We start from the raw sequence: 57671 nt of genomic DNA on the forward strand, positions 1-57671 counted from the left end.
GCGGTTAAGAAAATAGGGAATAAAATACACAACCAAACCGTTACTATTCTATTCCCCATTTTGCTATCCTCTATTTAACTGTATAGGCTTTGCGGCACCTTTGTGACATTTAAATGAACCGTAACCTCTTCACGGTCATGGTATAAATGTTTTGCCTGAAGCTCATAACTAACGCCGTATTTTTCAAGCTCTTCCTTAATCATCTTTAAACATTCATAAACACTGTCGAAGCGTTTTTTCATTGGCAGTTTAAGATTAAAAATAAGCTCTTTTGCGTATGCATTCACGGCCCAATCAATCATAAGATTAGTAACTTTTGCTGGCTTTTCCACCATATCACATACTAACCAATGAATATTTCGCTTTTCAGGACGGTATTTAAAGCCATCAACACGGAAATGTTTTACTTGTCCGGTTTCCATTAAATCATCGTTCATTGGGCCGTTATCTATGGCACTAACAAACATACCACGACGAACCAATTGGTATGTCCAACCACCCGGACACGCCCCTAAATCAACGCCTCGCATTCCTGGCTGCAAACGGTCTTCGGCTTCATGAGGCGGAATAAACACATTAAACGCTTCATCAAGTTTAAGAGTTGAACGGCTTGGTGCGTCATTTGGCATACGCAGGCGTGGGATACCCATAAAAAATGGCGAGTTATTAAAAGTATACGAATACCCTACATACGCAGTGTCATTACTTAAAAAGAGTACATGCAGCACAGGCTTTTTATCCGCAAGTTCACGCGTAACCGTCGCGCGTTTTTCGAGGGCTTTTTTTAGCGGTGTCGAAATCTTTTTACAAAATTTAGACAACTCTTTACCTTCATTGGTATCTGGGGTTTCAACTCGTAGGTCACCACAGGATGGAAAATCAACGGTTGCATTCACAATCGCACTGACCCTGTCTTCAAGCGGCATATTATCGACTAAAGTACCGGTAAACCATTGGCGGGCAAAGACCATGTTTTTGAAATCTATTTTTTTTATGATTTCATCGCCATGGCTCGGATCAAAACATTCATAGACGACAATTCCAGTGTTCGGCTTCGTTTTTACATAGCCCGCAAACCCTTGTTCCGCAGCCTGAAAAGTGATTTCAGCGGCAGCGTCGCTTTCAAACCCACTGCGACAATAAATAACAACACTCGACATAGATAACCCTTAAAATTTATACCGTGCGGCTTGAACTAATAAAATAGTCCAACCAATAATAAAGCACACACCGCCTAGGGGTGTGATTGGACCAAGCCATTTCGCACCTGTTAATGCGAGTAAATATAGGCTGCCACTAAATAACAAAATACCGGCGATAAAAAAGCCACCAGCCCAACTTAAGTTCATTCCCCACTTAATTAAAATCGCGATGGCGATTAAGCCCAAGCCGTGCACCATTTGATATTCTGCAGCTGTTTTAAAAATACCTAATGCATAGTCCGATACGCGGCTTTTTAAACCATGCGCAGCAAACGCGCCTAGCACAACCGACAGCATGCAAAACAGACTCCCCGCGATTAAATAAAGTTTGATCATTGTGAATCTCCATCAATCAACTTAAGTATAAATTGGGCCGCAAGGTTCGCAGCGTGTTGTAAGTTATCGTCTTCAGTTAAACCACTTTTCTTACGCGGTTTTAATGAATGATCACCGTCTTTTAGCCAGCTAATTTCTGGCGGATTATTCATTTCAAGCTCGGCTAATTCTTGCTGATTACCAAAAGTATCGCGTTCACCTTGAAGTACTAAAAAGGGGCATGGCATATCGATGAAGTGATCGATACGAAGCTTATCGGGTTTTCCGGGAGGGTGAAACGGGTAGCCAAACGCAACAACACCAGCAACCTCTACAGCGTCCTCTTGTGTGCAAAGCATAGAAGCCATTCTACCGCCCATCGACTTTCCGCCAATAAATACAGGTAAATCTGGCTGACGATGCGCTAACACTTCAGCAAAATAAGCCAGCAGTTTAGGGGCACGATCTGGGGGCCTGCGTTTATTGGTCTGTTTTGCGATTTGCATATACTGAAAGTCAAATAACGCCACATCAATCTGATGCTGGCTAATTAACGTTGCCATATTTTGCATGAACGCTGAGTCACTTCCCGCCCCTGCGCCATGAGCAAATATAAACTGTGCACGGGCATCACCCGTTGCACTTTTAAACCACTGTAACATGTTAATACTCTTGTTCTTGTTCAACTAAGCTCAGCATCCAGTCTTTGAAAGAAACTATTTTCCCCAGTTCTGTTTGCGATTCGCGTATCACTAAATAATAGGCATTTTTACTTTCTAATGAGTGATTAAACGGAATCACTAAACGCCCGGCATCAATATCGGGTTTTGCTAAGACACTATTCCCAATTGCCACGCCTTGACCATGCACTGCCGCTTGGAGCACCATTGATGAGTGACTAAAAATAGGACCTTGGTTTACTTGGACATTACGCACTCCGGCTGTTTTCATCCACGTTTTCCAATTTTTACGCGTTGTGTCATGCAACAGAGTATGGTTAGCCAAATCACTCGGCTGATTTAAAGGCTTAGGCCCTGTTAGCAGCATGGGACTGCATAACGGCACAAGGTATTCTGTGTGTAACTTGTAAGTTTGTACGCCACTCCAATGACCACGACCATAGTAAATGGCAATGTCTACATCATCAGACAATGAATTTTCGTCTTGGTCTTGTGCTTTTATTCGCACATCGATTTCAGGGTGTAACTCATTAAATAAACTAAGCCTTGGCACCAACCATTGAATAGCAAAACTGGGCGTTAAACTAACCGTTAAAGACCCTTTTGCCCCGCGTGCTAATAACTTTTCAGTGGCATCAATCAGCTGAGTAAATATCTCTTTAATATCGAGAAAGTACCCTTGCCCTTCTTCCGTTAATAATAGCGAACGATTTTTACGAAGAAATAATTTAAGGCCTAAATGCTCTTCCAGCGTTTTAATTTGGTGGCTGACCGCGGCTTGTGTCACATACAGCTCTTCAGCTGCTTTGGTAAAACTCAAGTGACGCGCTGCAGCTTCGAACGCTTTTAGTGCATTTAAGGGAGGGACACGACGAGACATAAACACCAAGCTTAGAATTAGTTTTTCTTATGCGTCGATTATAGCGATACAAATAAAAAAAGGCGACCTTGGTCGCCTTTTTCGTCATTAAATACTCATTAATACTGAGTATTCTATAAATCGCTTGCGCTGGTGTCTAACGGTGCAAAGCTTTTAATTAAATCATCAACCGCTTTCATTTGTGTTAAATAACCTTCAAGCTTACTTAGTGCAAGGGCGCAAGGGCCATCACATTTTGCTTCGTTAGGGTTAGGATGCGCCTCAATAAACAGACCCGCAATACCTAATGCCATACCACTGCGAGCAAGCTCTGCCGCTTGCGCACGACGACCATCAGCCGAATCAGCACGGCCACCCGGGCGTTGTAACGCATGCGTTGCATCAAAAATAACCGGAGCCATTGGCTTCATGTCATCCATACCGAGCATATCAACAACAAGGTTATTGTAACCAAAACTTGTACCACGCTCACACAGCGCCACATTATTGTTGCCTGCTTCATTAAATTTCTTAATGATATGACGCATTTCGTGCGGTGCTAAAAACTGTGGTTTTTTCACGTTAATAATTGCGCCTGTTTTCGCCATCGCGACAACTAAATCAGTTTGGCGTGCTAAGAAAGCAGGTAATTGAATAACATCAACTACCTCTGCCACTGGCGCAGCTTGGTGTGGCTCATGCACGTCGGTGATGAGTGGCACGTTAAACGTTGTTTTAATTTCTTCGAAGATTCTTAACCCTTCTTCCATCCCCGGGCCACGATAAGAGTTAATTGATGAGCGATTTGCTTTATCAAATGACGCTTTAAAAACATATGGGATATTTAGCTTCGAGGTTACTTCGACGTAGTGCTCAGCAATGCGCATTGCTAGGTCGCGAGACTCAAGCACGTTCATACCACCAAACAACACAAAGGGTTTGTCGTTCGCTAATTCAATCTCGTTGATTTTAATTAACTGGTTGTTCATTTTTTATTCCTTAAGGTGCAACAGCTTGCAGCATTAATCCACAAATATATGCCATATAGGTTCCGACACCATAGCCCAAAACTGCCAGTAAAACACCAACAGGGGCAAGTGATGGATGAAACGCTGAGGCAACTACGGGCGCTGATGCTGCCCCGCCTACATTCGCTTGAGACCCAACGGCCATATAAAATAAAGGCGCTTTAATTAATTTCGCTACAATCAGCATTAAGCTTGCGTGTGTTAACATCCAGATCACACCCAAAACAAAGTACATTGGCGAATCAAAAATAGCCGTAATATTCATGTGAAGACCAATTGATGCCACCAAAATATATAAGAAGCTTGAAGCCACTTTTGATGCACCAAATGCTTCGATATGACGTACTTTAGTAAACGATAAGCTAATCCCGATTGTCGTCGAAATTACAATTAGCCAAAAGAACTTACTGTTTAAACTATATTCTTGTGCCCATGGGAAGTTAGCGCCAAAATACGGCCCTAAAAAGTCCGCACAAAAATGCGCCAAGCCCGTTATACCAAAGGCAATCGCAATAATGGTCATGTAATCATTAAGTGTTGGCATACGTGCATGTTCAGCATGATAGGCTTCAACACGCTCTTTAAGCTCTTCAATTGCACGGGTGTCTGCCCCCGTTTTGGCATCAATGGCTTTGTGATTAGCAGCCATCAGTAACAGTACAGCCATCCATAAGTTAGCCACAATGACATCAACCGTTACCATTGCCGAGAAAATATCCCCACCAACTTCAAACATTTCTTTCATTGAGGCCTGATTAGCGCCCCCGCCTATCCAGCTACCTGCGATAGTTGTCATACCGCGCCAAACCGCATCGGGGCCATGACCACCAACGGCTTCAGGGTAGACCGCGCTCATCACTAAAATCGCTAACGGGCCCCCAATCACAATCCCCATGGTACCGGTTAAGAACATGATTAACGCTTTCGGACCAAGGTTTAAAATGGCTTTTAAATCAATGCTAATGGTTAACAGAATTAAACAAGCCGGTAATAAGTAGCGAGATGCTACAAAATAAACATTCGACGAGTGACCATCAACAATCCCAAAAGTATTTAATAACGAGGGTAAAAAGTAGCACAGCAGGAGTGCGGGTACATATTTATAAAATTTTCGGCATGCCGCATTATTACTGTGTGAGGTTTTAAAGATAAACCCCAAAATAACGGCAAGCAAACCAAGTACGACTGCGTCATTGGTAATAAGCGCACTGTGGGCGTCAGTCATAAATGTTCCTTTAATTTAGTGGTGTGTATTATTGTTATCTTCGATTTCAGCAATTTGATGCTGAATAATCTCTATGGCCGGATCATCTGGGCATTCATTAATAAAATACTGCAAATCGTCACGGGCCATTTTAGGGCAATCTAATTGATTAAGCAGGTACCCTCGGTCACGGCGTTCATAGGGGTCATCACCGAGTAGTTCCATTAACATGTCAACGCAATGAAGGGCATGACCAAACTTGCTCTCGCTGATAAACGACCACTTTTGCTGTGCTAAATACAGCTTATAAAGCTCTTCTTCAAAAATTAGCTCAAGTGGTTCTTGTTCATCACCATTCTCTTCACAGGCATTTTCGGGGGTAATATACCAACTTTGCTGGCCCGTACTTGGCTCAATTAAATAGCCCTCTTCTTCGCTTATTGCGACATGAATATGAACTTCACCTTGACTTAAAGTCACTGTGGCATCAAATTCAGCGTGCTGTAATAAGTGACAAAGTAATATCGCCAGTGTGGTTTGTGTACCACTACGCATCGTAATGGTGTAGCTAAAGCTGTTTAACGTGTACTCAGGCACTTTTAGGCTTGAGGCACTGAACAACCATTGCTGATAAAAGGTATCAAGAAGTTTATCTAGACGCTCGTGTGGCTCTTTAAATTCAGTACAAAGTGCTGATACGGTATCTTCAAACTCATTTAATGTGTCATAACAAGCAGTTAAATCTACCTGTGTGTCCCACGTTAATTCAGCATCGATACAACGATAAAGCACGTTTGAAGAAAATGCGTCAAAGGCCTCATCTTGATAGGATTCATTGTGATCTTCAAACCAAGGGGTGGTCATTTATACTGCAACATCTCTTTCGAAAACGAGATGCTAGTTTACCTACTTTTAGCGTCAGTTGCCAATCTTGAAAAGAGAAAGTGAGCAGCGGTATAACGGTTAACAGTCGATATACCGCGTTTCAATGTTTACAGGATAAAAGCGTTCTTTGCAGAGGCGAGATACCCAATCGCAAGTAAAATGAAGGTTGTCACAACAAGTAAAATGACACGTGCCGATTGTGAGCTTTGTCTGGCTGCAACAATTCCTAAAGCGATATAGGCAATCACTAAAATAATTTTTTCAAGCAACCACGACTGCTCTAGCGGGTTAAACCCAGCCATTACAATCAATGCAATAGCAGAAACCAACAACAACGTGTCGATACTATGACTGCCAATAAAAACGATTTTATTCTTTGCTAATGTGGCTGTTTTTAATCGCGAAAAAGAGCGAACGTAAAATAAAATGATACTCAACACAGCGAGTAACATGTGAGTGTGTTTAACTGCTAAATAATCCATATGCCTCAATTCTAATTGTCATTAATCTGGGTAACGTACAAGTACGTCTTCTATTTCTTTAATGCGTTGATTAAACACATCTATTAACTTTGGATCAAACTGTTTTCCTTGCTGAGCGTTTATCTCTTTTACAACATCTTCAAGAGACCAAGGCTCTTTGTAACAACGCTTGTGTCGTAGTGCATCAAACACGTCGGCCAGTGCAACAATGCGCCCAGCAATCGGGATATCGTCCCCTTTTAAGCCTGCAGGATAGCCTGTGCCATCCCAACGCTCATGGTGAGATAACGCAATAACAGCCCCTGTGTTAACAATATCACGTGACGAGTCTTTTAATATTCGGTGCCCCTTTTCTGCATGCTGTTTCATGATTGCCCACTCTTCATCGCTGAGTGGCCCTGGTTTATTGAGAATAGCGTCGGGTATCCCAACCTTTCCAACATCATGAAGAGGAGCTGCATGTCGAATTAATTCAGCTTCGCGCTTCGGTAATCCATAGCCCACAGCCAATTCGTAGCAAATGTGCGACACACGTTTTACATGGTTTCCTGTTTCGGTAGAGCGTTGTTCAAGCGCTTCACTTAATCTAAACACCAGTTCTTGTTGAGTTGCTTCTATTTCAGCCTGAAGCTGAACGTTTTCATAAGCAAGTTGCACGTTTTGTGAAAATATCTCGATGAGGTGGCGCTGTGTATCGGATAAGTGCTTTGGAATACCCGAAATAAACAGCATAGAATTATGATTGTATTCACTGCTGCAATACGCAAATAAGTAGTTTTCACGGTAAACGATGGTTTTTTCTCTTAGCGCTTGCTGACAAGCTTGTAGCTGCTCTTCATTGAGCACCTCTTCAATCGCTTTACCTTCGCTGCGTTCAAACTCACCTTTGCCTGAGAATACAACGAGTTTTTTCTGGTTATCGAGCGGGTTACTTGCCACCAGACTCGTAGCATACACGGCTTGCTCTACTGTTCCGAGCAATGAGGTGAGTTGTTGCATCACCCCTTCAATAAAGTGCTCTAATGAATGAGTAGAAAAAATATCACGCGATGCTTTTATAATTTTTTCAAGGCCTTGGCGTGATTGCTCTATAGATAAGATATCGCGATACGAACGCAAACTCGACATCACCACTGTAAAGAGCTTTTGTGCTGTCAGCTCTGTCTTAGATTTGTAATCGTTAATATCATAATTAACGATTACTTGTCTTTCCGGTGCCTGACCGGGTTGGCCCGTACGAAGAATAATACGAATATGATTGTTCTTTGCAGTTTCACGAATATATTTTGCAACCCGCAGGCCAGCATCATCGGTTTCCATGACTACATCGAGTAATACGATGGCTGCATCTGGGTGCTGCTCTATTAATTGCTTTGCCTCTTCACCTGAGTAAGCACTAATAAATTCAAGACGTTTGTCTTGGAATTCAAAGTCACTGAGCGCAAGCTTTGTTACGGCATGTACTTCTGGTTCGTCATCAACGACGATGACTTTCCAACTACCCTGAACCACTTCTGATACATCATCAAGTGCTTCATCCGAAAACAAAAAATCATCCATTGTTTGGGACCCTCAAAGGCTATATGCGCACAGTGTTCTGTTATTTTATTTAGGCCATTGTGCTAACGTTACACGGTCATTACCGCCAAGATCTTTAACTGTAAGTATATGGCTATACGACATTTGTGCAAAAAATTCTTGAACTTTAACACTTTGTTGGTAGCCATGTTCAATTAAAAGATAGCCATTTGTTGCTAAATAGTCACGTGCCATTGTAATTATTTGCTTAATATCAGCCATACCATCATCATCAGCCACCAAGGCTGACAAGGGCTCAAAACGCACGTCACCTTGGCTCAAATGTTCATCATCGTATTCAATGTACGGCGGGTTACTAACAATCAGATCAAACTTTTTATGGTTTACAGCGCTAAACCAATTACTTAAAGCAAAAGTGGCGTTGTTAATATTAAGTCGTTGTTGATTCTCGTTAGCAAGCGCAACGGCTTCGGGTACTCTATCAACCCCTAATACTTGCCAATTGGGCATTTCACTGGCCAGTGCAAGCGCAATTGCCCCCGTCCCTGTTCCTAAATCGAGCACATTTGAAGCATGGGGTAATTCAAGCCCCAGTGCATACTCAACCAGCGTTTCCGTATCAGGACGAGGTATCAAAGTGGTGGCATTCACCTTTAGTGGCAAACTCCAGAATTCTCTAATGCCGGTGATATGCGCGACAGGTTCACCTTGCAAGCGACGCTGGCATGCACGATTAAACTCAGCTTCTTGCTGTTCCGTTAGGTGTTTTTCAGGCCAACTAAATAAGTAACTACGGGGTTTATCGAGAATAGAAAGTAGCAGGACTTGCGCGTCTAGTTTCGCGCTGTCGCTGCTAGGCGTTAATAACGCCGTCGCAGCAATCAGTGCTTGTTCTATGCTTTGTGGCACGATTATTCATCGCCCATCGCAGCAAGTAAATCAGCTTGGTGTTCTTGCATTAGGGGCTCGATAACACAGCCTAAATCACCTGCAACAACTTCATTTAAACGATACAGTGTTAAATTAATACGGTGATCAGTAATACGACCTTGCGGGTAATTATAAGTACGAATACGCTCTGAACGGTCACCACTGCCCACTAGATTACGACGCTCTGATGCTTCAGCCGCTTGGCGTTTTTCATCTTCAGCTTGTTGTAAACGTGCACCAAGTACCGACATCGCTTTCGCACGGTTTTTATGTTGTGAACGCTCATCCTGACACTCAACGACCACACCCGTTGGAAGGTGGGTAATACGAATTGCTGAGTCAGTTTTATTTACGTGCTGACCACCGGCACCCGACGCACGGAATGTATCGACTTTAATATCTGCAGGGTTAATTTCGATAGCCTCTGCCTCAGGCACTTCTGCCATAACCGCAACGGTACACGCCGAGGTATGAACACGGCCTTGCGACTCAGTTTCTGGTACACGTTGAACACGGTGCGCCCCTGATTCAAACTTAAGCTGGCCGTACACGCCTTCACCCGAAATATGTGCGATGACTTCTTTATAGCCACCGTGCTCACCTTCGTTGGTGCTCACTATTTCGACTTTCCACTTTTTCGTTTCTGCGTAGCGGCTGTACATGCGGAATAAATCGCCCGCAAAAATAGCGGCTTCATCGCCCCCCGTGCCTGCGCGCACTTCTAAAAAGACGTTGTTATTGTCTTTCGGATCTTTTGGTAGCATTAAAATCTGAATTTCATCTTCTAATGCAATAATTTGTGCTTTTGCTTCTTTATATTCTTCTTGCGCCATTTCGCGCATCTCAGGATCAGAATCTTTTAGCATTTCTTCTGCTGCAGCGACATCATCTTGTGCTTGCTGGTACGCTAAAAACGCTTTAACAATTTCTTCTAATTCTGAATATTCTTTAGATAAGGCACGAAAGCGATTTTGATCGCTGATCACAGAGGGGTCGCTTAGCAGCGCTTGCACTTCCTCATAACGCTCGACTAAGGTTTCTAACTTTCTATAAACAGACTCTTTCATTTAACGGCTATTCCTGATCAATACCTAACATTTTCTTTAATTGACTTAACTCAGCGGCTTCACCATTTTTAGCCGCATCTTGAATAGCACGGGTAGGTGCGTGCATCAAGCGGTTGGTCAGTTTATTTGCCAACTCGAGTATCACTTTTTCTGCGTCTTTGCCTGCTTGCAGCTGGCCAAGTGCTTTTTCGACAAGTTCTGATTTAATATCTTGTACATCATTTCGATACAGACGAATAATATCGACCGAATCGAGAGAGCGCAGCCACATGACAAATTCATTGGTGCGCGCATCAATAATTATTTGCGCTTGCTGCGCCGCTTGTTCGCGCGCGGCGATATTCTCGCTCACTATCGCTTGTAAGTCATCTACTGAATACAAATAGGCCGCATCTAATTCGCCTACTTGGCTCTCAATATCCCGAGGGACAGCAATATCAATAAACAGCATGGGCTTGTGACGACGTTTTTTTAAAGCCTGCTCAACCACCCCTTTACCAATAATTGGCAAAGTACTCGCGGTAGAACTAATAACAATATCGGCATCGTGGAGACGCTCAGGTAGTTGCGCCAAAGCAATAACATCAGCGTCAACTTCGACAGCTAAACTTTTTGCACGCTCGATGGTGCGGTTTGCCACCGTGATTTTTTGCGGATCATTTTGGTATAAATGTTTAGCCACCAGTTCAATGGTCTCACCTGCCCCAATCAGCAATACGTTGGTTTTATCTAACTTACCATAAATATGCTTGGCTAAATTAACAGCAGCATAAGCCACGGATACCGCACTGGCACCAATGTCTGTCTCTGTGCGAACTTGTTTTGCTACCGAGAACGTTTTTTGAAACAAGCGGTCAAATGTCACACCAATGGCATCATGCGTTTTTGCATTATGGTAGGCTTGCTTTATTTGCCCCAAAATTTGTGGCTCACCCAATACCAAGGAATCAAGGCCGCACGACACACGCATTAAATGATTAATAGCCTGCTCGCCCTCATGATAATAGGTGTTACTGCTCAGTTCTTGTTCATCCAAACCATGGAAACTGGCTAACCAGTGCAACAGTGTTTGGGAATTACGCTCAGCAAGGCTACAATAGATTTCGGTTCGGTTGCAGGTCGAAACAATAACCGCTTCATTAAAATGCGCATGGCCACTTAATTGTTGTAACGCCTCAGACATTTGCTCAGGCGAAAACGCGACTTTTTCGCGTAATTCTACGGATGCGGTTTTGTGATTTATACCAAGTGCTACGATGGTCATATGTACCAAATATTGCTAAGCCCAGCTGTAAAGGCGTTAATTTTACCAAAAATCAGCGGAATATGGAAAGTAAGGAACGACATTTGATTAAACAATATTTGATTTTATTCATGTTTTTTTTATTTATCAGTGGTTGCGCCCAAAAAACATCAACGATTGACTACGTTTACCCTGATTGGAAAACCCGCCTTGATCACCATGCCAAGTGGCAAGTACAAGGAAAAATTGCCTTTATTAGTTCAGAGCAACGGCAATCAGCTAACGTCAATTGGCAACACGACGAGTTACACAGCGACATGATCTTAACCAGTTTTATCGGTACCCGTATTTTGTCGCTAAAGCAAAATGCATATGGCGCTGAAATTGAATACGACGGTGATGTTTACACAGACCGCGATGCCTCATTATTACTTTACCGGCTGACAGGTTTCACTATTCCGCTCGATAACGCAGCGACATGGCTCAAAGGGACCGCTGACAACGAACACACCCAATTTGACGAACTCAATCGCTTAACAAGTCTAATATGGCACGCTGAAAACGGCCAGCAATGGCAAATCACCTATTCTCATTATATAAAACAAGATGGCTATTGGCTTCCAACAAAGCTGAGCCTTAAAAACCCGCAAATTCGTATTAAAATTCAACTTAATGATTGGCAGTTTAATTAATCATGACAGAAACTTCGCACGCTCCACTCACCTTAATAGCACCCGCAAAACTAAATCTGTTTTTACATATTAATGGTCGTCGTGAGGATGGCTATCACGAACTCGAAACCCTGTTCACGTTTTTAAATTTTGGTGACGACTTAACGTTTTCACTCACCGATGACCGTAAAATTACCGTCACGGGTGACACACAAGGCATTCCTACTCACGACAACCTCATATATAAAGCCGCATTTTTATTGCAACAACATTGTCAGTGCCAGCAAGGTGTAAACATTCATTTAGTTAAACGCTTGCCTATGGGCGGCGGTGTTGGTGGTGGCTCATCAGATGCGGCAACCACCTTACTGGCACTCAATAGATTATGGAACTGTAATCTGTCATTGGCTGAATTAGCACAGCTAGGAGTCACGCTTGGCGCTGATGTGCCCGTATTTATTAATGGTCATACCGCAATTGCGCATGGCATTGGCGAGCAATTACATAATGTTGAATTAACCCCAGGTTGGTTCTGTGTTGTGCATCCTGGCGAGCATGTGAGTACGGCAGAAATCTTTACTCACCCTGATTTAAAACGCGACACAGCCAAGCTAAAAGCTGATTGGCAAACAGAAAATTTACGCAATGATTGCGAGCCTTTGGTCAAAAAGCTCTGCCCCGAGGTTGAAAAAGCCCTCCAGTGGTTGCTAAAATACGCTCCGTCAAAGATGACTGGCACGGGCGCTTGCTGCTTTGCTGAGTTTTCAACTCAGGCCGAGGCAGAACAAGTTTTAGCTCAGTTGCCAGAAAAGTGGACAGGTTTTGTAGCAACTAGTGCTACACTTTCTCCTGCTCATACAGCATTAAATGCTCACTTTGAAATGAAGTAACGTACAAGTAAATGTAAAAGTTAACCTGCTTTGGTGCCTACCAAAGCCTGTTAGTCCCAAAATTCAGTGCCTGAGGAACCCTACCGTGCCTGACATGAAGCTCTTCGCTGGTAACGCAACACCTGAGCTAGCTCAAAAAGTTGCAAAACGTTTGTATATTGAATTAGGCGATGCTGTTGTTGGCCGTTTTAGTGACGGTGAGATCAGTGTTCAAATTAATGAAAATGTTCGTGGCTCTGACGTTTTCATCGTTCAATCAACCTGTAACCCTACTAACGATAACCTAATGGAACTTATCGTTATGGTTGATGCCCTACGTCGTGCGTCTGCTGGACGTATTACTGCAGTAATCCCATACTTTGGTTACTCACGTCAAGATCGTCGCGTACGTTCTGCTCGTGTACCAATCACAGCTAAAGTCGTTGCAGATTTCCTATCAAGTGTAGGTGTTGACCGTGTTCTTACGGTTGATTTACACGCTGAACAAATTCAAGGTTTCTTCGATGTGCCGGTTGATAATGTATTCGGTAGCCCAGTGCTATTAGAAGACATGAAAGAACGCGACTTCGATGACGTTGTTGTTGTTTCACCCGATATCGGTGGTGTTGTTCGTGCTCGCGCAATCGCGAAGCTATTAAACGATACAGACCTTGCTATCATCGACAAGCGTCGTCCACAAGCTAACGTTTCACAAGTAATGCACATTATTGGTGACGTTGAAGGTCGCGACTGTATCATCGTAGATGACATGATCGACACAGGCGGGACACTGTGTAAAGCGGCAGCTGCACTTAAAGAACATGGTGCTAAGCGTGTATTTGCATACGCAACTCACCCTGTACTTTCTGGCAACGCAGCTGAAAACATCCGTGAATCGGTCATCGACGAAGTGATTGTTACTGACTCAATTCCACTGTCTGATGAGCTTAAAGCACTGGATAAAATCAAAGTGCTTACGCTTGCAGATATGCTTGCTGAAACAATTCGTCGTATCAGCAACGAAGAATCTATCTCAGCGATGTTTGAACACTAATAAACACGCAGTGATAGCCAAAAAGCACCGTCTAGGTGCTTTTTTTGTGGTCGTTATTTATTTTCCCTCAAAGTGGTGGTATGATAGCGCGCCTTTTGGCTGGGGACCTTGGTCGCAAAGGCCCTAAGACTTTTAATTTTTGGAGACATTATGTCAACTTATACATACAATGCAGAATTACGTACAGAAACAGGTACTGGTGCGAGCCGCCGCCTACGCCGTGAAGATAAAGTTCCTGCAATCCTTTACGGTGCTGACAAAGAAGCTGCATCAATCGTTCTTGCACACAAAGATATGATCAAAGCGCAAGAAGACGAAGGTTTCTACACGCACATCCTTACTTTAAACATTGGCGGTGAGTCAGTTGAAGCTATCCTTAAAGATATTCAACGTCACCCGTTCAAGCCTAAGATCACTCACTTAGACTTCCAACGTGTAGATGCTTCTCACAAACTTCACACTAAAGTGCCAGTACATTTCATCGGTGAAGAGAAAGTAACTAAAGCAGGTAACACTGTTGTTCACCAATTAACTGAAATCGAAATCACGTGTCTTCCTAAGTCACTTCCTGAGTTCGTTGAAGTTAACGTTGCTGATTTAGTTGCAGGTGATTCAATCCACCTTTCAGACCTTAAACTACCTGCAGGTGTTTCATCTGTTGAGCTAGCTAAAGGTGCAGACCACGATCAGTCAATTGTTACTGTAAAAGCTAACAAAGCTGCTCCTGCTGAAGAAGCTTCAGAAGACGCTGCAGAATAATTTTTAAGGTGTACACACCTTGAATTCTATTCAAATGCTTGTGGGCCTGGCTAATCCAGGCCCCGAATACGCAAATACACGCCATAATGCAGGTGCTTGGTTCATTGAAGAACTCGCAGCACGCTATAACTGCACACTCAAACACGATCCTAAATATCACGGCCTCACTGGCAAAGTGATCATTCAAGGCCAAGAATTTAAATTACTGATCCCAACTACTTACATGAATTTAAGTGGTAAGGCGGTGAGTAGTCTCGCTAATTTCTTTAAAATCCCTGTTGAGAACATTCTCGTAGCGCACGACGAAATGGATCTTGATCCCGGCATTGCTAAACTAAAAAAAGGTGGCGGCCACGGTGGTCACAATGGTTTAAAAGATATTATTGCGAAAATGGCAAACCAAAAAGATTTCATGCGCCTTCGTATCGGTATTGGTCATCCGGGTCACCGAGAAATGGTGACAGGCTGGGTACTTGGTAAAGCCGCTAAAGAAGATCAAGAAAAAATGGATGCCGCTATTGATGAGGCAGTTCGTTGTATGGAAATTCTTGCAAAAGATGGTGTGTTAAAAGCACAAAACAGACTACATTCATTTAAACCTTAATCCGTTTTAATGAAATTACACAAGGTATCTTACTATGGGTTTTAAATGTGGCATCGTTGGCTTGCCAAACGTTGGTAAATCAACATTATTTAATGCACTAACTAAAGCGGGAATTGAAGCCGCTAACTTCCCTTTCTGTACCATTGAGCCGAACACAGGTGTGGTACCGGTGCCTGATGCACGCTTAAATGCATTAGCCGAAATCGTAAATCCGCAACGCATTTTACCAACAACGATGGAATTCGTTGATATTGCAGGCCTTGTAAAAGGCGCTTCAAAAGGTGAAGGTTTAGGTAACCAGTTCCTTGCGAATATTCGTGAAACTGATGCAATCGGTCATGTAGTGCGCTGTTTTGAAGACGAAAACATCGTTCACGTTGCCGGCACTATCGACCCTGCTGACGATATTGATGTCATTAACACCGAATTAGTACTGGCTGATATGGACAGCGCTGATAAAGCAAGTTTCCGTAATGCGAAAAAAGCGAAAGGTGGCGATAAAGATGCAAAAGAACAAAACGCTGTTCTCGAAAAAGTAAAAGCACACCTTGATGAAGGTTTAACGTTACGTTCTTTAGAACTAACAAAAGAAGAAAAAGCAGCTATTAAGCCTTTAAACTTCTTAACAATTAAACCAACAATGTACATCGCAAACGTAGCAGAAGATGGTTTTGAAAATAATCCATACCTAGACAAAGTGCGTGAAATCGCAGCTGCAGAAGATGCGGTTGTTATTCCTGTCTGTGCGGCTATCGAATCAGAGCTATCTGAGCTTGAAGAAGAAGACAAGCTTGAGTTTATGGCTGACTTAGGTCTTGAAGAGCCGGGCCTTAACTTAGTGATCCGTGGTGGGTACGAATTACTTAAATTACAAACCTACTTCACAGCAGGCGTAAAAGAAGTACGTGCATGGACAATTCCTGTCGGCGCAACAGCACCACAAGCGGCAGGTAAAATTCATACTGATTTCGAACGTGGCTTTATCCGTGCACAAACTATCGCTTTTGATGATTATATTGAGTTCAAAGGTGAAAGCGGTGCGAAAGAAGCAGGTAAAATGCGTCAAGAAGGTAAAGAGTACATCGTGAAAGACGGTGATGTTATGAACTTCTTATTTAACGTATAAGTTGTGTAGCACACTCTCTTTAAAAGGCTCGTTATCACGAGCCTTTTTTGTTTTCTGAATTGACACCACGACGCGCAGGCTATTTTTAGCGCTGTAAACAGAGCCATTTTATCTATTTGCTCTGTGTATAGTATTCTACTCCTATCACTGTAAATACGTTTATGTGTTATAAAAACTCTCAACAAAATAGTTTTTAAATTTACACACTTAATTTTTGTATGAAAATCAAACAGATTAAAAGTGGGCTTTTATTAGCAACAATACGTAATATACTTTTAGTGGTGTCTTTGTCTGTCAAAAAAACAGCAATTTAAATAAAATTTAGCCGCTTAGCTTAATTTTAATGCAAACAAACCCTGTTAAGCGTTTTTTTGCAAAAAAGGTGTTGACGGATTTAGGTCATATCAGCATAATACGCCCCGCACTCAGCGATGAAGTGCTAACAAAAAAGATGGCTAAGTAGCTCAGTTGGTTAGAGCACATCACTCATAATGATGGGGTCACAGGTTCAAATCCCGTCTTAGCCACCATTCTTTTTGTTGCTCAATGAAGAGTTAAAAATAACTACCAGTGTTTTTTAAACACAAAATGCGGGAGTGGCGGAATTGGTAGACGCGCTGGATTTAGGTTCCAGTAACTTCGGTTGTGAGAGTTCAAGTCTCTCCTTCCGCACCATGTTCTGATAAGAACTAAAATTATCAAATTTTTGTTGGGATATCGCCAAGCGGTAAGGCAGCAGGTTTTGATCCTGCCATTCCCAGGTTCAAATCCTGGTATCCCAGCCACAATGGCTAAGTAGCTCAGTTGGTTAGAGCACATCACTCATAATGATGGGGTCACAGGTTCAAATCCCGTCTTAGCCACCATTCTTCTTTTAGAATGGCTCTGCAGGAGTTTAAACTGCACTCAATGAAGAGTTAAAAATAACTACCAGTGTTTTTAAACACAAAATGCGGGAGTGGCGGAATTGGTAGACGCGCTGGATTTAGGTTCCAGTAACTTCGGTTGTGAGAGTTCAAGTCTCTCCTTCCGCACCATGTTCTAGATAAGAACCAAAACTATCAACTTTTTCTTTGTTGGGATATCGCCAAGCGGTAAGGCAGCAGGTTTTGATCCTGCCATTCCCAGGTTCAAATCCTGGTATCCCAGCCACTTTCTCTACCAAGAGAGTGAATAAGAAAAACTCTGTATAGAGTATAAAAATGCAATTTAATGATGCGGGAGTGGCGGAATTGGTAGACGCGCTGGATTTAGGTTCCAGTAACTTCGGTTGTGAGAGTTCAAGTCTCTCCTTCCGCACCATGTTCTTGATAAGAACCAAAACTATCAACTTTTTCTTTGTTGGGATATCGCCAAGCGGTAAGGCAGCAGGTTTTGATCCTGCCATTCCCAGGTTCAAATCCTGGTATCCCAGCCACTTTCTCTACCAAGAGAGTGAATAAGAAAAACTCTGTATAGAGTATAAAAATACAACTTAATGATGCGGGAGTGGCGGAATTGGTAGACGCGCTGGATTTAGGTTCCAGTAACTTCGGTTGTGAGAGTTCAAGTCTCTCCTTCCGCACCATGTTCTTAAGTAGAACTAAAACTCTTCAAGTTTAGCGTTGGGATATCGCCAAGCGGTAAGGCAGCAGGTTTTGATCCTGCCATTCCCAGGTTCAAATCCTGGTATCCCAGCCAACTTCCTTTCTAATTTCTAATTTCTAATTTCTAATTTCTAATTTCTAATTTCTAATTTCTAATTTCTAATTTCTAATTTCTAATTTCTAATTTCTAATTTCTAATTTCTCCAAAATTTAATTCATTTTATTTAGCGCAAAAAAAACAGGCTAATTTTCATTAACCCGTTTCTTTATCGTTTATGTGTATTATTTTGTTTAACTGAGTGTCCCACTAATGGCATATTTTAATACCCAGTTCTTAGCCGGGCCAATATTGTTCGCTAGTTTTAAAAACTTACTACGTGCCCAACTGAGTGGCTGTAGTTCATTTGAGAATCCGAAGTAACAGGCATCCATCATACTCATCATAAGTAAATTAGCGCGACGACGTTTCTTCTCATACTGCTTTAATACCGCATGCTGACCAACATCATCGTGGCCAGCAAGAACCTCTGCAAGTGCAACCACATCTTGAAAACCTAAATTAACCCCTTGGCCTGCCAAGGGATTAATAGTGTGTGCTGAGTCGCCCACTAAGACTAAGCGCCCTTGCGAATAATCATTTGCGTGCTGACGAGCCAATGGAAAAACAGCATGCTCAAGTAACTCAAATTCACCCGGCAACTCAGGAAAATGCGCAATGAGTTGGGCTTTTAGTTGTTCTGTGGGGAGTTTATTCCAACGGTTTAAAACCGACGCGTTGTGGTAACAAATTAAATTTGCATACGGGGCTTGCATAGGCAAAAACGCCACAGGGCCCGTTGGCGTAAATTGTTGCCACGTTTTAACTTGTTGCGGCGCATCCAGTTTAATTAACACACCCATACAGTGTTGACCATATTGCCACCCTGTTACACCTAAGCCAGCTTTGCTACGTAATTGTGATTGTCCGCCATCTGCAGCAACCACTAAATCAGCCGTATATTGGGTGTCACCGTAATGAAGCGTGATTGAATCACTCTCTTGGCTTATCGCTGTAACCGGTGTTGTCTGCTCAATAACCTCAATGCCATATTGAGAAAATTGCTGCCAAAGACTCGCTTGAATTAGGCTATTTTCGATTAAATGACCCAGATGTGTTTCACCAATATCATGGCAATCAAACAATAAGTTTTCGCCTTGTTGCTGATACGCCTCAAGCTGTTGGTATGGAGCGATACGATTTTGGCGCAATAACGGCATTGCCCCCAGCTCATCAAGTAAGTTTTCTGAAAAACGATTAATAGCCGAAATGCGAATATCCACCTTATCTGAACTGAGAATGTCATCAGCATCGATAAGGTGCTTTTCAATAATAGTGACGTCCCTGCCCTGCTGTGCCAGTTTAACAGCTGTGGCAGCACCTACCATGCCACCACCAACAACAATTACCTTATTTTTCTTCATTTAATAGTCGCTCATTTGGCTATTTGAATACGGCATAAATTGTAACGTAATTCACTAAACTGTGTCAGTGCATTTACGCGTTAAGAATTTTAAAACAGTGACTTGTTTGATTTCACACCACAAAGATAAAAACTATACTTGGATCTGTGCGGGTATCCAGCTAAAATACGCGTCCTTTAAGTCGGCATTAAAGCCGCTTAATCATGTTTCTAACACATTTTTGTGTCACTACCGAATTGAAAACGAGGCTATATTTCAATGAGTAAAAAGCTGCATATTAAAACCTGGGGTTGTCAGATGAACGAGTACGACTCTCAGAAAATGGCGGATCTACTGGATGCGACTAACGGCTATCAGTTAACTGATGAAGCTGAAGATGCAGATGTGATCTTACTCAACACCTGTTCAATTCGTGAAAAAGCGCAAGAAAAAGTATTCCACCAGCTAGGCCGTTGGAAGCTATTAAAAGACGATAAACCTGACCTTATCATTGGTGTAGGTGGCTGTGTAGCGTCACAAGAAGGTGACTCAATTCGTCAACGTGCGCCGTTTGTCGATGTAATTTTTGGCCCGCAAACGTTACACCGTTTACCAGAGATGATTAAGCAAGTGCAAAGTGGCGACAGTACATCTGTTGTTGACGTATCATTCCCTGAAATCGAAAAGTTCGACCGTTTACCTGAGCCAAAAGCAGAAGGCCCAAGTGCGTTCGTATCGATTATGGAAGGCTGTTCTAAATACTGTACTTTCTGTGTTGTGCCATACACGCGCGGTGAAGAAGTAAGCCGTCCACTTGATGACGTACTACTCGAAGTCGCCCAGCTCGCAGAGCAAGGCGTGCGTGAAGTAAACTTACTAGGTCAAAACGTAAACGCTTACCGCGGTGAAACGCATGATGGCGAAATTTGTTACTTCTCTGACCTACTGCGTTATGTTGCCGCGATTGATGGTATTGACCGCATTCGTTACACCACTTCGCACCCAGTAGAGTTTACTCCTGACATCATCGATGCATATGCCGATGTACCAGAGCTTGTCGACCACTTACATTTACCAGTGCAAAGTGGCTCTGACCGTATTCTTAATTTAATGAAACGTGGTCATACAGCTCTAGAGTACAAATCAACGATTCGTAAATTACGTAAAATTCGCCCTAACTTAAGCATGTCTTCTGATTTTATCATTGGTTTCCCTGGCGAAAGCAAAGCAGACTTTGAAGCAACAATGAACCTTATCAATGATATTGGTTTTGATATGAGCTTCAGCTTTATCTACAGTGCACGCCCTGGTACACCAGCAGCTGATTTACCGGACGACGTATCAGAGCAAGAGAAAAAAGAGCGTTTATACCTTTTACAAAACCGTATTACGCAAATGGCACAGCAAATCAGTCGCCAAATGTTTGGCACTGAACAGCGAATCTTAGTTGAAGGTCCTTCTAAGAAGAACCCTATGGAGTTACGTGGCCGTACTGAAAACAACCGTGTGGTTAACTTTGAAGGCCCACATTCAGTGATCGGTCAATTCGTTGATGTACGTATTACTGAAGCGTTGCCAAACTCTTTACGCGGTGAATTAATTCGTACAGAATCAGAAATGAACCTGCGCCGTGATATTGCGCCATCGTCTATTCTTAGTAAAGCAGCCGAAGCAGACGCTGCACAAGCCCCTAACGAAATTGGCGTTGCAACTTTCGTCCCTTAGGGTGAATTTTGGTGCTGGCCTTTGCCAGCACCCATCAATAGGAAGCAATTTTGAGTAATCAATTAAAAACTTTAGAGATTTATTTAGAACCCGCCGACAACAAACGCCTTTCATCTTTATGTGGTCCGTTTGACGAAAACATCAAACAAATTGAACGCCGACTAGGTGTTGAAATTGCCCATCGCGATAATTTTTTTAGAGTCACTGGTAAACTTCACTGTGCAGCAGCCAGTGTCGAAATCTTAAAAAACCTTTATGTTGATACTCAACCAGTTCGTGGTGAAATTGGCGAAATTGAACCCGACGCTGTGCACTTAGCGATTAGCGAATCAAACGCCCTTGATCAAGACGACAACCCGGGCGTTTATGGTAAAGACATGGTGATAAAAACTCGCCGTGGCGTTATTAAACCGCGTAACGATAACCAAGGCGTGTATGTGGCTAATATTCTGCATCACGATATTACCTTTGGTATTGGCCCTGCAGGCACAGGTAAAACCTACCTTGCCGTTGCTGCTGCTGTTGATGCACTGGAGCGTCAAGAAATTCGCCGTATTCTGCTTACTCGCCCTGCCGTTGAAGCAGGTGAAAAACTGGGTTTCTTACCTGGCGACTTGAGCCAAAAAATCGACCCTTATTTACGCCCTCTTTATGATGCATTATTTGAAATGCTCGGCTTCGAGCGCGTTGAAAAACTGATCGAAAAAAATATTATCGAAGTAGCACCGTTAGCGTACATGCGTGGACGTACATTGAATGACGCATTTATCATCCTAGATGAAAGCCAAAATACCACCGCAGAGCAAATGAAAATGTTCTTAACCCGTATTGGTTTTAATTCTAAGGCCGTTATTACAGGCGATATCACCCAAGTAGATTTACCGCGTGGTGCGCGCTCGGGCCTTCGCCATGCGATTGAGGTACTTAACGGTGTCGATGAAATTAGCTTTAACTTTTTCCAATCACATGATGTGGTACGCCACCCTGTTGTGGCGCGTATTGTTGAAGCCTATGAGCGCAACGATGAAGCTGAACGTTTAAAACGGGCTGAAAAACAACGCGCAAAAGAAGCACAAGCAAACCAACAAGAAGCAAACTCGTGACCGAATTAGATTTACAAATAGCGTGTGAGTTTGACAACTTACCAAGCTTTGAACAATTTCAACTGTGGGCTGATAAAGCCCTCAGTCACTACCGTGAAGATGCTGAACTGACAATTGTGATCAGTGATGAAGCACAAAGCCAACAACTCAATAATGACTACCGTGGTAAAGATAAACCGACTAATGTCTTATCGTTTCCATTTGAAGCCCCCCCTGGTATTGAGTTACCTTTAGTGGGTGATTTAATCATATGTCCAGCTATCGTTTTAGCTGAGTCAATTGAGCAAGAAAAAACCTTTCACGACCATTTTGCCCATATGGTGATCCATGGATGCTTGCATTTACTTGGATTTGACCATATAAAGGACGAAGATGCACTCGAAATGGAAAGCATAGAGAAGCAATTACTTGCCGATCTGAACATTGCTGACCCATATCGAGACGATATTTAAATTTACGGAGCAATTAGACGCAATGAGCGACGACAACTCGCAAACTAGCCAGGGTTCTTCTGGTAAAACGTGGCTGGGCCGCATAGCCCAGATGTTACAAGGGGAACCCCAGAATAGAGAAGAGCTGGTAGAAGTAATTGCCGATGCGCAAGAACGCGACCTTATCGACCCTGAAACAAAAGAAATGATTGAAGGGGTATTAGGTGTGTCAGAACTAAAAGTTCGAGACATCATGATACCACGTTCTCAAATGGTGACGCTTGAAATTGACGCCCCATTAGAAGAGCTACTCCCGATGATGGTTGACTCTACACATTCTCGTTTCCCCGTGGTTTGTGAAGATAAAGATCACATCGAAGGTATATTACTCGCAAAGGATTTATTGCCTTTAATTCTAAATAAAGATGAACTATTGCCATCACTACGTGACTATTTACGTCCTGCGATGGTGGTTCCTGAAAGCAAACGAGTTGATACGCTGTTAAATGAGTTTCGTCAACAACGTTATCACATGGCCATCGTCATTGATGAATACGGGGGTGTGTCAGGATTAGTAACCATCGAAGATATTCTCGAAATCATTGTGGGTGAAATAGAAGACGAACACGATGAAGAAGAGGAACAACAAGATATTCGACAAGTTGCGAAACATGTTTACGCAGTTCAAGCTCTAACACCTGTTGATGACTTTAACGAATATTTTAAAACGGGTTACAGCACCTCTGACGCCGATACAATTGGTGGTACGGTTTTACATGCGTTTGGTCATATGCCAAGCCGTGGTGAGACGATAGACATTGAAGGCTTACAATTTAAAGTCACCAATTCTGACAATCGTCGCATCTTACAATTGCAAGTCACCATTCCTAAGGCTGATGATAACGACAGTGAAGAAACTGCTAACTAACCTCTGCGTTCTTGCAAAAGATAAAAAAGCCTGGCTCGCACTTATTGCGGGCCTCTTTTTAACCTTAAGTTACGCCCCCTTTAATCTGTGGCACATTGCCTTTCTTTCTCTTGGTGCACTGCTTTATTGCATCAACCCTCTTGCAAACGGTAAAGACGCAGCAAAGCGCAGCGCAAAATATGGCTTCATCTTTGGTTTAGGGTGGTTTGGTGCCGGTATCAGCTGGGTGCATGTTTCAATAGCCACCTTTGGTGGAATGCCATTAATTGCCTCTCTTGGTTTAATGGGTATTTTATGCGCCTACCTTGCACTTTATCCAGCTTTAGCTGCTTGGCTTAGTACTCGACTGGCTTCAGGGCCCTATAGTTTTGTGTGCTTATTATTGGCAAGTATTGCGGTCACTGAGTATCTGCGTGGCACGCTACTGACTGGGTTTCCATGGCTTAGTTTTGGCTATACACAAACAGACAGCCCACTAAACTTTTTAGCCCCTGTGATTGGTGAGTTTGGTATCACGCTTATATGTGTATTAATCGCCTTTGCGCTATATCGCTTAATAAGTAAAGACATTAAACCTTTGATAGTCTCTGTCGCCGTGCTCATTGGCTTATATTTTATTGCAGGTAACAGCCCAGTTAAATACCAAGATAAAACGATTAAAACCGTGCTCGTACAGGGTAACATCAAGCAACATTTACGGTTTGAGCCGTCTGAGTTTTGGAATACCATGAGCAAATACCAAGACATGACACGCCTGCATTGGAATGCTGATTTAATCGTTTGGCCTGAAGCCGCCGTGCCTGAGCTAGAAGCCCTTGCGACGCAATATTTATCTGGCCTTGACAGTGCCGCAACATTTAATAACACCGCACTTATCACTGGCATTGTTGATTACCAGTACGACACCCGCAATATTTTTAATACCCTCATTGTACTTGGTAAAAAAGAGCCCAGTGACAATGAAGGTCACTATCAGTATTTAGGGCATAACCGCTATCAAAAGCATCAATTGTTACCCATTGGTGAGTTTGTGCCATTTCAAGATTTACTGCGCCCTATTGCTCCCCTATTTGACTTACCAATGTCATCGTTCACCCGTGGTGATGAAGTACAAGATAACTTGCGCGCCAATGGTTTAAATATTTTGCCTGCTATTTGCTACGAAATTGCCTTTGCCGATTTAGTGCGTGGAAACTACAGAAGTGATTCTGATATTTTGTTTACTGTTAGTAATGATGCCTGGTTTGGAGATTCTCATGGGCCGCATCAGCATATGCAAATAGCCCGTATGCGCGCCCTTGAGCTTCAGCGCCCGCTTATTCGCGTAACGAATACCGGTATTAGCGCTGTGTACGACCCTATCGCAAAATCGCAATTGAGCATGCCACAGTTTAAAGCCGATGTGCTTGAAGCGAATATCACCCTAATTCAAGGTGACACGCTATACAGTCGTTTAGGTAATTGGCCGGTATGGCTGGCTGTTTTATTACTAACTGTCATAGGGTTAATAAGAAAAACCAAAGCAAACGCGTAAAGAATACGACTGCGTTTAATTGGAGTGCTATTTTGAGGCTATACCTAATGGGTATAGCCTCATTAATCCCGCGGAATTAAATCAAAAAAAGGGCTCCATTTATGAAGCCCTTTCTTTTTTGTCGTTTGGCTGGCGCTTACGATTCAATCTTAAGAAGTTCAACCTCAAATATTAGTAACGAGCCTGGCGGAATGCTACCAACACGTTTACGCCCATAGGCAAGCTGTGGCGGGATATAAAAGGTGAACTTATCGCCTTCGCTCATTAGCTGTAAGCCTTCAGTCCAGCCGGCAATCACTTGGTTTAAACCAAAGCTAATTGGCGAATTGCGTACGACTGAACTGTCAAATACACTGCCATCCATGAGCGTACCATGGTAATGCACATTCACCTTACTGCTAGTATGTGGCTTAGCTTCATTACCCGCGCTGTGCTCAATTTTGTATTGCAGCCCAGATGTTGTTTCATGGACATCATCAGCTTTACCATTTGTCGCTAAAAAATCAGCGGCCAAAGTTTCATTTTCAAGTGCTTGTAATTTCGCTTTTTTGCTATTTTTAAAAATCAAAAAACAAAATACACCTATGACCAATAAAAGAATTAAGTTAATCATTCCGCTTCCTTTTCATCATCATTATCGCCATTAACAATATCGGCAATGTTTGCAAGTCGGGCTAATGCTAAGGCATTAATAGAGCCGTCTTGATAGCCCTGCTCCGTCATTTCACCCGCGTCTTTGTCCATTAATAGACTTAACGCCTGGTCTACTGTTTCAACGGCATAAATATTAAAGCGGCCTTTTTCAACGGCGTCGAGCACTTCATCATCAAGCACCAGGTTCACTTGGTTTGACTTTGGAATGATCACGCCTTGCTCGCCCGTTAAGCCACGCATTTTACAGAGTTTAAAGAAGCCTTCGATTTTCTCGTTAACACCACCAATAGATTGCACGTCACCATGTTGGTTAATTGAGCCTGTAAGCGCAATTGACTGGCTAATAGGTAAGTTGGTTATTGCCGAGATAAGCGCACAGAGCTCGGCCAGTGACGCACTATCACCGTCGATATAACCGTAACTCTGTTCAATCGCGATATTAGCACTGAGCGTTAAACTAAATTGCTGCGCATATTTGTTACCTAAGTAGCCCGTTAGAAGCATCACGCCTTTTGAGTGAATTGCTTTACCCAGCTCGGCCTCACGCTCAACGTCAATGACCCCATCGGCACCAGCATAAACCGTGGCAGTTATACGTGCAGGCGTACCAAACGATGTATCACCGATATGCAGCACCGTTAAGCCGTTTACTTTACCCACGGCCTGACCTTCGGTAGCAATGAGGATCTGCCCCTCTTTAATATCGCTAAGCATGGTTTCTGAAATTTGCCCAGTACGGTACTGTTTACCAAGAATGGCTTCATCAATGTGGTGCGCATCAATCAGTGTATGTCCATCTTGCTTGGCATAAAAACTGGCTTCGGCCACCAACTCAAGGACATCTGCAAAACGTGCAGACAGCTTATTTTGATGCTCAGCTTGGCGATAACTAAACTTGAGTAAACGTGCCATTGCCGCTTCGTTTGCAGTGCAATTTAAGGTTTTCTCACAGTATTCAGTCACTTTGGTAATAAACTGGTACTGCAGCTTATCGCTGCTTGGTAAGTAATAATCAAAGTCAGCAAGCACACGAAACAGCTCAGCAAACTCTTCATCGTACTCACCAATGGTGTAATACAAATCACGTGAACCCAGCAGCACAATTTTTACATCCAGCGGAATAAGCTGCGGACGTAAAGTAAAACTGCTCCCCACTGAACTGTCTTGATACGGTAAGTCGTTCTTAATTTGATGCGTTTTTAAAGACAATTTTAGGCCATCCCACACTTGTGGATTCGCCATTACTTTTTCAGCGTCCATAATCAAGTAGCCGCCATTAGCACGGTGCAGTGCACCCGGCTGAATTGAGCGATAACTGGTTATGAGCGAGCCCTGCGATGTCGCGTATTCAATTTTGCCAAAAATATTGCCAAACGTTGGGTTAGGCTCGTAAACAACAGGCGCTGCATCCCCTTCTTTAAATTCGACTAAAATATTGGGGGCGAAAAAGTCGGTTAGCATGCCCTTACGGTCAAAATCTTCTTTGTTTTCGTCGTTGTCATCATCGTCGAGCCACTCCAGCACCGCATCAATGATTTCTTCACGTATGTCTTTTAAATAACGCAGCACGCCAATATGCGTTGCATATTTGTGCTCGAGCGCTTTAATAAGTGGCTTGGTCGCTAACTCAGCCGTTGATTTTTTAAGATTACGCAGTTTTTCAGATGATTCACGTTTCCAACGCGGTAACTCAATCAGCGCTTCGATTAACGCATCTTCGAGCTTTTCAATCACGTCATAAAATTCAATACGCAATGGCTCTTCGAGTGCCGCAAACTCACTGTCGCTTAATTGCTTACCATTAACCAATGGTGCAAACCCCACCACGCCATTTTCTTCGATAAGCGCTACACTTTGCTCAAGCGCGGCAATTTCTACTGCGGTTATAGCTGCATCGTAAGTATCGGTGAATTCACGGTCTATTGATTTCTTCTTACGCTGATAACCTGGGTTATCGAATGCAGCTGGGAATGTATCAAGCACTTCATCAATAAATGAATCAATATCATCTGCAAGCTGCTTGCTTTGCCCAGCTTGCATAAACAGCGCGATAGGCTCGCGGTGGTCGTCGTAATTATTGACATACAGCCACTCATTAGGCGTTGGGCGGCCTTTTGAATGGGCTGTTAGCTTGTCTTTCACTAAGGTAAAACGACCCAGTGCAGCCTCACCCATAACATAAACATTGTAACCAGGTAGCTCCATACCTAATGAAAAATCGAGCGCACTTTGAGCACGTTGTTGGCCAATAAACGTTAAAGCCTCTGGGTATGGATTATTCATGCAGGTAGCAACATGACTGGCGGCAATTTCTGGCGCTAAGGTAGAGACTGGCAATGGGATTAGTTTTTTTGTCATTCTAACTTCTTATTTCCCAGGATTAGCTGGGCATTATGGGTAACGCCCAGCTTTTGCTTGCGTTACAGATTAAGGTTGTAATGCCTTACGGCTAAAGTAAATACCACCGCATTCAGTACAAGGGGTAATTTGAGTAGCATGGTAAACATCGTAACTATGTTGGCAATTTTTACATACTAATGTGCCCATGGCTATCCATTCTCCCTGATGATAGACACCATTGTGCTTAAAATCTTGATTTAGGGCCTGCCATTCTAACTGGGTTTTGTCTTCGATGTGCGATAACTCGTACCAAAGCGACTCTTTTAGTTCAAGCCACGCTAAGGAGTCATAATGTTTATCGTTTTCTTTGATATGATCAATATCGCGTTTAAGGTAGTCGCGATACAGCTCAAGTTTTTCTTTTCCTAGATCTTTAAGTGCCTGCTCAGATTCAACAAACTTCTCCATTGCCTCCTTCAACTCGTGGTCTTTTACATCTTTAAGCCATGCACTTAAATCGCTGAGCCATGTTTTATAATCTGCCATCGTTTACTCCTTCAAAAGTGATGAAAAATCAATACTTACTATAGTTGAGTATAGGTTAACCTGCCCTGAAAGTGATAATTTCGGAAAAGCCCTTATTTGCCGCTGTGATTAGCCTGTATTTTGGGTTATCCTTAGCGACAATTTTTTATCAATTTGCAAGAAGTCTGGAATCGTAGATGCAAGAGCAATATAACCCGCAAGACATAGAGTCAAAAGTACAAGCCTACTGGGATGAAAACCAAGTATTTAAAGTCACTGAAGATGAGAGCAAAGAAAAGTATTACTGCTTATCAATGTTCCCATACCCAAGCGGCCGACTGCATATGGGTCACGTTCGTAACTACACTATTGGTGACGTAGTATCACGTTTCCAACGCTTGCAAGGTAAAAACGTAATGCAACCTATGGGTTGGGATGCGTTTGGTCTTCCAGCTGAAAATGCCGCAATTAAAAATAATACGGCACCGGCTAAATGGACATACGAAAACATTGACTACATGCGTAACCAATTAAAGCAATTAGGCTTTGGTTATGACTGGGATCGCGAAATCGCGACGTGCCACCCAGAGTACTACAAATGGGAACAATGGTTCTTCACTAAGCTTTATGAAAAAGGCTTAGTATACAAAAAGATGTCAACAGTAAACTGGGATCCAGTTGACCAAACAGTGCTTGCCAACGAGCAAGTAATTGATGGTCGTGGCTGGCGTTCAGGTGCGATTGTTGAGCAAAAAGAAATTCCACAATGGTTCATCAAAATCACTGATTATGCTCAAGAGCTTTTAGATGATTTAGATAAACTTGATCACTGGCCTGAGCAAGTTAAAACCATGCAACGCAATTGGATTGGTCGTTCTGAAGGCTTAGAAATTGAATTCAAACGTGCCGACAACGATGACACATTCCGTGTTTACACAACACGCCCAGATACCTTTATGGGTGTGACTTACGTTGCTGTAGCAGCCGGTCACCCAATTGCACAAGAAGCGGCTAAAAATAGCGATGCTGTTGCGATGTTTGTTGATGAGTGTAAAAACACCAAAGTTGCTGAAGCCGACATGGCAACCATGGACAAAAAAGGCATTGCAACTGGCTTTTACGCAATCCATCCATTAACAGGCAAGCAAGTCCCTATTTGGGTCGCTAACTTTGTACTCATGGACTACGGTTCAGGTGCGGTAATGGCGGTGCCTGCGCATGACCAACGTGACTACGAGTTTGCAAGTACTTACGGCCTAGAAATTACGCAAGTTATTGCACCAGCAGCTGGCAGCGAAGATACGGTTGACCTTGCAAATCAAGCTTTCACAGAAAAAGGCGTGTTAGTAAACTCAGGTGAGTTTGATGGTCTGGAGTTTGATGCGGCATTTAATGCGGTAGCAGACAAGTTAGAAGCACTGGGCGTTGGTGAGCGTAAAGTAAACTTCCGTTTACGTGACTGGGGCGTGAGCCGTCAGCGTTACTGGGGTTCTCCAATCCCTATGTTAAGCGACGAAAATGGCCAAGAGATTGCCGCTACTGAAGACATGTTACCAGTACGCTTACCTGAAGATGTGGTTATGAATGGTGTTACATCGCCAATCAAAGCGGATCCTGAATGGGCTAAAACAACCGTAAATGGCGTACCTGCATTTCACGAAACTGATACATTCGATACCTTTATGGAATCATCGTGGTACTACGCACGTTACTGTAGCCCTCGTTTTGACGAAGGAATGATTGAGCCTGGCGCTGCAAACTACTGGTTACCTGTAAACCAATACATCGGTGGTATTGAGCATGCGATTTTACACTTACTTTACTCTCGCTTTTTCCACAAACTATTACGTGATTTTGGCTTAGTTAACTCTGACGAGCCATTCGAGCGTTTGCTGTGCCAAGGCATGGTATTAGCAGAAACGTTCTATCGTAAAGATGAGAAAGGCGGTGATGTGTGGATATCACCAACCGACGTACAAACTGAAACTGACGAAAAAGGTCGTGTGACAAAAGCATGGCATAAAGTAGATGGTGAGCCGGTATTCTCTGCAGGCATGAGTAAAATGTCGAAATCGAAAAACAACGGTATCGACCCACAACAAGTTATTGCCGAATACGGTGCCGATACGGTACGTTTATTCATGATGTTCACAGCACCTCCAGAGCAAACTCTTGAATGGTCTGATTCAGGTGTAGAAGGCGCAATGCGTTTCTTAAAACGTGTTTGGAAATACGCAGTCGATGTTGAAACCGTAGGTTATCAAGCACTTGATAAAGCCGCTTTAAGCAACGATCAAAAAGTACTTCGTCGTGAGCTTCATAAAGCCATTGCAAAAGTGACCGATGATGTTGAGCGCCGTCAAACGTTCAACACAGCAATTGCTGCCATTATGGAACTTTCAAACAAGTTATTAAAAGCGCCACTTGCTGATAAACAAGATGTCGCGATAGCAAACGAAGCGCTTGAAGCATTACTTATCATGCTTGCACCTATTACGCCGCACATGTGTCATCAACTATGGCAAGACCTTGGCAAAGAAGGTGACATCTTAGATGCTTCTTGGCCAACCGTGGATGAGTCGGCACTTGTTGAAGATGAAAAGCTAATCATCGTACAAGTTAACGGCAAGCTTCGTGCTAAGTTAACAGTGCCAGCAGATGCCACTAAAGAGCAAGTTGAAGCCCTCGCCTTCGCAGAAGATAATGTGACTAAATTCACAGACGGCGTGACAATCCGTAAAGTAATTTACGTACCAGGCAAGCTTCTGAATGTGGTTGCTAACTAAGATGGCAGCGCTTCATGCACTGAAAAACAGACTAGCTTTAGTGCTAGTCTGTTTACTGGTAACAAGCTGTGGCTTTCATTTAAAGAAAGCCTCTAACTTACCGGATGACTTAAAGGTGATCTCGCTGGTTGGTGATGACGAAAAATCAACCCTGTTCGAGTTAGTCGAAAAAGAGCTAATAGCAAGTAAAGTAGAATTTGACCACGGCGACAGTTCAACGCCTGAGCTCACTATTCACAAAGACCGCTTAGAGCGACAAATATTGTCGTTATTTGATAACGGTCAGGTCGCAGAATATGAGCTTGCTTATAGTGTCAGTTACACCCTTAAACGACCAGGCCAAGAAGCGGTTAACCAACGTTTTGAGCTGTATCGTAACTACCAAGACGATCCTGATAACGCACTTGCAAAAGCCAAAGAACTTGAGCTGCTGCTGAGTGAAATCAGAAAGCAAGCAAGCCGCCGTATTGTTAGAGAGTTATCGCAACTGTAATGCGTTGTTATGCGAATCAACTCACCAGCCAACTAAAAAAAGGCCTCGCCCCTTTCTACATGGTGTTTGGTGAGGAGCCCTACCAAATAGCGGAATGCGTATCACAGATACGTCAAGCAGCTAAACAGCACGGTTTTGACGAAGTCATCAAATTCACATTGATGCAGGGCTTTGATTGGCAAGAGATTATTGCTCAATATCAAAGTATGTCACTGTTCAGTGCACGCACCCTGATTGAATTTGATTTAAACGAGCAAAAACCGGGCACCACGGGCAGTCAAATATTTAAACAGCTCACTGAGCTGGTCAATGATGACACTATTTTAGTGTTAAAAGGCGCCAAAGCCAGCCAAGATATCCAGCGTAGCGCTTGGTTTAAAGCACTCGATAAACAAGGCATCTTTGTGCCTTGTTATCCGCTAACAGGCAATCACCTAACCCGCTGGTTAGATGAGCAATGTTATCGTTTAAATTTAAACCTGCATAACAATGCTAAGCAAAGCCTCATAGAAGCAACTGAAGGCAACCTACTTGCGTGTCATCAAGAGCTTGAAAAGCTCTCACTGCTTTATGGCAGTGACTTAGTTGACCAACAAGCCGTTATGCAAGGGCTGCTCAATCAATCAAAGTTTGATATTTTCGATTTGAGCGATGCATTACTCAAAGGTCACGCTGAGCAAGCAGTCAAAGTCATGACCAAACTCGCTGCGGATAATACCGAAGCCATGAGTATTTTTTGGGCTATTAATAAAGAAGCCAGCAACCTACTTGCTATGCAGCATGCCAGACTAACGGGCGCCAATATGACTGACTTATACAAGCAGTTTAATATTTGGAAGAATCAACAAGCGACAATCCAACACGCGCTGAATCGTTTAAACAGCAAAGTACTTGAGCAAATAATTAAACAACTCGCTCAATTTGATGCCGCTTACAAACAAGGTAACTTAATTGCCCCTTATCAAGCGTTGACTCATATTTGTTTAGTGTTTTGTCAGCCGTTATCAATCCCCTTACCTTGTCATCCACATTCTGACTGAGAGTCGTAACTGATGATTGCTATTTTCGGTGGCACGTTTGATCCCATTCACTTAGGTCATTTAAATATGGCTGAACAGTGTGTTAAACAGTGCCAATTGAATACCCTCTATTTTATGCCTTGCGCTATCCCCGCTCATAAAGCAAAACCGGGGATAAGCGACGAGCATCGGATTAATATGCTCAAGCTTGCGATAGCGTCTAACCCGCAATTTGCCATCGACTACAGAGAACTTAACCGCAGCGGTGCATCGTATTCATTACTGAGCTTAAAAGAGCTTCGCAGTGAACACCCGACCGCCCCTATTCTGTTTTTAATCGGCATGGATTCGTTTAATAACTTAGATAAATGGTATCAATGGCAAGAAATAGTCACACTGTGCCATATCGTGGTGTATCAGCGCCCTGGCCAAATATGCCATGTTGAGGGTGAACTGGCCGTTTACAAAGCCGATGCGTTGACTGACAAACTCGCGCAACTAAAACAATCACCTGCTGGCAAGTTATTCTTTTTAAATGGCTTACAAGTTGATGCTGCATCGAGTCAGATTCGAAAACAATTATATTTAAATGAACAGGCCGCGGAACTTTTACCCGCTAGCGTCAGTCAATACATTGCGCAGCATCATCTTTACCAAACAGATGAATAAATACTATCTGCGTGATAAAATAACACATTACGATTATTTACTTTTGAGAAAACACTTTGGATTCTAAACAACTACTCGCATTTGCCCTTGATAAAGTCGACGATATGAAAGCCCGTGACGTGGTACAACTTGATGTTCGTGGAAAATCTGACATTACTGACTACATGGTGGTGTGTTCAGGTAATTCTAAACGCCACGTTCAGTCTATTGCTGATCATGTCGCGAAAGAAGCACGCCATGCTGGTGAAGAGCCACTCGGCTACGAAGGCCAAAATGAAGGTGAATGGGTACTGGTAGACCTCGGTGATGTGGTTGTGCATGTAATGCAAGACCAAACTCGCGACTTCTATGATCTAGAAAAACTTTGGGGTTAACCCTTAGCAAGGACATAGGTAAAGCATTTTGAAGATACAATTGATTGCCGTTGGCACGAAAATGCCAGCATGGGTAGAAACTGGGTTTACGGAATATCAACGCCGGTTTCCGCGTGATATGCCGTTAGAACTCATTGAAATCCCAGCAGGAAAGCGTGGTAAAAATGCGGATATCAAACGTATTTTACAACTTGAAGGTGAAAAGACATTGGCGGCTATCCCCAAAGGAAACCGCATTGTTACACTTGAAGTAACCGGTAAGCCGATGGATACGCATCAGCTCGCTAAAAGTATGGAAAAATGGCAGCTTGATGGCCGAGATGTCAGCCTACTGATTGGCGGTCCTGAAGGGCTTGCACCTGAGTGTATAGCAGCCTCTGAGCAAAAATGGTCTTTATCGAACCTAACGCTACCGCATCCGTTGGTGCGTATTATTGTTGCTGAAAGCCTTTATCGTGGCTGGAGCTTAAATAACAACCACCCTTATCATCGCGAGTAGTAAAGCCCATGCGAAAACACAGACCCACCATTCGAGACCACTCGGCTGAAGCAAATTTATTTGCCCGTCGAGCATTTGTGGGTTTTGTGTTTGTTACCCTGCTTATTGGTGTCTTGTTATCAAATTTATATAACATTCAGGTTATTGATCACCAAGACTATCAAACACGTTCAAACGACAACCGCATAAAAGTAATACCAATTGCGCCTAATAGAGGCTTGATTTACGACAGAAATGGGGTGTTACTTGCCGAGAACAAACCCGTTTACAACCTTGAAGTCATTCCTGAAGAAGTTGATGATCTTGACAAAGCACTGGCTGCTGTTGAGCAACTAATTACGATAAGCGAACAACAAAAAGCCGACTTTTTAGACGATATAAAACATAATCGCCGCTTTAAAAGCCAAGTGCTTAAAGCACGGTTAAACGAAACCGAAGTAGCCACGTTTTCAGTAAACCAACATAAATTTCCAGGGTTCAGTATTGAAGCGCGTTTAGCACGCTATTACCCGTATGGCGATACACTCACTCATGCCTTAGGTTATGTTGCCAAGCTAAACAAAAAAGAACTCACTAAACTTGAAGCCGAAGACCAAGCAACGAATTACCGCGCCACTCATGACATTGGTAAGCTTGGTATCGAAAAATACTATGAAGAGTTACTACACGGTGTTGTTGGCTCACAACGCGTTGAAGTAAACAACCGTGGTCGCGTTATCCGTACTCTCAGTCTGACTCCGCCTGAGCCGGGCCATGACTTAGTGTTAACCTTGGACATTGGCTTGCAACAAATAGCCCAGCATGCCTTAAAAGACATGCGTGGCGCAGTGGTCGTGCTTGATGCAAAAGATGGGGGCGTGCTGGCAATGTATTCAAACCCAAGTTATGACCCAAACTTATTTGTGCATGGCATTAGCAGTAAAAACTACAAAGAATTATTAAATCCAGACCGCCCACTTATTAACCGTACTACGCAGGGTCGCTATGCTCCGGCATCGACGGTTAAGCCCCATATGGCCATTTTAGCCCTCGAAGAAGGTTTGGTAACAGAACAAACACAGATGTGGGATCCGGGCTTTTTCCAAATTCCGAATGTTGAACACAAATGGCGTGACTGGAGACGTTGGGGCCATGGTCATGTCGATGTTTACAAAGCGATTGAGGAGTCATGTGATACCTACTTTTACGATGTTGCCTACCGACTAGGCATCACTAAAATCAGTGACTTTATGACTCAATTTGGCTTTGGCGAGCTCTCTGGTATTGATATTCATGAAGAAACAACGGCAATTATGCCATCTAAAGAATGGAAAGAAGCCCGTTTCAGAGAATCATGGTGGCGAGGCGATACAATCTCGGTGGGTATCGGACAAGGTTATTGGACCGCGACCCCGATGCAAATAGCCAATGCAACTAACATTTTGGTTAATAAAGGCATTGATCATCCACCTCACCTTGTGCAAGTAGCCAAAAAAGAAAACGAAGTAACGCAAATCAATAATGATGAAAAGCCCCCTGTACAACTTAAAAACCCACATCATTGGCAAATAGCCCTCGATGCAATGCACAACACAGTGCATAAAGTAACCGGTACAGCACACAAAGCGTTTAAAGGTGCAACCTATGACCCAGCGGGTAAAACCGGAACGGCGCAGGTAGTCAGTATTGCTCAAGGCGAGCGATATGATGCAGAATCACTCAAAGAACGCCAACGAGATAACGCAATATATGTTGGCTTTGCCCCTTATAATGACCCACAAATTGTGGTGTCGGTGGTCGTCGAAAATACCGGTGGGGGAAGTACTGTTGGTGCGCCAATTGCGCGCCAATTAATGGATTACTACTTTTCTGCTAACCCTATAAAACTTGCTCAAAGTGATGCGCCATGATCCCATTAAATAAAAAACGCTCGATTTGGCAGCGCCTTCATCTTGATGTACCTTTGCTGATTGCGCTCATGCTCATGATGGTTGCAAGCCTTGCTATTGTATACAGTGCCAGTGGTCAAGATTCTGCGATGATGATCCGCCATGCTACACGTATGTTTGGTGCTGTACTGGGCATGTTTATTCTGGCGCAGTTTTCACCGAATACCTTAAAAAGCATGGTCATTCCTCTGTATTGCTTGGGCTTATTAATGCTCGTTGGCGTGTTATTCTTTGGTGTCAGCTCCAAAGGCGCGCAACGTTGGCTTAATTTAGGTATCACGCGTTTCCAGCCTTCCGAATTAATGAAGATAGCCGTGCCAATGATGGTTGCCTGGTACATTGGCCGTAATCACCTGCCACCACGCGCGATTCATTTAATCATTGGTTTTGTAATTGTGATGGTGCCGACCATTTTAATTAAAGAACAACCAGACCTAGGAACGTCAATCTTAATTGCCAGTTCAGGTATATTTGTGTTGTTTTTATCAGGCTTAAGCTGGCGCTTAATTGGCTTTTTCTCAGCCGTTGTTGCACTCGCTGCATGGCCATTTTGGCATTACGGAATGCATGACTATCAACGTCAGCGAGTACTCACCTTTTTAGACCCTGAAAGTGACCCTTTAGGCTCGGGTTATCACATTATTCAATCAAAAATAGCCATTGGTTCCGGGGGAATTGAAGGTAAAGGCTGGTTGCAAGGGACCCAATCGCAACTTGAGTTTTTACCCGAACGCCATACTGACTTTATCTTTTCGGTACTCAGTGAAGAATTTGGTCTATTTGGTGTTTGCTTACTGCTGTGCATGTATTTATTTATTATTGGTCGTGGCTTGTACATTGCCGTAAATGCACAAGACGCATTTGGTAAACTACTCGCTGGAGCCTTAACCCTGACTTTCTTTGTCTATGTGTTTGTGAATATAGGAATGGTTTCTGGCCTATTACCTGTCGTTGGTGTCCCCTTACCCTTAATTAGTTACGGGGGGACTTCTATGGTGACCCTGATGGCTGGATTTGGCATTATTATGTCTATCGCCACCGATAAAAGGATGCTGTTAAAATAATGACCCACTTAATAAATGCCCTTTTAATCGCGCTTATCTGTGTTGTCCTCAGCGCATGTAGCTCACCGTCGTCACAACAAGGACGCTATGCAATGCAGCATGATGCAGCGCCACTGCGAACACCGACAGAACTTGAAATGCAAGATGCTGTGGTCACTGCTGTTATCAAAAGCGCCAGTGCAAGCCGCCCCTACGAGGTGAGAGGAAAGCGCTACACGCCCATGCTAGATGAAACGGGCTACTCAGAAGAAGGCATCGCTTCTTGGTATGGTCGAAAATTTCACAACTACCACACTTCGAACGGCGAAATATACGATATGTTTGCCATGACTGCAGCTCACAAAACACTGCCGCTGCCAAGTTTTGCTCGCGTCACGAATTTAGATAACGGCAAATCAGTGATTGTGCGTGTTAATGATCGCGGCCCTTTTCATGACGATAGACTGATCGATTTATCTTATTCTGCAGCATATAAGCTTGGCTACTATCGTCAAGGTACAGCCCGTGTTAAGGTTGAAGCCATTACACTTGCAAATTCTGCCCCTCGTTTAAGTTACATACAGGTTGCAGCGGGAAGTACTCTTTCTAATGTCGAAGCGCTCGCGTTTCAACTTCGCCAGCAATACCATGTGCCAACAAACATTGTTGAAAAAGACGGGATCTATCGTCTGCGTCTAGGGCCAATTAAAGATGCTGCAGAAGCACAATCCGTTTTAGATAAATTAAAACAAAACCAATTTCAGAACGCGTTCTTGCTTTACAGTGAGTAAGACCTTTAGAATAGGTTAACGCGACATGTTTAACTTCAACCATTAATGAGTACGATGAAATCTATAAAATATAAAATCTTAAGTGGCGTTTGTGGCCTTGTTTGCACTGCTAGCGTATTTTCTGCAACAGCCCAAATCATCCCCGCCCCACCTCAAGTTAATGCTAAAGGTTACTTTTTGGTTGATTTCACCACAGGAAAAGTAATTGCCGAAGGCGAAGCTGATACAAAACTAGCACCAGCAAGTCTGACCAAAATGATGACCAGTTATGTCATTGGTACAGAAATTAAAGCAGGTAATATCTCACCGACCGATATGGTAACAGTGAGCGAAAAAGCATGGGCAAAGAACTTTCCAGAGTCATCAAAAATGTTTATCGAAGTGGGTAAACAAATCAGTGTTGATGATCTTAACCACGGTATCATAATCCAATCAGGAAATGATGCGTGCGTAGCAATGGCAGAGCACATTGCAGGCAGCGAAAGTGCATTTGCTGATTTAATGAATGCCCATGCTGAAAAACTAGGCATGAGCAACAGTCACTTTGTTAATAGCCATGGTTTAGATACCAACGAGCACTTTACCACGCCACGTGATATGGCAACATTAGGCGCTGCACTTATCCGTGACGTACCTGATGAATATGAAGTTTATGCAAAAAAATCATTTACTTATAACGGCATTAAACAATACAACCGTAACTCATTGTTATGGGATGAGAGCTTAAACGTAGACGGAATTAAAACAGGCCATACCTCAGAAGCGGGTTATAGCTTAGTTACCTCAGCAACCAAAGATGATATGCGTTTAATTGCAGTTGTAATGGGAACTGAAAGCGAGCGTGCACGTAAGGTAGAAAGTAAAAAACTACTTAACTACGGTTTCCGTTTCTTCGAAACAATCACACCCTATAAAGCAGGTGACAGTTTTGCAGAGCAACGTATTTGGATGGGTAATAAAGAAAACGTATCGTTAGGTATTTTAGAAGATACACCCATTACTATCCCACGCGGTCAACGTAAAAACTTAAAAGCGAACTTTGAGCTGGATAAAACCTTAGAAGCCCCACTGGCGAAAGGCACTAAAGTAGGCACTCTTTTCTTACAGCTTGAAGGTGAAGAAATTGCGCAATATCCACTTGTTACCTTAGAAGAAGTGGAAGAAGGTAGCTTCTTTAGCAAAATTTACGATTACTTACGTTTACAAATAATGTAAACCCGTAAAAAAGATTATAAACGCCTTGCACTGCAAGGCGTTTTTTTTTGCCTGAAAAATGATAGAATGCGCCCCATATCAGTCGCGCTGGGTCGAGTGCGTCGTAATCCAGTTTGCTTAACGCCAAGAAATGGCAAAGAAAACGTCTATTAAGCAGACCATTGTTTGAGGAGTCACCGTCGTGGTTCAACCTGTAAAAGATACTAAGTTTGACGAGTATTTAGATTTCCCTTGCCCATTCACATTTAAAATCATGGGCTTAGCTAATGTAAATCTGACAGATCAGATCCTAGAAAAGCTGCAACCCATTGCACCGGGCGATTACGCACCTAAGATCAAACCAAGCAGTAAAGGGAATTATGAGTCAGTCACACTTGTTGCTACGGTAACAAGCAAAGAGCACATCGAAGAAATCTATAACGTGATCAGCAACATCGATGACGTACGTCATATGCTATAGACTGATTACGGAGTAAGTCGTGAGCGAGAGAGAATTAATCGTTCGCCAATTAGGGCGACAGCGTTACATGCCAATTTGGCAAAAAATGCAATCATTTACCGATACCCGCGATGAGCACACAGCTGATGAAATTTGGCTTGTGGAACACGAACCTGTTTTTACACAGGGTCAGGCAGGTAAGGCAGAGCACCTTTTAAACACCGGTGATATTGAAGTGATTCAAGTAGACCGAGGTGGTCAAGTGACCTATCACGGACCGGGTCAACAAATGATGTACGTGCTGTTTAACCTTCGCCGTTTAAATATTGGCGTTCGTGAACTCGTCACTTGGTTGGAAGAGTGTATTATCGATACACTTAAAGATTATGATATTGAAGCCTATGCAAAGGCGGATGCACCTGGCGTTTATGTTAACGACAGTAAAGTTGCATCGTTAGGCTTACGCGTTCGTCGCGGCTGCTCTTTCCATGGTTTAGCACTGAATGTAAATATGGACCTAAGCCCATTTTCACGTATCAATCCATGCGGTTATGCTGGTATGAACATGGTGCAGACAACCGATCTCAATGGCCCACAGAACCTAGAGCAAGCAGGTTCAGGGCTTATTAAACACATGATTAAAAAGCTTAATGCTACTGTGGTTAAGCACACTGAAGGGTTTGAAAACGAATGAATAAACCAGTCAAAATGGAACCAGGCGTAAAACTGCGTGATGCTGAGAAAATGGCGCTGATCCCAGTGAAAGTTTTACCAACAGAAAAAAACGAAATGTTACGTAAGCCAGAATGGCTTAAAATTCGTTTGCCAAAATCAACAGAGCGTATTGATGGTATTAAAAGTGCCATGCGTAAACACGGCTTACACTCTGTGTGTGAAGAAGCATCGTGCCCTAACCTATCAGAATGCTTTAATCACGGTACAGCAACCTTTATGATTCTTGGTGCAATTTGTACGCGTCGCTGCCCGTTTTGTGATGTTGCGCATGGGCGTCCATTAAAGCCTGATGCGGCAGAACCAGAAAAACTAGCTCTAACGATTAAAGATATGAAGTTAAGCTATGTTGTTATTACGTCTGTTGACCGTGATGACCTACGTGATGGCGGTGCACAACACTTTGCTGACTGTATTCGTGAAATTCGTAAGCATAACCCAAATATCACCATTGAAATTCTAGTACCTGATTTTCGTGGCCGTATGGACAGAGCGCTTGATATCTTAATTGAAACGCCGCCAGATGTGTTCAACCACAACTTAGAAACGGCACCACGATTATACAAACTAGCGCGTCCGGGGGCTGATTATAAATGGTCATTAGAGCTACTTCGTCGCTTTAAAGAAGCGCACCCAGAAGTGAAAACAAAGTCTGGCCTAATGGTCGGTCTAGGCGAAGAAATCAGTGAGATTGAAGAAGTATTACGTGATTTACGTGAACATAACGTAGATATGCTCACGGTAGGTCAATACTTACAGCCTTCAAAGCACCACTTACCGGTTAAACGCTACGTGCCACCAGCCGAGTTTGATGGCTTAAAAGCTTATGCTGACGAAATTGGCTTCACACATGCTGCATGTGGCCCGTTTGTTCGCTCAAGCTACCATGCTGATCAACAGGCAGCAGGTAAAGAAGTTAAATAACACTTCTTATTAAACATTTAAAAGCCGCGCTATAAAATTTTATAGCGCGGCTTTTTTGTAGCTTAAAATATTTTGCTCTTCTCTTAACATTGCCTGCTGTTCATGAGCACGTAACAAAGCAAGCTCCTCATCTGGTAAAGGCGTGACTGCAGGCACACACTCAAATTCCATCAAAGGCATAATGTGTCGAAAAACATAATGAACACGTTCAATATGAAACTCAGAGCTGACTAATAGTACTTTTTTAATCTCTGCACGGTCTAAAATAGGCTGTGCAAGTGTCGCATCTTCAAAGGTAAAACGGCTTGGGGCATGCGCCAAAAAGCGAGATACTGGAATACCTTGTTTAACTAAATACCGCTTGGTTAATTCGCCATGCGGATACGCACTTTTATTAAAGCTGCCAAAGCCACCTGTACACAATAGACTTGCATGTTGATGATCGCGAAAAACGGCGTAGGCTTTATCACAGCGTGCTTTTGCAATAACAGATAATCTGCCGTCAGGTTCATTTGGAGCGCCTAATACTACAATTGCCGTTTTCATCAGAAATACTATCGTTGATAACGCGCTAAAAACATTTTCACGGTTTCGCTAATCACTTTCTCTTCTGTGTCGCCATTTTGGCGCTCAAATCCATACAAAAGAGGATAAAAGATCAGCGATTTTAATTGATACACAAACTGTTTAGCCGCAAATTCAGCATCGTCAATATGTAACACATGCGCGTCACTGGCCGCCTCTAAAAAAGCCACTAAATCTTGCATGCAACCCATACTGTTGTTGGCGAGCGACTTAGCTAAATCGGGCTGTTGGAGCATTTGCATAAAAGCCACTTTCGCTATTTTTAGAAACTCTTCCGAGGTAAGCAAAGCCACCTCTTGCACAGCAATTTGTGTTAACTGCTCTGCAATAGGGTGTTGCTTATTAAAAATAACGGCTTTTTCTTGACGCACTTTTTCAAACATAAACACCAGAATAGCCTGAAACAGCACACCTTTATTTTCAAAATGATTATAAACAGTGCGTTTAGAAGCGCCCGCTAAGCTTGCAACCTGATCCATACTCGTCTGTTCAAAACCTTGTTGAAAAAACAACGTTTCAGCTGCATTCAAAATATCGAGTCGTTTTCTTTGTGATAATTTCATGTACTTCCCCCATGACATCAATAGTGTAACGCAAAAATAAAAAATGCACTAGATAGTTTACTTTTAAAGCAAACAATGAAAAACTACACCACTCAGTTTACTTATGGTAACGATATGAAATTTCTAAGATGACTCGTAATCGCCACAGTATGCTTCATGGTCGGCGTGTTAATTATGAATAATCAAATTGCCGCTGAAGGCGTAAGTGATGACAGTCACTCAGCTCAATTAGTAGATGGCACCTTCTATAATAATGCAAAGGTTGAGCAGCCTGGTTTTAGAAAAACGCTGGGAATCTTCATACGTTTCATGACAGAAAAGAAAATTGATGCAGAACCCAAACACGAACTGCCTATGTATGCTTTATCAACACAGCAGCTTGCGTCTTTATCGAATGACAGCGTCCATTTTGTGAAACTGGGCCACTCATCAATTTTAGCTAAAGTGTATGGTGAATTTTGGCTGTTTGATCCTGTATTTTCCGAGCGAGCTTCGCCATTTTCGTTTATGGGACCAAAGCGTTTTCAACCTACGCCAATACGCATTAAACAGTTACCTCACATTGCGAAGGTTTTTATCTCGCACAACCATTATGATCATTTAGATAAAGCAGCTATCAAGCAACTGGCCGACAAAACCGACTCTTTTTATGTTCCGCTCGGTGTAGAAAATGATCTCATAAAATGGGGGGTAAAAAAGCAAAAAGTGCTTAGCTTTGATTGGTGGCAAGACCATACGACTACAAACAGCCAAATCGTTTTTACACCCACACAGCACTTTTCAGGCAGAGGCTTAACGGATAGAAACAAAACACTGTGGGGGTCATGGGCTATAAAAGTAAAAGACAAACGCTTTTATTTTAGTGGTGACTCTGGTTATTTCGCGGGCTTTAAAGAAATTGGCAAACGCTATGGGCCATTTGATATTACCTTTATTGAAACTGGGGCTTACGACCAAGAGTGGTCGAATATTCACATGACACCAGAGCAATCTGTTCAAGCGCATTTAGATTTACACGGAAATATCATGGTCCCAGTGCATAATGGCACATTCGATTTAGCATTTCACGCCTGGTATGAACCACTCAACCGCGTGACTAAAAAGGCTGTACAAGATCATGTCTCGCTAAGCACCCCACTAGTTGGCGAGGTATTCAGTATTCACGATCCTGCGATAAACAAAACCTGGTGGTAATTTTTCATGGCTGAAAATTGAATGATTATCTATTCATCCTGCATAATCAGTTGTTTGTAGCGTCTTTCTGGACAGCCCTCTTCTCGTCCCATATAGTGAAACTCTGTACAATCAACCAGAAAAACTATGACAACTTACCTTAAATACGCAAGTTTAGCGCTTGCCGTAGGTTTATTCGGTTGCTCTGAGCAACCAACCCCAAGCGCTGATGAAGCAAGCACTGATAAACTAAGCACATCCACGCTTGAAACCGTCAACATTGACAAAGTACGTTCACACATTAAAACGCTTGCCTCTGATGAGTTTTTAGGCCGTGGTCCACTCACAGAAGGCGAAACTCTGACCATTAACTACTTAGCTGACGAATACAAAAAGCTAGGCTTAACGGGCAGTTTTAATGGCAATTTTTTACAGCCAGTGACAATGGCAAAACTCACGCCTGATCAGAATATGACGCTAAAGGTTGGCGAGTTAAGCTTTAATGCTGGCAGTGATTTTACCGCACGCACGCAACAAATTAATCCAGAGATCAACATTGCTGGCTCTGACGTGGTGTTTGTTGGCTATGGTATTAATGCCCCAGAGTATAACTGGGATGACTTTGCTGACATTGATGTAAAAGACAAAACAGTTATTGTACTTGTCAATGACCCAGGATTTGCGACTCAAGACGACACGCTATTTACAGGCAATGCCATGACCTATTATGGTCGTTGGACTTACAAATACGAAGAAGGTGCACGCCAAGGTGCAAAAGCCGTATTTATCGTGCACGAAACAGCACCAGCCGCTTACCCTTGGGGAGTTGTTGAAAGCTCGAACACAGGCAGTAAATATACACTTATCGACCAAGACAATAATGCATCAGACATTCCTGTCATGGGATGGATTGATGAGCAGGCCGCAAATGAAATTTTTGCTCAAGCAGGCTTTGATTATCAAACCGAAAAAGCCAACGCATTAAAAGCTGATTTTAAGCCGCTTGATTTAAAAGCGAAAGCGGAGCTGACATTGAAAAGTGATATCTCCCAAGCACAATCGCATAATGTTGTAGCAACACTTAAAGGCAGTGAAACACCTGATGAATACATCGTTATTGGCGCTCACTGGGATCATTTTGGTACGAAGCAAACCGAAGAGGGACTGAAGATTTATAATGGTGCTGTCGATAATGCTTCAGGCACCGCAGCCACTATTGAAATTGCCCGCATTTTGAGTGAAATGCATAAGAAAAAGCCATTCAAACGCTCAATAATCTTCGCAAATTTCACCGCAGAAGAAACAGGGCTAATTGGTTCAGAGCAATTCGCTACCGGTGAAATTGCCCCCACCAAACAAATGGTGGCACTGCTTAATATCGATGGTATGAACGTACTTGATGGCGTTGACTACATTTTACAATACGGCAAAGGCATGTCTGAAATGGAAGACTACCTAGCTGAGGCAGCACAGTCACAAGGACGTCACGTAAAGATGGATCCAAGACCACAGAATGGCTTGTTCTTCCGCTCAGATCATTTTTCATTGGCTAAACAAGGTGTGCCAAGTTTGTTATTTATGAGCTTAGGCGATACAGACCCCGACTATATTGCTCATAAATACCATAAAGAAGCTGACGACTATTCGCCGCAATGGTCAATGGGCGGTGTGAAACAAGACATTGAACTGATTGTTGATATTGCAGCCAAGCTTGCAAATAACGGTGATTGGCCAAAATGGAAAGCCGAGTCTGATTTCAAGGCTCGTCGTTTACAAGATAGGTAATACCCTAGATTAAATACAAAAAAACCGAGACTTGCTCGGTTTTTTTACTTTGATACTTTATGACTTAATTTTAGCTTTTAAAGATAGCGCCTCTTCTTGCACTTCTTCTGGGCCATTGGCAATCACATCTTCAATTGCCTCTAGCGCAGAATCAAAATCATCTATTTCGATATACGCTCGCGCTAAATCAAGCTTAGCAGAGTAACCCCCACTTTCAGCATCAACATCTGTAGGGTTATCACCTGCAAGCAAGTCATTAAAATCGCTAAGACCCACATCCATATCAACATCGTCATATGGTTCAAAATCAAGCGCTTCATCATCACTCTGTTCAAGCAATGAATCTATATCAACAAACTCATCGTCTGTTTGCTTAGAGGCTTGTTCATCTGAGGGTTCAATATCAGTTGAAAAGTCACTTTCGTCTGCGGCTTCAACTTGCAGGTCTTCATTTAACAGTGCATTGAAATCAACGTCGAATTCACTGGCATCCGTTATGTCTGTTTCATCCGGTTCGGCGAGCTCATTAAGCAATGCATCAAAATCTGTTTGCGTCAGATCTGCCATAAAATCATCATCGATTTCATCATCTGAAAGCTCACCGATACCGTCACTATCCGCAAGCGTAGATTCAATATCAGCCAGTGTTTGCACATTATCTGCAACACTTTCTAGTTCAGAGTCTTCTAACTCAAACTCTTGTAAATCATCAAGCTCTGGTAGCGAGTCATCTACTGTTACTTTATTTTCAAGTTCAGCAGAGTCGCTTTCAGGCTCAAATGCATCAGCTTCAGTGAATTCATTATCGAGCAAAAGATCATCATCAAAGTCATCTTCAAGCTGGTCAAGTTCATTGCCACCTGCGAGTGAGTTAGCTAGATCTTGCTCTGCTTGGCTCGGCTTTATCGTATCTTCGTTTTTGAGCTCTGTGTCATTATCATCTAACTCAAAACCTGCTTCATCTAGCTCAAGTTCTGGGTATTCCTCCAGTTCTTGGCTTGGTGTCACCGTATCTTGCGTTAAAGGTTCGTCTTCAATGTCTAAATCAAATTCATCGGTTAACTCGTCCTCGGCAAGCGGGTCGTCACCTAAATCAATTTCGACCTCTTCAAAGTCCTGCTCGGGTTCATCAATAGACCAATCTGGTGGGGCAACATAGTCTTCGTCTTCACCGATTTCGTTGAGCAGTTCATCAACACTTTTTAATGCCGGATCATCATATTCATCTAAGCGGTCATCTTCGTCTAACAGCTCATCACTGTCTTCATTAAATTCCTGATGCAGAGCTTCATCAATGTCTACTTCTTCTGTGCTATCAACTAATTCAGATGCCACTGATTCTACATTCATGTCATCAATTGCTTGATCAGCATCAGCAAGATCAGCTAATGAGTCTTGTAGATTTTCGTTATGCTGCGCGTTGTTGTCTTCTTCGTTCGATAGGTCAGAGATTTGCGCTTCTGTCTCTTGCTTAAGCTCATTTGCTTCTTGAATGAGTTCATCAATATCATCGAGATCATCGTCTTCAGTAATCAGCGAATCATCTAACTCATCTTCATCATCAAGTGTATCGACGCCTGTCTCTTCATCGGCTTTATCTTGATCTGTTTCGACTTCATCAAGTAAGGAATCAATGTCGTCAATATCAAGCGCGTCATCAAGCTCATTTTCATCAACCTGTTCATCGAACTCAGGTTCTTCATCGACTAATGGCTCTTCACTCTGCGCGTCTTCAATTGCAGCTTCATCCGTTGCAACCTCATCAAGTAGTGAGTCAATGTCGTCAACATCAAGTGCATCGTCTAGCACGTCTTCGTCAACAGACTCGTTTTCATCAACCAACGCATCTTCATCAACTAGATCGTCAACTTGAGGTTGGTCGTCAGCTTGAGGCTGCTCATCCTCTTCTGGCTCTTCACTGAGTGTTTGTTCAGTCGTTACTTCATCTGTTGCAGCTTCATCCATTACAACGTCATCAAGTAGTGAGTCAATGTCATCAACATCTAGCGCATCGTCTAGTTCATCTTCGTCAACTAGCGCGTTTTCATCAACTAGCTCGTCAACTTGAGGCTGGTCATCCTCTTCAGGCTCTTCAGGCTCTTCAGGCTCTTCAGGCTCTTCACTGAGAGTTTGTTCTGTTGCGGCTTCATCCATTGCAACGTCATCAAGGAGTGAGTCAATGTCATCAACATCGAGTGCATCATCTAGTTCATCTTCGTCAACTAGCGCGTTTTCATCAACTAGCTCGTCAACTTGAGGCTGGTCATCCTCTTCAGGCTCTTCACTGAGAGTTTGTTCTGTTGCGGCTTCATCCATTGCAACGTCATCAAGGAGTGAGTCAATGTCATCAATATCGAGTGCATCGTCTAGTTCATCTTCGTCAACTAGCGCGTTTTCATCAACTAGCTCGTCAACTTGAGGCTGGTCATCCTCTTTAGGCTCTTCACTGAGAGTTTGTTCTGTTGCGGCTTCATCCATTGCAACGTCATCAAGTAATGAGTCAATGTCGTCAACATCGAGTGCATCGTCTAGTTCATCTTCACCAACCAATGCATCTTCATCAACTAGCTCGTCAACTTGAGGCTGCTCTTCAACTTCAGGCTCTTCACTGAGTGCTTGTTCGGTTGCAGCTTCATCCATTGCAACGTCATCAAGTAGTGAGTCAATGTCATCAACATCTAGCGCATCATCATCACTCGCTTCATCTAATAAAGCATCAATATCGTCAGCATCGACCGATTCATCTTCCAGTGTGTTCGATGAGTGTGCTGGCTGTTCATCCGTTTGCACGTCATCAATTAAGCTATCGATATCAAAGTCATCTTCATCGATTAATTCAGCATCAATAGTGCCTACAGGGGTCTCGTCCGCTTCATCGAGTAAGTCGTCAATGTCATCTAAATTAACATCTTCATTTTGCTCTGAGCTGGTAGTATTGTTTTGCTCGTCAATTAGGCTGTCAATATCAAAATCGTCTTCGGCAAGCTCTTCACTTAATGCCGCCATATCATCGTTTTTGTTGCTGTCTTGCGAATCATCGGTGTTGTCGCTGGCGAATAGATCATCAATATCATCCGCACTTAAAATATCGCCTGAAGAGTCGACTTGTGATTGTTCACCTTCTAAATCAATTTCATCGCCTAAGCTGTCGTCATCAGATTGATCAAAATCTTGCTGTAAAAATGCGTCTAAATCATCATCTTCACTGCCTTCTGACTCATCATTAAACACAATATCGTCACTTAAAAGCCCTTCGAGTTCATCTTGATTTAAAACACTGTCATCGTCGTCAAAACTATCATCAATACTGTCATCAAAGATAATGTCATCATCTGGCAGCATATCTTGGTCTAAGTCATCATCTAAGCGAACACTCAGATCATCGTTATCTTCAACGGGGTCAGGAATAAGCGGATCATTATCGACTAGAGGGTCTAACTCATCATTTTCAGTGTAAGTTGGGCTTTGTGGTAGAAACTCATCGTCATCGCTGGCTTCTGGCTCGTTGTTATTTCTTTTTTTCAAAAACAACACAACAGCCGCAATAATAAGTAACGCAGGAATGAACATTAGAGCACCGAGAACAAATGGGTTGCTTAAAATTGACGACACGTTAAGCCCACTGTCCTCTTCAATCTTTTTTGCTTTTTGCTGCTCTATAATCTCATTCTGTTTGGCAATTAACTCTTTAAGTTGCTTTTGAATTTCACTGTCTTGTCCGAGTTGGTCACGAACCGTTTCTAGCTCTTTCGAAATACCTGTTAGCTGTTGTTTTAACTTATTATTTTCGGCAAGAATTTCTTCAACATTATCGACCGATGTTTTAAATTGCTTTTGCAATTCAACAAGCTGCGTGCCTTGCTCAGTTTTGATTGTGTTTATTTCTTGTTTAAGCTCTTGCTTTGCTTCGTCTAAATCGACTTTACGAGCTTGCGTCACCTTTTTTTGCGATTCGTTTATTTCGGCGACTGTTAATGTGCCATTTTTCTTTTTCTCCCACAGCTCATCGTCTTGCTCAGATCGGGCTTTCGCTAGGGTCGGGTTAACAGCACGCATTTCTGCAATAGTAGGAATTTTAAGATACGCGCCATCACGCATGTGATTCAGGTTTTGATCTAAAAACGATGACGGGTTTTTGTCGTACAATGCTTGCATAACCTGATAAATGCTTACAGAGTTATCAGGTCGAATTTTAGCGGCAATACGCCACAGAGTATCAGTCGGTTTTATTGGACCAATTGATCGCCCCTGCGCACCATAATCGACGCCTTTAGGGCCTTTAAGAGTGGAGCCTTCATCAGAGTAAGTCGGTGTTACCACCAAGGCAGACGCTAATATGAAGAGTGTTGCTAAACCGCGCATGCTGATCCTTTATGTTTTAAATGTTAACGCAGCAACGTTGGTTGCTTAAACATCAAGTAATTCTTGCAGAATTGATTCTTAATTATGCTTTCTTGCAAGCTCTATTCCAGCTGCAAACTATAAACCAGTTGGTGAGCAATATCTATTGCAACACTTTGATAGTAAATAGCTTAAATATTAGCGGCTGAGAGACTTTTTTATTGTTATGTTAAGTTTATACGCTTTTACAGCGTATGCGGCAATAATTTGGCACTGAAAACATAAAAAAAGCGGCAATTAGCCGCTCTCTTTACTGAATGACTCAGTCAAAATCATCAGATTTAAAGGTAGTTTGCAATTAGCTCTTCAGCGATTTGCACACTGTTCGTTGCAGCCCCTTTGCGCGTGTTGTCACTCACTACCCACATGTTTAAGCCGTGTGGATGAGAAATGTCTGCACGTAAACGACCAACATACACAGTGTCATTACCACTTGCATCAGATACCGCTGTTGGGTAATCACCCAAGTCATCAATCAGTTCTACACCCGGTGCATCATTCAGTAACTGTTTTACATGCTCAAGATCAACTGGCATACGTGTCTCAATATTAATCGCTTCACTGTGACCAAAGAAAACCGGAACACGAACACACGTTGGGTTTACCACGACACTCGTGTCACCTAAGATTTTTTGTGTCTCGTTCACCATTTTCATTTCTTCACGGGTATAACCGTTGTCTTCAAAAGTATCGATTTGTGGGATGACGTTAAAGGCAATCTGCTTAGGAAAAACAGCATTATCCATTGGACGCGCATTCATTAGGTTAGCAGTTTGCTTAGCAAGTTCATCAACGGCCTCTTTGCCCGCACCCGACACAGCCTGATAAGTCGATACATTAATACGGTCAATACCGTATGCATCGTAAATAGGCTTTAACGCGACCAACATTTGAATAGTTGAACAGTTAGGATTTGCAATGATATTGCGGTTTCTAAAATCCGCTAAGCTCGATGCATTCACTTCAGGTATCACTAATGGTACATCGAAGTCATTGCGAAAATGCGAGGTATTATCAATCACCACACACCCTGCGTCTGCAGCAATGGGGGCGTACTTTTCAGAAACATTTCCCCCAGCTGAAAATAAACCTATGTGTGCCTGGCTAAAGTCAAACCCTTCTACGTCGAGTACTTCAATCGATTCACCACGGAATTGTATTTCCTCACCCGCACTGCGGCTACTCGCAAGCAAGAACAACTCGCCAACCGGAAATTTACGATCTTCTAAAGTTTCGATAATTTGACGACCCACTAAACCTGTGGCGCCTAAGACAGCAACATTAAATTTTTGCGACATGTGTTTTCCTCATATGAATAAAGTACTGACTTTATTCGTTAATTCTAAATCCCAGTGCAGCTAAAGCGGCTTCACAGGCACTGTTTGCAGCCACCGACAGTGTATTAAACTCACGTCGTGGCGGGTAATTTTTCCGTAGGCTATCAAACCCTTCTTGATTTAACTTACTACGCAAAATGCCATCATCACGACGAACATCGTAAATAAGGTGTACTAAGCGGCCTATGTCATCTAACGTAAAGGTTTCACCGAGCGAGACAGCATGGCTAATTGGTTCAGGTAAAAAATCTTCCAGCGACTTCAGTGCTGCAACCCCCTCAAGTTCGCACACTTTTTGGTACAACATTTGAGTACCACGGGCTTTTCCTTCAAGGGTATGGCCTGCAATGTGCACACTCGCAAAACGCACATAATTAAGTAGCGGAGTGAGTATATTTGGCTCGTTTTCCCAAACATCAAGCACGCAATCAAGTTTCGCTCCTTGCTCAAATAACTCTAGCAAAGCCTGATTATCGATAACATCACCACGGCTTGCATTAATAAGCGTCGTGCCATCTTTAAGCTTAGCTAAACGTTGTTTGTTTAACATATGCAACGTTTTATACGGCCCCTGCTTCACCAACGGCACGTGAAACGTAATAATATCGGCAGTGTCAAGAAGGGTATCAAAATCAGTATGTTCTACTAATTCACCCGTCTCATGCTTAGGAGGATCGCAGAGCAATACGTTCATACCCAGTAGGTTTAACTTATCGCGCAGACAACTACCAATGCTGCCTACCCCAACAATACCAATGGTTTTACCTTGCAGTGACTCAGCATTTTCTTGGCATAAAGCATATAAACTACTAATAACATATTCTGCTACAGCAACGGCATTACAGCCCGGCGCACTGCTAAATGCAATATTGCGCTCAGCCAGTAGTTCAGTATCAATGTGGTCAACACCTATGGTTGCCGTACCAACAAACTTCAACTTATCTGCCTGAGTTAATAACGCGTTATCAACATTTGTCACTGAACGAGTTAATAGTATATCAACCCCAGCCAACTGCTCAGGTTGTAAGTTACGGCCATCAAATCGCTCAACATCACCAAAATCGGCAAAGTACTGCTCAACCAATGGCATATTTTGATCTGCAAGAATTTTCATCTGTGTGTCCGAGAAGCAGAAAAGTGGCGCTATTGTAACGAAAATATAGCTATACGGATAGCGTAACTACTCATACAGACTCACGCTTAATAAATATAAAAGGCAAAGAATACAGTGCAGAGTTAGAAACGAAAAAGCCGAGCAAACGCTCGGCTTTGGCAAATACTGGAGAGGTTTAACCTTTATATTTGCTCATTACTAGTGTGGCGTTTGTGCCACCGAAACCAAAGCTGTTAGACATTACTGTATTCAGTTCAACGTCTTTACGCTCAGTAACAATGTTTAGACCTTCTGCTTGCTCATCTAACTCATCAATATTGATAGAAGGTGCAACAAAGTTGTGCTCTAGCATTAACAACGAGAAAATAGCCTCATGAACGCCTGCCGCACCTAATGCGTGACCCGTCATTGCTTTTGTTGCACTGATCATCGGTGAGTTACCGCCAAACACTTCTTGAATTGCGCCAAGCTCTTTAACATCACCAACTGGGGTTGAAGTACCGTGCGTATTTAAGTAATCAATGCCGCCTTCAAGACCTTGCATTGCTTGCTTCATACAACGTACCGCACCTTCACCTGATGGTGCTACCATGTCGTAACCGTCAGAAGTTGCACCATACCCTGTGATTTCAGCGTAGATGTGTGCGCCACGAGCAAGTGCATGCTCAAGCTCTTCAACGACAACGATACCGCCACCACCAGAGATAACAAAACCGTCACGGTTTGCATCGTAAGTGCGCGATGCTTTCTCAGGAGTTTCGTTATATTTAGTCGACAATGCGCCCATTGCATCGAATTCCATCGCCAGTGTCCAGTGAAGCTCTTCACCACCACCCGCAAAGATCACATCTTGCTTGCCAAGTTGAATTTGCTCAACCGCATGACCAATACAGTGTGCAGATGTTGCACAGGCAGAACTAATTGAGTAGTTAACACCTTTAATTTTGAATGGTGTTGCAAGACATGCCGACGTGGTGCTCGCCATCGTGCGCGGTACCATGTATGGACCTACACGCTTCACGCCTTTTTCACGAAGAATGTCAGCAGCTTCAACTTGCCATTTAGATGAACCACCACCCGAACCCACTAATAAACCAGTGCGTTCGTTTGAAACTTGCTCTTCATTAAGGCCTGCATCTTCAATTGCTTGTGCCATTGAAATATAAGCATATGCTGCTGCATCGCCCATAAAACGCATCGCTTTACGATCAACAAATTCTTTAACATCAATATCGATTTTGCCTGAAACGTTGCTACGTAGGTTGTAATCAGCAAACTCTTGGTTGAACGCGATACCACTACGGCCTTGTTTTAATGATTCTAATACTTCTTCTTTGTTGTTACCGATGCTTGAAACAACACCGATGCCCGTAATAACGGCTCTTCTCATGGGTAATTACCTTAGCTCTATACTAAATTGTGTTCTATTTTACGCTGAAAATACACGTTAAGTGGTCAGCTTTCTAGCGTACACATGTACTCTGAATGTGTAGCTTATAAATAACGCCAGACTATTTCAAAGAAAACACGTAAAATAATGAAAAAAAGTTGTAGTTATTTAGTTAAACCATGATCAAAAACGCAAATATACATTTTAATCACCTTGGTACACCCGTCGCCGATCAGTTTGACGATGTTTACTTCTCCAATGACGATGGCTTAGCTGAATCGCATTATGTGTTTTATCAACAAAACAATATCTCGCAACGATTACAAAATCATGACCGCGCGCATTTTGTTATTGCCGAGACGGGTTTTGGTACAGGGCTTAACTTTTTAAATACCTGGCAGCAATTTGCTGCTCACCTTGATAGGCAGCATGACAAGCAAGAAGTTCAAAATCAACACGACCTTAGTGTAAATAAAAGTGACAATAGCTCGGTTAGCCGCTTGCATTTTATCTCATTCGAAAAATTTCCAATTAAACGTGATGACCTTGCCCATGCACTAAAAGCGTGGCCTAGCTTACACACATTTAGTGCCCAGTTAATTGCTCAATACCCCATTAACCTTGCTGGCTGCCACAGATTAGAATTTGCCGACGGGCGAGTCGTACTCGACCTTTATTTTGGTGACGTACAAGACAGCATTGATGCCATGAGTTATCCATGTGAAGGCGTTGTTGATGCATGGTACTTAGACGGTTTCGCGCCGAGTAAAAACCCCGATATGTGGCAGCAAAGTGTGTTTAATAAGATGCGTGCAATTTCACGCGAACATGCCACCCTAGCTACGTTCACAGCTGCAGGATTTGTTAGACGCGGTTTAATTGAAGCCGGTTTCGCTATGGCCAAAGCCAAAGGCTACGGCAAAAAACGTGAAATGCTGATTGGCACCTTAACAACACCCACAGAGCAGCAATCTGGCCCTTCGTATTTTTCTCATCATGCAAGTACATTAAATAACGTTGCTGTTATCGGTGGCGGCATCGCCAGTAGTAGTGTGATGTACTCTTTAGCAAAAAGGGGCATTACAACGACACTTTTTTGCCAAGATGACGCACTTGCTATGGGGGCCTCACACAATGTTCAGGGCGCTGTTTACCCGCACCTGCAAGCCAAGAACTCACCGCACAGCGAAATGTTTGCGCATAGCTTTTTATACGCAAAACGCCTATATCAACAATTACTCGATGACGGCTTCGACTACCCTCACCAATGGTGTGGTGTATTGCAACACGCAGTAAAACAGGGCTTGGCCGATAAACACCAAAATTTAGCCGACAAAGCGCTTTGGCCAACTGAATTAATGCGCAATGTCAGTGCGACTGAAGGCGATGATATTGCGGGAGTAAACACAGGCTACTCTGGCGTATTCTTTGAACAAGGTGGCTGGGTAAACCCGCCTGCCTTAGTGACCGCCCTCTTTAATAAGGCATACTCACTCAATCCAATTAAAACCCATTTTAACTGCCATATTGAACAACTTGAAAAAACAGAATCAGGTTGGGTGTTACACACAAAAACACAGCAATTTGGTCCATTTAGCGATGTAATAATATGTGCGGGCGAGCATAGCGACCAATTTAAGCAAACCCAGGCATTGCCCGCTGTAGGTGTGCGTGGTCAGGTATCGCATGTTGAGGCAAGTGAGCAATCCAAACAATTAAAAACGGTGCTGTGTCATAAAGGATATTTTACCCCTGAGTTTCAAGAGCATCACTGCATGGGGGCAACATTTGAGAAAAACTCAAAAAGCCGCGAAGTGAAAGAGCAAGACAACCAAACAAATCGAGAACAACTGCTTAGCTTCTATAAAGACAGTGACTTTGCCACATCATTAGGCGAAATTACCGCAGCCAAAGCAGCAGTAAGATGCAGCTTTATTGATCACCTACCAATGGCTGGCGAGTGGGCGGAGCAAGACGATTATGTCAATGCCTTTGCGAATTTAAGACTCGGAAAACGTTACCAATATCAGCCCTTAGCAAAACCTCAACAAGGCTTGCATGTGCTTACAGGGTTTGGGGCAAGAGGTCTGTGCAGTGCGCCACTGTGTGCCGAACACTTGGTCGCCTGCTTAAACAATGAACCCAGACCTTTTAGCGAACGTGTTAGCCAAGCAATTCACCCTGCTCGCTTTATTATTCGCGACCTAATTCGTAATAAAATCTAAAAAGACAGGGGGCTAAAAAGTCCCCTTCTTTTTCAAGCCGATTACAAATTAGTTTAATTTGTCCCTTTAAAATTAAGATCACACCCCAAAGTAGTAAGTTACACGTAAAAGTTAACGCAACTGGAAGGAGTTTGGTATGAAAACCCTAATCATAGGTGCAAGCGGACAAATAGGTAAAATGACCACCCAAAAAATGCTCGCTCAAGAGCATGAAGTCGTGGCATTAGTACGTGATAAAAGCAAATTGACTGATATTGAGCACCCAAACCTGAGCATTGTTGAGCAGGATCTAGAAAATGATTTTAGTCGCGCACTTACAGGGGTACAGCAAGTTATTTTTAGTGCCGGCTCTGGTGGTGCAACCGGTGCCGATAAAACCTTGCTCATTGATTTATGGGCTGCGGTAAAAGCAATTAACTATGCAGTTGATGCACAGGTTGAGCACTTTATCATGGTAAGCTCCATTGGCGCTGATGATCCCGATGGCATTGAAAGCAGCATCAAACCCTATTTAGTGGCTAAGCACATGGCCGATGAGCATCTACTACACAGTGGCTTACATTACAGCATAGTAAGGCCAGGCACACTCCTTAACGAATCGGCGTCTGGATTATTCACCATAAATCGTCCTGCAACACGCCAAGATGCCGTGATAAACCGAGAAGATGTCGCTGATGCACTGGTTTATATCGCCAGTCATAAACCTGATAAATCGCAACTATTCGAGTTATTTAATGGTGACAAACCACTCGACGAGCTATTAGCAGGTAACTAAGCAAACACAAAATAGATTCCCTGCCACGCAAGTTGCAGGGAAAGTAACGTCAGTACTAAACGAAAAATCTGTTTAAATTTATCTGATGAGATACGGTGCAATAGCTTCAAACCCAGCCAAGTGCCTATTGCACCACTCATAATCATCGACATTACAAGCGGCAACCACTGCCAAAATGCAAACCCGACAGCACCATACAAAATAGCCTTTAAAGTATGCTGCAGCGTCATACAACTCGAAAATGTCGCGGTAAATTGCAGCTTATTGTAGTTATTTACATACAAACAACTACCAACCAGCGGCCCACTGGCACCCACAAACATCGAAATAAACGAGGTCCAAAGCCCTGCTAAAATGCGCCAAAGCGTTGATGTTTCTCTGATCTTAGGTGTCACACCCCAAAGCAAATAGAGCACAAAAGCTGCCACCACTATTTTCATTAACTCAAGCGGAATAGCGGTGACGATAGTTGACGCTACCAGTGCACCAAAGATTCCTCCCAACGAGAAATATAAAAACATAGCGCCATCGATATGCTTAAAAGTATATAAAAAGCGGTTCGCGTTAGAGCCCAGCTGCACTAAGCCGTGCACAGGGATCACCACACTCATAGGCATCATTGACGCCA

The 57671-nt window shown here is 43.0% G+C and carries 52 protein-coding genes and 10 tRNA genes (2 of these 62 cut by a window edge); 38 read left to right on the top strand and 24 right to left on the bottom strand.

Features of this window, described 5'->3' with window-relative positions; genetic code table 11:
* The 13 genes from D0907_RS10360 to hemA form a co-directional block, all read right to left on the bottom strand.
* A protein-coding gene (locus tag D0907_RS10360) for a PKD domain-containing protein (protein WP_118844430.1) crosses the window boundary here: on the bottom strand, positions 1-59 show its 5' portion. It extends 3520 nt beyond the left edge of the window; 59 of the gene's 3579 nt are visible here — the first part of the coding sequence; its start codon is at positions 57-59; the stop codon falls past the left edge of the window.
* A 15-nt stretch (positions 60-74) separates the two neighbouring features.
* Entirely contained in the window at positions 75-1160 is a 1086-nt protein-coding gene (gene rlmM, locus D0907_RS10365; protein WP_065979332.1) for a 23S rRNA (cytidine(2498)-2'-O)-methyltransferase RlmM, read from the bottom strand.
* 9 nt (positions 1161-1169) lie between these two features.
* Positions 1170-1538 (bottom strand): DUF423 domain-containing protein, encoded by a 369-nt coding sequence (locus D0907_RS10370; RefSeq protein ID WP_036967443.1) that lies wholly within the window; start codon positions 1536-1538, stop codon positions 1170-1172.
* The gene (locus tag D0907_RS10375; protein ID WP_036967440.1) at positions 1535-2179 is read right to left on the bottom strand and encodes an alpha/beta family hydrolase; all 645 of its coding nucleotides are present in this window, start codon (positions 2177-2179) and stop codon (positions 1535-1537) included. The genes D0907_RS10370 and D0907_RS10375 overlap by 4 nt, the downstream gene beginning before the upstream one ends.
* A 1-nt stretch (position 2180) precedes the next feature.
* The gene (locus tag D0907_RS10380) at positions 2181-3077 is read right to left on the bottom strand and encodes a transcriptional regulator GcvA (protein WP_036967434.1); all 897 of its coding nucleotides are present in this window, start codon (positions 3075-3077) and stop codon (positions 2181-2183) included.
* A 113-nt stretch (positions 3078-3190) separates the two neighbouring features.
* Entirely contained in the window at positions 3191-4045 is an 855-nt protein-coding gene (gene kdsA / locus D0907_RS10385; protein WP_036967432.1) for a 3-deoxy-8-phosphooctulonate synthase, read from the bottom strand.
* 10 nt (positions 4046-4055) lie between these two features.
* Positions 4056-5309: a DUF819 family protein gene (locus D0907_RS10390; RefSeq protein ID WP_036967429.1), complete on the bottom strand. Its 1254-nt coding sequence runs from the start codon at positions 5307-5309 to the stop codon at positions 4056-4058.
* 15 nt (positions 5310-5324) lie between these two features.
* Positions 5325-6152 (bottom strand): tetratricopeptide repeat protein, encoded by an 828-nt coding sequence (locus D0907_RS10395; protein ID WP_036967428.1) that lies wholly within the window; start codon positions 6150-6152, stop codon positions 5325-5327.
* Positions 6153-6280: 128 nt separating this feature from the next.
* Positions 6281-6655 (bottom strand): SirB2 family protein, encoded by a 375-nt coding sequence (locus D0907_RS10400; protein ID WP_036967427.1) that lies wholly within the window; start codon positions 6653-6655, stop codon positions 6281-6283.
* A 21-nt stretch (positions 6656-6676) separates the two neighbouring features.
* Positions 6677-8215 (bottom strand): DUF3369 domain-containing protein, encoded by a 1539-nt coding sequence (locus tag D0907_RS10405; RefSeq protein WP_065979336.1) that lies wholly within the window; start codon positions 8213-8215, stop codon positions 6677-6679.
* A 45-nt stretch (positions 8216-8260) separates the two neighbouring features.
* Positions 8261-9103: a peptide chain release factor N(5)-glutamine methyltransferase gene (gene prmC / locus D0907_RS10410; protein ID WP_065979337.1), complete on the bottom strand. Its 843-nt coding sequence runs from the start codon at positions 9101-9103 to the stop codon at positions 8261-8263.
* Positions 9104-9105: 2 nt separating this feature from the next.
* Positions 9106-10191 (bottom strand): peptide chain release factor 1, encoded by a 1086-nt coding sequence (gene prfA, locus D0907_RS10415; protein WP_036967416.1) that lies wholly within the window; start codon positions 10189-10191, stop codon positions 9106-9108.
* A gap of 7 nt (positions 10192-10198) precedes the next feature.
* The gene (hemA, locus tag D0907_RS10420; protein ID WP_036967413.1) at positions 10199-11455 is read right to left on the bottom strand and encodes a glutamyl-tRNA reductase; all 1257 of its coding nucleotides are present in this window, start codon (positions 11453-11455) and stop codon (positions 10199-10201) included.
* An 83-nt stretch (positions 11456-11538) separates the two neighbouring features.
* Here hemA and lolB point away from each other — a divergent pair, with 83 nt between their 5' ends.
* The 16 genes from lolB to D0907_RS10500 all read left to right on the top strand — a co-directional run bounded on the left by lolB (position 11539) and on the right by D0907_RS10500 (position 18197).
* Positions 11539-12126, top strand: coding sequence for a lipoprotein insertase outer membrane protein LolB (gene lolB, locus D0907_RS10425; protein ID WP_036967410.1), 588 nt, complete (start codon positions 11539-11541; stop codon positions 12124-12126).
* Positions 12127-12128: 2 nt separating this feature from the next.
* On the top strand, positions 12129-12995 hold the full coding sequence (gene ispE, locus D0907_RS10430; protein WP_036967407.1) for a 4-(cytidine 5'-diphospho)-2-C-methyl-D-erythritol kinase: 867 nt from the start codon (positions 12129-12131) through the stop codon (positions 12993-12995).
* 85 nt (positions 12996-13080) lie between these two features.
* The gene (locus D0907_RS10435) at positions 13081-14028 is read left to right on the top strand and encodes a ribose-phosphate pyrophosphokinase (protein ID WP_036967404.1); all 948 of its coding nucleotides are present in this window, start codon (positions 13081-13083) and stop codon (positions 14026-14028) included.
* 150 nt (positions 14029-14178) lie between these two features.
* Positions 14179-14787 (top strand): 50S ribosomal protein L25/general stress protein Ctc, encoded by a 609-nt coding sequence (locus tag D0907_RS10440; protein WP_036967397.1) that lies wholly within the window; start codon positions 14179-14181, stop codon positions 14785-14787.
* Between the two features lie 19 nt (positions 14788-14806).
* Positions 14807-15391 (top strand): aminoacyl-tRNA hydrolase, encoded by a 585-nt coding sequence (pth, locus tag D0907_RS10445; protein WP_036967395.1) that lies wholly within the window; start codon positions 14807-14809, stop codon positions 15389-15391.
* 34 nt (positions 15392-15425) lie between these two features.
* Positions 15426-16517, top strand: a complete 1092-nt coding sequence (gene ychF, locus D0907_RS10450) for a redox-regulated ATPase YchF (RefSeq protein ID WP_036967393.1) — start codon at positions 15426-15428, stop codon at positions 16515-16517.
* A 453-nt stretch (positions 16518-16970) separates the two neighbouring features.
* A tRNA-Met gene (locus D0907_RS10455) sits at positions 16971-17047 on the top strand.
* A 60-nt stretch (positions 17048-17107) separates the two neighbouring features.
* Positions 17108-17192: transfer RNA gene (locus D0907_RS10460), tRNA-Leu, on the top strand.
* Between the two features lie 35 nt (positions 17193-17227).
* Positions 17228-17302 (top strand) — tRNA-Gln (locus D0907_RS10465).
* A gap of 4 nt (positions 17303-17306) precedes the next feature.
* Positions 17307-17383: transfer RNA gene (locus tag D0907_RS10470), tRNA-Met, on the top strand.
* Between the two features lie 86 nt (positions 17384-17469).
* A tRNA-Leu gene (locus D0907_RS10475) sits at positions 17470-17554 on the top strand.
* Between the two features lie 40 nt (positions 17555-17594).
* Positions 17595-17669: transfer RNA gene (locus D0907_RS10480), tRNA-Gln, on the top strand.
* Positions 17670-17734: 65 nt separating this feature from the next.
* Positions 17735-17819: transfer RNA gene (locus D0907_RS10485), tRNA-Leu, on the top strand.
* Positions 17820-17859: 40 nt separating this feature from the next.
* Positions 17860-17934: transfer RNA gene (locus D0907_RS10490), tRNA-Gln, on the top strand.
* A 65-nt stretch (positions 17935-17999) separates the two neighbouring features.
* A tRNA-Leu gene (locus D0907_RS10495) sits at positions 18000-18084 on the top strand.
* Between the two features lie 38 nt (positions 18085-18122).
* Positions 18123-18197, top strand: a tRNA-Gln gene (locus D0907_RS10500).
* Between the two features lie 197 nt (positions 18198-18394).
* Here the strand turns inward: D0907_RS10500 and D0907_RS10505 are convergent.
* A complete protein-coding gene (locus D0907_RS10505) occupies positions 18395-19564 on the bottom strand; it encodes an FAD-dependent oxidoreductase (RefSeq protein WP_074989680.1) in 1170 nt (389 codons plus the stop codon).
* 258 nt (positions 19565-19822) lie between these two features.
* On the opposite strand from D0907_RS10505, the gene miaB reads away from it, so the two are divergent.
* Genes miaB through lnt form a run of 5 tightly spaced genes read left to right on the top strand, consistent with a single transcriptional unit; the run spans position 19823 to position 25264 of the window.
* A complete protein-coding gene (miaB, locus tag D0907_RS10510; RefSeq protein WP_036967384.1) occupies positions 19823-21268 on the top strand; it encodes a tRNA (N6-isopentenyl adenosine(37)-C2)-methylthiotransferase MiaB in 1446 nt (481 codons plus the stop codon).
* Between the two features lie 50 nt (positions 21269-21318).
* The gene (locus D0907_RS10515) at positions 21319-22371 is read left to right on the top strand and encodes a PhoH family protein (RefSeq protein ID WP_074989681.1); all 1053 of its coding nucleotides are present in this window, start codon (positions 21319-21321) and stop codon (positions 22369-22371) included.
* Complete coding sequence (ybeY, locus tag D0907_RS10520) at positions 22368-22823, top strand: rRNA maturation RNase YbeY (RefSeq protein ID WP_036967379.1); 456 nt, start codon at positions 22368-22370, stop codon at positions 22821-22823. Before D0907_RS10515 ends, ybeY begins: the two co-directional genes overlap by 4 nt.
* Positions 22824-22845: 22 nt before the next feature.
* Positions 22846-23730 carry a CNNM family magnesium/cobalt transport protein CorC gene (gene corC, locus D0907_RS10525; RefSeq protein WP_036967376.1) on the top strand — a complete coding sequence of 295 codons (885 nt, stop codon included), beginning with the start codon at positions 22846-22848 and terminating at the stop codon, positions 23728-23730.
* A complete protein-coding gene (lnt, locus tag D0907_RS10530) occupies positions 23711-25264 on the top strand; it encodes an apolipoprotein N-acyltransferase (protein ID WP_177222593.1) in 1554 nt (517 codons plus the stop codon). Before corC ends, lnt begins: the two co-directional genes overlap by 20 nt.
* A gap of 136 nt (positions 25265-25400) precedes the next feature.
* Here the strand turns inward: lnt and bamJ are convergent, their stop codons facing one another.
* The 3 genes from bamJ to D0907_RS10545 form a co-directional block, all read right to left on the bottom strand.
* Positions 25401-25877, bottom strand: coding sequence for a BamJ family beta-barrel-assembly machinery protein (gene bamJ, locus D0907_RS10535; protein WP_074989683.1), 477 nt, complete (start codon positions 25875-25877; stop codon positions 25401-25403).
* Positions 25874-28276, bottom strand: a complete 2403-nt coding sequence (locus tag D0907_RS10540; RefSeq protein WP_065978076.1) for a Lon protease family protein — start codon at positions 28274-28276, stop codon at positions 25874-25876. The genes bamJ and D0907_RS10540 overlap by 4 nt, the downstream gene beginning before the upstream one ends.
* Positions 28277-28345: 69 nt before the next feature.
* Positions 28346-28804, bottom strand: a complete 459-nt coding sequence (locus D0907_RS10545) for a zinc ribbon-containing protein (protein ID WP_074989684.1) — start codon at positions 28802-28804, stop codon at positions 28346-28348.
* 176 nt (positions 28805-28980) lie between these two features.
* Between D0907_RS10545 and leuS the strand changes: the two genes are divergently transcribed.
* From leuS to lipA, 13 genes are all read left to right on the top strand, one after another.
* Entirely contained in the window at positions 28981-31569 is a 2589-nt protein-coding gene (leuS, locus tag D0907_RS10550; RefSeq protein ID WP_075593703.1) for a leucine--tRNA ligase, read from the top strand.
* A gap of 1 nt (position 31570) precedes the next feature.
* Positions 31571-32062 (top strand): LPS-assembly lipoprotein LptE, encoded by a 492-nt coding sequence (locus tag D0907_RS10555; protein ID WP_065978078.1) that lies wholly within the window; start codon positions 31571-31573, stop codon positions 32060-32062.
* Positions 32062-33102, top strand: coding sequence for a DNA polymerase III subunit delta (holA, locus tag D0907_RS10560; protein WP_065978079.1), 1041 nt, complete (start codon positions 32062-32064; stop codon positions 33100-33102). Before D0907_RS10555 ends, holA begins: the two co-directional genes overlap by 1 nt.
* A 12-nt stretch (positions 33103-33114) precedes the next feature.
* Positions 33115-33750 (top strand): nicotinate-nucleotide adenylyltransferase, encoded by a 636-nt coding sequence (gene nadD, locus D0907_RS10565; RefSeq protein ID WP_065978080.1) that lies wholly within the window; start codon positions 33115-33117, stop codon positions 33748-33750.
* A gap of 56 nt (positions 33751-33806) precedes the next feature.
* Positions 33807-34124 carry a ribosome silencing factor gene (rsfS, locus tag D0907_RS10570; protein WP_036967352.1) on the top strand — a complete coding sequence of 106 codons (318 nt, stop codon included), beginning with the start codon at positions 33807-33809 and terminating at the stop codon, positions 34122-34124.
* Positions 34125-34152: 28 nt separating this feature from the next.
* Positions 34153-34623, top strand: a complete 471-nt coding sequence (rlmH, locus tag D0907_RS10575; protein ID WP_036967350.1) for a 23S rRNA (pseudouridine(1915)-N(3))-methyltransferase RlmH — start codon at positions 34153-34155, stop codon at positions 34621-34623.
* A gap of 8 nt (positions 34624-34631) precedes the next feature.
* Positions 34632-36512 carry a penicillin-binding protein 2 gene (gene mrdA, locus D0907_RS10580; protein ID WP_036967349.1) on the top strand — a complete coding sequence of 627 codons (1881 nt, stop codon included), beginning with the start codon at positions 34632-34634 and terminating at the stop codon, positions 36510-36512.
* The gene (rodA, locus tag D0907_RS10585; protein WP_036967346.1) at positions 36509-37615 is read left to right on the top strand and encodes a rod shape-determining protein RodA; all 1107 of its coding nucleotides are present in this window, start codon (positions 36509-36511) and stop codon (positions 37613-37615) included. The genes mrdA and rodA overlap by 4 nt, the downstream gene beginning before the upstream one ends.
* A complete protein-coding gene (locus D0907_RS10590) occupies positions 37615-38385 on the top strand; it encodes a septal ring lytic transglycosylase RlpA family protein (RefSeq protein ID WP_036967342.1) in 771 nt (256 codons plus the stop codon). Before rodA ends, D0907_RS10590 begins: the two co-directional genes overlap by 1 nt.
* A 54-nt stretch (positions 38386-38439) precedes the next feature.
* On the top strand, positions 38440-39600 hold the full coding sequence (locus D0907_RS10595) for a serine hydrolase (RefSeq protein WP_036967339.1): 1161 nt from the start codon (positions 38440-38442) through the stop codon (positions 39598-39600).
* 181 nt (positions 39601-39781) lie between these two features.
* A complete protein-coding gene (gene ybeD / locus D0907_RS10600) occupies positions 39782-40060 on the top strand; it encodes a DUF493 family protein YbeD (protein WP_036967336.1) in 279 nt (92 codons plus the stop codon).
* Positions 40061-40079: 19 nt separating this feature from the next.
* Positions 40080-40733: a lipoyl(octanoyl) transferase LipB gene (gene lipB, locus D0907_RS10605; protein WP_083202698.1), complete on the top strand. Its 654-nt coding sequence runs from the start codon at positions 40080-40082 to the stop codon at positions 40731-40733.
* Positions 40730-41695, top strand: a complete 966-nt coding sequence (gene lipA, locus D0907_RS10610) for a lipoyl synthase (RefSeq protein WP_036967331.1) — start codon at positions 40730-40732, stop codon at positions 41693-41695. Before lipB ends, lipA begins: the two co-directional genes overlap by 4 nt.
* Before the next feature lie 39 nt (positions 41696-41734).
* Here lipA and D0907_RS10615 read toward each other — a convergent pair whose 3' ends face one another.
* Both D0907_RS10615 and D0907_RS10620 read right to left on the bottom strand, forming a co-directional pair.
* The gene (locus D0907_RS10615; RefSeq protein ID WP_118844432.1) at positions 41735-42241 is read right to left on the bottom strand and encodes a YdcF family protein; all 507 of its coding nucleotides are present in this window, start codon (positions 42239-42241) and stop codon (positions 41735-41737) included.
* Between the two features lie 8 nt (positions 42242-42249).
* Positions 42250-42843: a TetR/AcrR family transcriptional regulator gene (locus D0907_RS10620; RefSeq protein ID WP_036967326.1), complete on the bottom strand. Its 594-nt coding sequence runs from the start codon at positions 42841-42843 to the stop codon at positions 42250-42252.
* 174 nt (positions 42844-43017) lie between these two features.
* Between D0907_RS10620 and D0907_RS10625 the strand changes: the two genes are divergently transcribed.
* Together D0907_RS10625 and D0907_RS10630 are read left to right on the top strand one after the other, a co-directional pair.
* Positions 43018-44037: an MBL fold metallo-hydrolase gene (locus D0907_RS10625; RefSeq protein ID WP_118844807.1), complete on the top strand. Its 1020-nt coding sequence runs from the start codon at positions 43018-43020 to the stop codon at positions 44035-44037.
* Positions 44038-44163: 126 nt separating this feature from the next.
* Positions 44164-45801 (top strand): M28 family metallopeptidase, encoded by a 1638-nt coding sequence (locus tag D0907_RS10630; RefSeq protein ID WP_118844433.1) that lies wholly within the window; start codon positions 44164-44166, stop codon positions 45799-45801.
* Positions 45802-45858: 57 nt separating this feature from the next.
* Here the strand turns inward: D0907_RS10630 and D0907_RS10635 are convergent, their stop codons facing one another.
* The 4 genes from D0907_RS10635 to fabB all read right to left on the bottom strand — a co-directional run bounded on the left by D0907_RS10635 (position 45859) and on the right by fabB (position 54043).
* Positions 45859-50163 carry a FimV/HubP family polar landmark protein gene (locus D0907_RS10635; protein WP_118844434.1) on the bottom strand — a complete coding sequence of 1435 codons (4305 nt, stop codon included), beginning with the start codon at positions 50161-50163 and terminating at the stop codon, positions 45859-45861.
* Between the two features lie 320 nt (positions 50164-50483).
* Entirely contained in the window at positions 50484-51500 is a 1017-nt protein-coding gene (locus D0907_RS10640) for an aspartate-semialdehyde dehydrogenase (protein ID WP_036967318.1), read from the bottom strand.
* Positions 51501-51531: 31 nt separating this feature from the next.
* Positions 51532-52653: a 4-phosphoerythronate dehydrogenase gene (locus D0907_RS10645; protein ID WP_065978085.1), complete on the bottom strand. Its 1122-nt coding sequence runs from the start codon at positions 52651-52653 to the stop codon at positions 51532-51534.
* A gap of 175 nt (positions 52654-52828) precedes the next feature.
* A complete protein-coding gene (gene fabB, locus D0907_RS10650; RefSeq protein WP_036967312.1) occupies positions 52829-54043 on the bottom strand; it encodes a beta-ketoacyl-ACP synthase I in 1215 nt (404 codons plus the stop codon).
* Between the two features lie 179 nt (positions 54044-54222).
* Here fabB and mnmC point away from each other — a divergent pair, with 179 nt between their 5' ends.
* Both mnmC and D0907_RS10660 read left to right on the top strand, forming a co-directional pair.
* Positions 54223-56268, top strand: a complete 2046-nt coding sequence (mnmC, locus tag D0907_RS10655; protein WP_118844435.1) for a bifunctional tRNA (5-methylaminomethyl-2-thiouridine)(34)-methyltransferase MnmC2/FAD-dependent 5-carboxymethylaminomethyl-2-thiouridine(34) oxidoreductase MnmC1 — start codon at positions 54223-54225, stop codon at positions 56266-56268.
* Positions 56269-56404: 136 nt separating this feature from the next.
* Positions 56405-57043 (top strand): SDR family oxidoreductase, encoded by a 639-nt coding sequence (locus D0907_RS10660; protein WP_036967306.1) that lies wholly within the window; start codon positions 56405-56407, stop codon positions 57041-57043.
* Here the strand turns inward: D0907_RS10660 and D0907_RS10665 are convergent.
* Positions 57040-57671 carry the 3' portion of a sulfite exporter TauE/SafE family protein gene (locus D0907_RS10665; RefSeq protein WP_118844436.1) on the bottom strand. The gene runs 142 nt beyond the window's last position, so only the last 632 of its 774 coding nucleotides appear in the window; the start codon falls outside the window, past its right edge; its stop codon occupies positions 57040-57042. The two genes, D0907_RS10660 and D0907_RS10665, sit on opposite strands and share 4 nt — an antisense overlap.

Origin of the sequence: Pseudoalteromonas lipolytica, assembly GCF_003515105.1 — a bacterium.
Taxonomy (GTDB): Bacteria; Pseudomonadota; Gammaproteobacteria; order Enterobacterales; family Alteromonadaceae; genus Pseudoalteromonas; species Pseudoalteromonas lipolytica.

Excerpts from the sequence above, each read along its gene's own strand:
- mrdA (WP_036967349.1), top strand. The coding sequence starts at position 34,632 with ATGCGAAAACACAGACCCACCATTCGAGACCACTCGGCTGAAGCAAAT.
- D0907_RS10660 (WP_036967306.1), top strand. The coding sequence starts at position 56,405 with ATGAAAACCCTAATCATAGGTGCAAGCGGACAAATAGGTAAAATGACC.
- D0907_RS10395 (WP_036967428.1), bottom strand. The coding sequence starts at position 6,152 with ATGACCACCCCTTGGTTTGAAGATCACAATGAATCCTATCAAGATGAG.
- D0907_RS10370 (WP_036967443.1), bottom strand. The coding sequence starts at position 1,538 with ATGATCAAACTTTATTTAATCGCGGGGAGTCTGTTTTGCATGCTGTCG.
- D0907_RS10635 (WP_118844434.1), bottom strand. The coding sequence starts at position 50,163 with ATGCGCGGTTTAGCAACACTCTTCATATTAGCGTCTGCCTTGGTGGTA.
- bamJ (WP_074989683.1), bottom strand. The coding sequence starts at position 25,877 with ATGATTAACTTAATTCTTTTATTGGTCATAGGTGTATTTTGTTTTTTG.
- kdsA (WP_036967432.1), bottom strand. The coding sequence starts at position 4,045 with ATGAACAACCAGTTAATTAAAATCAACGAGATTGAATTAGCGAACGAC.
- hemA (WP_036967413.1), bottom strand. The coding sequence starts at position 11,455 with ATGACCATCGTAGCACTTGGTATAAATCACAAAACCGCATCCGTAGAA.
- holA (WP_065978079.1), top strand. The coding sequence starts at position 32,062 with ATGCGTTGTTATGCGAATCAACTCACCAGCCAACTAAAAAAAGGCCTC.
- corC (WP_036967376.1), top strand. The coding sequence starts at position 22,846 with ATGAGCGACGACAACTCGCAAACTAGCCAGGGTTCTTCTGGTAAAACG.
- D0907_RS10375 (WP_036967440.1), bottom strand. The coding sequence starts at position 2,179 with ATGTTACAGTGGTTTAAAAGTGCAACGGGTGATGCCCGTGCACAGTTT.
- nadD (WP_065978080.1), top strand. The coding sequence starts at position 33,115 with ATGATTGCTATTTTCGGTGGCACGTTTGATCCCATTCACTTAGGTCAT.
- D0907_RS10595 (WP_036967339.1), top strand. The coding sequence starts at position 38,440 with ATGAAATCTATAAAATATAAAATCTTAAGTGGCGTTTGTGGCCTTGTT.
- D0907_RS10390 (WP_036967429.1), bottom strand. The coding sequence starts at position 5,309 with ATGACTGACGCCCACAGTGCGCTTATTACCAATGACGCAGTCGTACTT.
- D0907_RS10555 (WP_065978078.1), top strand. The coding sequence starts at position 31,571 with ATGGCAGCGCTTCATGCACTGAAAAACAGACTAGCTTTAGTGCTAGTC.
- lipA (WP_036967331.1), top strand. The coding sequence starts at position 40,730 with ATGAATAAACCAGTCAAAATGGAACCAGGCGTAAAACTGCGTGATGCT.
- D0907_RS10540 (WP_065978076.1), bottom strand. The coding sequence starts at position 28,276 with ATGACAAAAAAACTAATCCCATTGCCAGTCTCTACCTTAGCGCCAGAA.
- fabB (WP_036967312.1), bottom strand. The coding sequence starts at position 54,043 with ATGAGAAGAGCCGTTATTACGGGCATCGGTGTTGTTTCAAGCATCGGT.
- mnmC (WP_118844435.1), top strand. The coding sequence starts at position 54,223 with ATGATCAAAAACGCAAATATACATTTTAATCACCTTGGTACACCCGTC.
- D0907_RS10645 (WP_065978085.1), bottom strand. The coding sequence starts at position 52,653 with ATGAAAATTCTTGCAGATCAAAATATGCCATTGGTTGAGCAGTACTTT.
- D0907_RS10620 (WP_036967326.1), bottom strand. The coding sequence starts at position 42,843 with ATGAAATTATCACAAAGAAAACGACTCGATATTTTGAATGCAGCTGAA.
- D0907_RS10380 (WP_036967434.1), bottom strand. The coding sequence starts at position 3,077 with ATGTCTCGTCGTGTCCCTCCCTTAAATGCACTAAAAGCGTTCGAAGCT.
- leuS (WP_075593703.1), top strand. The coding sequence starts at position 28,981 with ATGCAAGAGCAATATAACCCGCAAGACATAGAGTCAAAAGTACAAGCC.
- rodA (WP_036967346.1), top strand. The coding sequence starts at position 36,509 with ATGATCCCATTAAATAAAAAACGCTCGATTTGGCAGCGCCTTCATCTT.
- D0907_RS10545 (WP_074989684.1), bottom strand. The coding sequence starts at position 28,804 with ATGGCAGATTATAAAACATGGCTCAGCGATTTAAGTGCATGGCTTAAA.
- rlmM (WP_065979332.1), bottom strand. The coding sequence starts at position 1,160 with ATGTCGAGTGTTGTTATTTATTGTCGCAGTGGGTTTGAAAGCGACGCT.
- ychF (WP_036967393.1), top strand. The coding sequence starts at position 15,426 with ATGGGTTTTAAATGTGGCATCGTTGGCTTGCCAAACGTTGGTAAATCA.
- D0907_RS10615 (WP_118844432.1), bottom strand. The coding sequence starts at position 42,241 with ATGAAAACGGCAATTGTAGTATTAGGCGCTCCAAATGAACCTGACGGC.
- D0907_RS10625 (WP_118844807.1), top strand. The coding sequence starts at position 43,018 with ATGAATAATCAAATTGCCGCTGAAGGCGTAAGTGATGACAGTCACTCA.
- D0907_RS10440 (WP_036967397.1), top strand. The coding sequence starts at position 14,179 with ATGTCAACTTATACATACAATGCAGAATTACGTACAGAAACAGGTACT.
- D0907_RS10405 (WP_065979336.1), bottom strand. The coding sequence starts at position 8,215 with ATGGATGATTTTTTGTTTTCGGATGAAGCACTTGATGATGTATCAGAA.
- D0907_RS10505 (WP_074989680.1), bottom strand. The coding sequence starts at position 19,564 with ATGAAGAAAAATAAGGTAATTGTTGTTGGTGGTGGCATGGTAGGTGCT.
- D0907_RS10590 (WP_036967342.1), top strand. The coding sequence starts at position 37,615 with ATGACCCACTTAATAAATGCCCTTTTAATCGCGCTTATCTGTGTTGTC.
- ispE (WP_036967407.1), top strand. The coding sequence starts at position 12,129 with ATGACAGAAACTTCGCACGCTCCACTCACCTTAATAGCACCCGCAAAA.
- miaB (WP_036967384.1), top strand. The coding sequence starts at position 19,823 with ATGAGTAAAAAGCTGCATATTAAAACCTGGGGTTGTCAGATGAACGAG.
- prfA (WP_036967416.1), bottom strand. The coding sequence starts at position 10,191 with ATGAAAGAGTCTGTTTATAGAAAGTTAGAAACCTTAGTCGAGCGTTAT.
- D0907_RS10630 (WP_118844433.1), top strand. The coding sequence starts at position 44,164 with ATGACAACTTACCTTAAATACGCAAGTTTAGCGCTTGCCGTAGGTTTA.
- D0907_RS10400 (WP_036967427.1), bottom strand. The coding sequence starts at position 6,655 with ATGGATTATTTAGCAGTTAAACACACTCACATGTTACTCGCTGTGTTG.
- D0907_RS10640 (WP_036967318.1), bottom strand. The coding sequence starts at position 51,500 with ATGTCGCAAAAATTTAATGTTGCTGTCTTAGGCGCCACAGGTTTAGTG.